The sequence below is a fragment of the Arthrobacter sp. TJ-270 genome (assembly GCF_058269075.1).
On the sequence record NZ_JBZCNB010000011.1, the window covers coordinates 1 to 57,671 of the forward strand.

47 protein-coding genes and 5 pseudogenes are annotated in these 57,671 nt (G+C 62.2%); 29 read left to right on the plus strand and 23 right to left on the minus strand.

What is annotated here, in order from left to right:
- The 5 genes and pseudogenes from AC4D2M_RS15925 to AC4D2M_RS15945 all read right to left on the minus strand — a co-directional run.
- Nucleotides 1-178: pseudogene (locus AC4D2M_RS15925) on the minus strand (NAD-dependent succinate-semialdehyde dehydrogenase); the annotation flags it as partial.
- A gap of 100 nt (nt 179-278) precedes the next feature.
- Nucleotides 279-1,118, minus strand: a complete 840-nt coding sequence (locus AC4D2M_RS15930; protein WP_490892876.1) for an alpha/beta hydrolase — start codon at nt 1,116-1,118, stop codon at nt 279-281.
- Nucleotides 1,119-1,228: 110 nt separating this feature from the next.
- Nucleotides 1,229-2,716 (minus strand): flavin-containing monooxygenase, encoded by a 1,488-nt coding sequence (locus tag AC4D2M_RS15935; RefSeq protein WP_490892877.1) that lies wholly within the window; start codon nt 2,714-2,716, stop codon nt 1,229-1,231.
- A gap of 33 nt (nt 2,717-2,749) precedes the next feature.
- Nucleotides 2,750-3,913, minus strand: a complete 1,164-nt coding sequence (locus tag AC4D2M_RS15940) for an alcohol dehydrogenase catalytic domain-containing protein (RefSeq protein ID WP_490892878.1) — start codon at nt 3,911-3,913, stop codon at nt 2,750-2,752.
- Nucleotides 3,914-4,293: 380 nt separating this feature from the next.
- Complete coding sequence (locus tag AC4D2M_RS15945; protein WP_490892879.1) at nt 4,294-5,733, minus strand: PucR family transcriptional regulator; 1,440 nt, start codon at nt 5,731-5,733, stop codon at nt 4,294-4,296.
- Nucleotides 5,734-5,857: 124 nt separating this feature from the next.
- On the opposite strand from AC4D2M_RS15945, the gene AC4D2M_RS15950 reads away from it, so the two are divergent.
- Together AC4D2M_RS15950 and AC4D2M_RS15955 are read left to right on the plus strand one after the other, a co-directional pair.
- Nucleotides 5,858-7,216: an aminotransferase class III-fold pyridoxal phosphate-dependent enzyme gene (locus AC4D2M_RS15950; RefSeq protein WP_490892880.1), complete on the plus strand. Its 1,359-nt coding sequence runs from the start codon at nt 5,858-5,860 to the stop codon at nt 7,214-7,216.
- A 201-nt stretch (nt 7,217-7,417) separates the two neighbouring features.
- Nucleotides 7,418-7,777, plus strand: a pseudogene (locus tag AC4D2M_RS15955) (CoA transferase); the annotation flags it as partial.
- Nucleotides 7,778-8,314: 537 nt separating this feature from the next.
- On the opposite strand, the gene AC4D2M_RS15960 reads toward AC4D2M_RS15955, so the two are convergent.
- The 7 genes from AC4D2M_RS15960 to AC4D2M_RS15990 form a co-directional block, all read right to left on the minus strand.
- Nucleotides 8,315-9,214 (minus strand): LysR substrate-binding domain-containing protein, encoded by a 900-nt coding sequence (locus AC4D2M_RS15960; RefSeq protein WP_490892881.1) that lies wholly within the window; start codon nt 9,212-9,214, stop codon nt 8,315-8,317.
- Nucleotides 9,215-9,331: 117 nt separating this feature from the next.
- On the minus strand, nt 9,332-10,210 hold the full coding sequence (locus AC4D2M_RS15965; RefSeq protein ID WP_490892882.1) for a 3-hydroxyacyl-CoA dehydrogenase family protein: 879 nt from the start codon (nt 10,208-10,210) through the stop codon (nt 9,332-9,334).
- 2 nt (nt 10,211-10,212) lie between these two features.
- Entirely contained in the window at nt 10,213-10,983 is a 771-nt protein-coding gene (locus tag AC4D2M_RS15970; protein ID WP_490892925.1) for an enoyl-CoA hydratase/isomerase family protein, read from the minus strand.
- Between the two features lie 59 nt (nt 10,984-11,042).
- Nucleotides 11,043-12,269 (minus strand): acetyl-CoA C-acyltransferase, encoded by a 1,227-nt coding sequence (locus AC4D2M_RS15975; protein WP_490892883.1) that lies wholly within the window; start codon nt 12,267-12,269, stop codon nt 11,043-11,045.
- 47 nt (nt 12,270-12,316) lie between these two features.
- Nucleotides 12,317-13,519, minus strand: a complete 1,203-nt coding sequence (locus AC4D2M_RS15980; protein WP_490892884.1) for an acyl-CoA dehydrogenase family protein — start codon at nt 13,517-13,519, stop codon at nt 12,317-12,319.
- 16 nt (nt 13,520-13,535) lie between these two features.
- Nucleotides 13,536-14,837, minus strand: coding sequence for a CaiB/BaiF CoA transferase family protein (locus tag AC4D2M_RS15985; protein WP_490892885.1), 1,302 nt, complete (start codon nt 14,835-14,837; stop codon nt 13,536-13,538).
- A gap of 29 nt (nt 14,838-14,866) precedes the next feature.
- The gene (locus tag AC4D2M_RS15990) at nt 14,867-16,243 is read right to left on the minus strand and encodes an NAD-dependent succinate-semialdehyde dehydrogenase (protein WP_490892886.1); all 1,377 of its coding nucleotides are present in this window, start codon (nt 16,241-16,243) and stop codon (nt 14,867-14,869) included.
- Nucleotides 16,244-16,571: 328 nt separating this feature from the next.
- Between AC4D2M_RS15990 and AC4D2M_RS15995 the strand changes: the two genes are divergently transcribed.
- From AC4D2M_RS15995 to AC4D2M_RS16015, 5 genes are all read left to right on the plus strand, one after another.
- Entirely contained in the window at nt 16,572-17,378 is an 807-nt protein-coding gene (locus AC4D2M_RS15995) for an SDR family NAD(P)-dependent oxidoreductase (RefSeq protein WP_490892887.1), read from the plus strand.
- 31 nt (nt 17,379-17,409) lie between these two features.
- A complete protein-coding gene (locus AC4D2M_RS16000) occupies nt 17,410-17,988 on the plus strand; it encodes a TRAP transporter small permease (protein ID WP_490892888.1) in 579 nt (192 codons plus the stop codon).
- A 5-nt stretch (nt 17,989-17,993) separates the two neighbouring features.
- Nucleotides 17,994-19,517, plus strand: coding sequence for a TRAP transporter large permease (locus AC4D2M_RS16005; RefSeq protein ID WP_490892889.1), 1,524 nt, complete (start codon nt 17,994-17,996; stop codon nt 19,515-19,517).
- Between the two features lie 129 nt (nt 19,518-19,646).
- Nucleotides 19,647-21,752: a 3-hydroxyacyl-CoA dehydrogenase NAD-binding domain-containing protein gene (locus AC4D2M_RS16010; RefSeq protein ID WP_490892890.1), complete on the plus strand. Its 2,106-nt coding sequence runs from the start codon at nt 19,647-19,649 to the stop codon at nt 21,750-21,752.
- Nucleotides 21,753-21,827: 75 nt separating this feature from the next.
- Nucleotides 21,828-23,015 (plus strand): acetyl-CoA C-acetyltransferase, encoded by a 1,188-nt coding sequence (locus AC4D2M_RS16015; RefSeq protein ID WP_490892891.1) that lies wholly within the window; start codon nt 21,828-21,830, stop codon nt 23,013-23,015.
- Nucleotides 23,016-23,646: 631 nt separating this feature from the next.
- Here the strand turns inward: AC4D2M_RS16015 and AC4D2M_RS16020 are convergent.
- Nucleotides 23,647-24,387, minus strand: coding sequence for a carboxymuconolactone decarboxylase family protein (locus tag AC4D2M_RS16020; RefSeq protein WP_490892892.1), 741 nt, complete (start codon nt 24,385-24,387; stop codon nt 23,647-23,649).
- A 50-nt stretch (nt 24,388-24,437) separates the two neighbouring features.
- Nucleotides 24,438-25,211 (minus strand): trans-4-hydroxycyclohexanecarboxylate dehydrogenase, encoded by a 774-nt coding sequence (gene chcB1 / locus AC4D2M_RS16025; protein WP_490892893.1) that lies wholly within the window; start codon nt 25,209-25,211, stop codon nt 24,438-24,440.
- A gap of 344 nt (nt 25,212-25,555) precedes the next feature.
- Between chcB1 and AC4D2M_RS16030 the strand changes: the two genes are divergently transcribed.
- The 18 genes from AC4D2M_RS16030 to cofD all read left to right on the plus strand — a co-directional run bounded on the left by AC4D2M_RS16030 (nt 25,556) and on the right by cofD (nt 44,615).
- Nucleotides 25,556-26,617, plus strand: coding sequence for an LLM class flavin-dependent oxidoreductase (locus AC4D2M_RS16030; protein ID WP_490892894.1), 1,062 nt, complete (start codon nt 25,556-25,558; stop codon nt 26,615-26,617).
- Between the two features lie 44 nt (nt 26,618-26,661).
- Nucleotides 26,662-27,900, plus strand: coding sequence for an acyl-CoA dehydrogenase family protein (locus AC4D2M_RS16035; protein ID WP_490892895.1), 1,239 nt, complete (start codon nt 26,662-26,664; stop codon nt 27,898-27,900).
- A complete protein-coding gene (locus AC4D2M_RS16040; protein ID WP_490892896.1) occupies nt 27,897-28,685 on the plus strand; it encodes an enoyl-CoA hydratase/isomerase family protein in 789 nt (262 codons plus the stop codon). The genes AC4D2M_RS16035 and AC4D2M_RS16040 overlap by 4 nt, the downstream gene beginning before the upstream one ends.
- A 3-nt stretch (nt 28,686-28,688) precedes the next feature.
- Nucleotides 28,689-29,483, plus strand: coding sequence for an enoyl-CoA hydratase/isomerase family protein (locus AC4D2M_RS16045; protein ID WP_490892897.1), 795 nt, complete (start codon nt 28,689-28,691; stop codon nt 29,481-29,483).
- A gap of 29 nt (nt 29,484-29,512) precedes the next feature.
- Entirely contained in the window at nt 29,513-30,802 is a 1,290-nt protein-coding gene (locus tag AC4D2M_RS16050; protein WP_490892898.1) for a type 2 periplasmic-binding domain-containing protein, read from the plus strand.
- 106 nt (nt 30,803-30,908) lie between these two features.
- A complete protein-coding gene (locus tag AC4D2M_RS16055; protein ID WP_490892899.1) occupies nt 30,909-31,883 on the plus strand; it encodes a phosphotriesterase family protein in 975 nt (324 codons plus the stop codon).
- A gap of 5 nt (nt 31,884-31,888) precedes the next feature.
- Entirely contained in the window at nt 31,889-33,058 is a 1,170-nt protein-coding gene (locus tag AC4D2M_RS16060) for a flavin reductase (protein ID WP_490892900.1), read from the plus strand.
- A gap of 27 nt (nt 33,059-33,085) precedes the next feature.
- Complete coding sequence (locus tag AC4D2M_RS16065) at nt 33,086-34,366, plus strand: CaiB/BaiF CoA transferase family protein (RefSeq protein WP_490892901.1); 1,281 nt, start codon at nt 33,086-33,088, stop codon at nt 34,364-34,366.
- On the plus strand, nt 34,351-35,094 hold the full coding sequence (locus AC4D2M_RS16070; RefSeq protein ID WP_490892902.1) for a TetR/AcrR family transcriptional regulator: 744 nt from the start codon (nt 34,351-34,353) through the stop codon (nt 35,092-35,094). Before AC4D2M_RS16065 ends, AC4D2M_RS16070 begins: the two co-directional genes overlap by 16 nt.
- Before the next feature lie 186 nt (nt 35,095-35,280).
- Entirely contained in the window at nt 35,281-36,060 is a 780-nt protein-coding gene (locus AC4D2M_RS16075) for an electron transfer flavoprotein subunit beta/FixA family protein (protein ID WP_490892903.1), read from the plus strand.
- A 50-nt stretch (nt 36,061-36,110) separates the two neighbouring features.
- A complete protein-coding gene (locus AC4D2M_RS16080; RefSeq protein WP_490892904.1) occupies nt 36,111-37,103 on the plus strand; it encodes an electron transfer flavoprotein subunit alpha/FixB family protein in 993 nt (330 codons plus the stop codon).
- Nucleotides 37,104-37,602: 499 nt separating this feature from the next.
- Nucleotides 37,603-38,670, plus strand: a complete 1,068-nt coding sequence (locus AC4D2M_RS16085; RefSeq protein ID WP_490892905.1) for a cytochrome b/b6 domain-containing protein — start codon at nt 37,603-37,605, stop codon at nt 38,668-38,670.
- A gap of 142 nt (nt 38,671-38,812) precedes the next feature.
- Entirely contained in the window at nt 38,813-39,565 is a 753-nt protein-coding gene (locus AC4D2M_RS16090; protein ID WP_490892906.1) for a hypothetical protein, read from the plus strand.
- 278 nt (nt 39,566-39,843) lie between these two features.
- Nucleotides 39,844-40,563 (plus strand): NUDIX hydrolase, encoded by a 720-nt coding sequence (locus tag AC4D2M_RS16095; protein WP_490892907.1) that lies wholly within the window; start codon nt 39,844-39,846, stop codon nt 40,561-40,563.
- A gap of 85 nt (nt 40,564-40,648) precedes the next feature.
- Nucleotides 40,649-40,789, plus strand: a complete 141-nt coding sequence (locus tag AC4D2M_RS16100; RefSeq protein ID WP_490892908.1) for a hypothetical protein — start codon at nt 40,649-40,651, stop codon at nt 40,787-40,789.
- The gene (locus AC4D2M_RS16105; RefSeq protein WP_490892909.1) at nt 40,786-42,066 is read left to right on the plus strand and encodes an MFS transporter; all 1,281 of its coding nucleotides are present in this window, start codon (nt 40,786-40,788) and stop codon (nt 42,064-42,066) included. Before AC4D2M_RS16100 ends, AC4D2M_RS16105 begins: the two co-directional genes overlap by 4 nt.
- Before the next feature lie 711 nt (nt 42,067-42,777).
- A complete protein-coding gene (cofE, locus tag AC4D2M_RS16110; protein ID WP_490892910.1) occupies nt 42,778-43,614 on the plus strand; it encodes a coenzyme F420-0:L-glutamate ligase in 837 nt (278 codons plus the stop codon).
- Nucleotides 43,611-44,615, plus strand: a complete 1,005-nt coding sequence (cofD, locus tag AC4D2M_RS16115) for a 2-phospho-L-lactate transferase (RefSeq protein WP_490892911.1) — start codon at nt 43,611-43,613, stop codon at nt 44,613-44,615. The genes cofE and cofD overlap by 4 nt, the downstream gene beginning before the upstream one ends.
- 8 nt (nt 44,616-44,623) lie before the next feature.
- Here the strand turns inward: cofD and cofC are convergent, their stop codons facing one another.
- From cofC to fgd, 3 genes are read right to left on the minus strand one after another with little or no spacing between them, the layout of a single operon-like run.
- Nucleotides 44,624-45,304, minus strand: coding sequence for a 2-phospho-L-lactate guanylyltransferase (gene cofC, locus AC4D2M_RS16120; RefSeq protein ID WP_490892912.1), 681 nt, complete (start codon nt 45,302-45,304; stop codon nt 44,624-44,626).
- 3 nt (nt 45,305-45,307) lie between these two features.
- On the minus strand, nt 45,308-47,929 hold the full coding sequence (locus AC4D2M_RS16125) for a bifunctional FO biosynthesis protein CofGH (protein WP_490892913.1): 2,622 nt from the start codon (nt 47,927-47,929) through the stop codon (nt 45,308-45,310).
- Entirely contained in the window at nt 47,922-48,992 is a 1,071-nt protein-coding gene (fgd, locus tag AC4D2M_RS16130; protein WP_490892914.1) for a glucose-6-phosphate dehydrogenase (coenzyme-F420), read from the minus strand. Before fgd ends, AC4D2M_RS16125 begins: the two co-directional genes overlap by 8 nt.
- An 869-nt stretch (nt 48,993-49,861) precedes the next feature.
- On the opposite strand from fgd, the gene AC4D2M_RS16135 reads away from it, so the two are divergent.
- Nucleotides 49,862-50,731 (plus strand): LLM class F420-dependent oxidoreductase, encoded by an 870-nt coding sequence (locus tag AC4D2M_RS16135; protein ID WP_490892915.1) that lies wholly within the window; start codon nt 49,862-49,864, stop codon nt 50,729-50,731.
- Nucleotides 50,732-50,891: 160 nt separating this feature from the next.
- On the opposite strand, the pseudogene AC4D2M_RS16140 reads toward AC4D2M_RS16135, so the two are convergent.
- From AC4D2M_RS16140 to AC4D2M_RS16150, 3 genes and pseudogenes are all read right to left on the minus strand, one after another.
- Nucleotides 50,892-51,146, minus strand: a pseudogene (locus AC4D2M_RS16140) (hypothetical protein); the annotation flags it as partial.
- An 82-nt stretch (nt 51,147-51,228) separates the two neighbouring features.
- On the minus strand, nt 51,229-51,453 hold the full coding sequence (locus tag AC4D2M_RS16145; protein ID WP_490892916.1) for a hypothetical protein: 225 nt from the start codon (nt 51,451-51,453) through the stop codon (nt 51,229-51,231).
- Between the two features lie 35 nt (nt 51,454-51,488).
- Nucleotides 51,489-51,740 carry a hypothetical protein gene (locus AC4D2M_RS16150; protein ID WP_490892917.1) on the minus strand — a complete coding sequence of 84 codons (252 nt, stop codon included), beginning with the start codon at nt 51,738-51,740 and terminating at the stop codon, nt 51,489-51,491.
- Between the two features lie 292 nt (nt 51,741-52,032).
- Here AC4D2M_RS16150 and AC4D2M_RS16155 point away from each other — a divergent pair.
- Nucleotides 52,033-52,536: pseudogene (locus tag AC4D2M_RS16155) on the plus strand (glycogen debranching N-terminal domain-containing protein); the annotation flags it as partial.
- A 74-nt stretch (nt 52,537-52,610) separates the two neighbouring features.
- Here the strand turns inward: AC4D2M_RS16155 and AC4D2M_RS16160 are convergent.
- From AC4D2M_RS16160 to AC4D2M_RS16170, 3 genes are all read right to left on the minus strand, one after another.
- Nucleotides 52,611-53,156, minus strand: coding sequence for a TetR/AcrR family transcriptional regulator (locus tag AC4D2M_RS16160; RefSeq protein WP_490892918.1), 546 nt, complete (start codon nt 53,154-53,156; stop codon nt 52,611-52,613).
- Entirely contained in the window at nt 53,153-55,123 is a 1,971-nt protein-coding gene (locus AC4D2M_RS16165) for an MFS transporter (RefSeq protein ID WP_490892919.1), read from the minus strand. Before AC4D2M_RS16165 ends, AC4D2M_RS16160 begins: the two co-directional genes overlap by 4 nt.
- Before the next feature lie 765 nt (nt 55,124-55,888).
- Nucleotides 55,889-56,101: a dodecin gene (locus AC4D2M_RS16170; protein WP_490892920.1), complete on the minus strand. Its 213-nt coding sequence runs from the start codon at nt 56,099-56,101 to the stop codon at nt 55,889-55,891.
- Between the two features lie 82 nt (nt 56,102-56,183).
- Here AC4D2M_RS16170 and AC4D2M_RS16175 point away from each other — a divergent pair.
- Nucleotides 56,184-56,375 (plus strand): annotated as a pseudogene (locus tag AC4D2M_RS16175) (hypothetical protein); the annotation flags it as partial.
- Between the two features lie 833 nt (nt 56,376-57,208).
- Nucleotides 57,209-57,661 carry an acyl-CoA thioesterase gene (locus AC4D2M_RS16180; protein ID WP_490892921.1) on the plus strand — a complete coding sequence of 151 codons (453 nt, stop codon included), beginning with the start codon at nt 57,209-57,211 and terminating at the stop codon, nt 57,659-57,661.
- Nucleotides 57,662-57,671: the final 10 nt, after the last annotated feature.

Consider the following 57,671-nt stretch of genomic DNA (forward strand, 5'->3'; position numbering starts at 1 on the left):
TCGCCGACGCGAGAGTCGCAAGCACCTCGCCGGTGGCGGGATCATGCACGTCGAAAGTGCCGCCGTCGGACGCCTCCCGCCACCCACCACCAATCAATAGGCGGGTAGGGACAGAGGCGAGGAGATCGGCCTCACGCTGGCGTGACACAGCAGTCGGATCGACAAGGGCAGTAGTCATGAGATTCCTAAAGAACGTGAGTGACGGCGATAACTCGCCCTTAGGTGGCGGGCTATCGCCGTCCTTTGATTGATCAGATGAAGGGACGCCTCCTTCTCAGTCAGATGGTGCGGTCCCTGATAAAGGCAGCGACCTGGTCCACTGTTTGTTCTCCACGGGGAATACGTCCCGCTGAGGTGAATAACCCGTGGGCGTATCCGGGAAGGTGCTGGTACAGGACTTCGGTGCCTGCCCGGGCTAGTGCGGCGGCGTAGTTCGCGCCTTCATCAACCAGCGGGTCGTTGTCCACAGTGATCACGTACGTTGGCGGCAGTCCTGCAGGGACCTGAGCCACGGCGGGGCTGATTTCTGGTGCAGAGCGGTCGACCCACTCTGGCAGATAATGGCCCGCGAACCAGGCGATGGTGTCGGCAACCAGGGGGAACCCATCTGTGACGCGGTTGTAGGACGGCGAGGACATGGTCAGGTCCACCATGGGGTACATGAGGACCTGGCCAACGACGGGCAGGGGATCCGTCGTGGTGACGTTCTCGTTGGCCAGGACTGCGGCCAATTGCCCGCCCGCGCTGTCACCGACGAGCACAGCCTCGGTTACGTCCAGGCCGTGCTCGTTGCCGGCATCAAATAGCCAACGCATCGCGCTGCGGCTGTCGTTAATCGCGGCCGGGTAGGGATGCTCCGGGGCAAGCCGGTAGTCCACCGCAATGACGGGCAGGTTGGTGAGGGAGGCCAATCGACGGCACAACCCGTCATGAGTTGAGAGGCTCCCCATGACCCATCCACCGCCGTGGAAAAACAGGACGGCGGGGGTGGGTCCTCCGGTGTTGCGGGGGTCATAGACCCGAACCCTGAATTCCTCCACGTTGACTTCTTTGATCGACGACAGCGGGTCACCGCTCAGTCCGTTGGCAGCGCAGCCGCTCTCGTAGAGCTCGCGCACCTGCTTTACAGGGTAGGAGTGAAACGGGCGCCCGCCGGAGGCCCGGAATTTCTGCAGGACCTCCGTAGCGTCCGGCGCTACGGGCCTCCCGCTGAATTGGTCGGTTTTTCTCACTTTGCGGGCCCGGATTCGGCCAGCTGCAGGTAGTCGTCGAGCTGGAGATCGTGGGTGTGGGCCCGGTATTCTTCGACGGTTCCGGACCAGTTGTTGATGACGCGGCCGTCCTCGTTCTTGTACCAGGAGGAGCATTCGGAGGAGAACGCAGACTTCTGGAGTTCTTCCTGAACGTGTGCGTTGAACTTCTCGACTACCGCCCGGTCTACTTCCAGGAACCGAGATTCATCAGCTGCGATGTACTGGACAGCCTGGGCGATGTAGCGGTGCTGGGCCTCCAACATAGAAACGACCGAGTTGTGGTTGAGGTTGGTGTTGGGGCCGTAGACCAGGAAGAGGTTGGGGAAGTTGTCGACGGTGATGCCCAGGTAGGCTTCCGGGGCGTTGCCCCATCGCTCGTCGAGGCCGATTCCGTCGCGCCCGGAGACGCGCATGGAGCCCATGAAGGCGTGGCTCTTGAACCCGGTGGCGTAGATGACGACATCAAATTCGTGCTCGACGCCGTCAGCGGTGCGGAGGCCACGGGGTGTGAATTCCGTGATTGCTTCTGTCACGAGTTCTACGTTCTCTCGAGTCAGCGCGGGGTAAAAGTCGTCGCTCCGCAGGATGCGCTTGCAACCGAAGTCGTAGTCGGGGGTGAGCTTGGCCCGCAGTTCAGGGTCGGAGACCTGGGTCTCGAGGTGCTGGCGGGCCAGTTCGACTCCTTCCTCTGAAGCTGCGGTGTGGCGGCGGGTACGTTCGAATCCGGCTTCGCGGAATTCGTGGATTTCCTGACGCAGTTGGCGGTAGGTGTCCGGGTTTTCCTGGAAGCGGGCGCTCTCTTCCTCGGTGAAGATGTACTGGTCACGGGGGAGGATGTAGTTGGCTGAGCGCTGGAATACGGTCAGGTTCGATGCGATCTTGGCAACCTCGGGCACGTACTGAACGGCGGTTGCAGCGGAGCCGATGGAAGCGACGCGTTTGCCGGTCAGGTCAAGGTCGTGCCGCCACTTGGAGGAGTGGAAAGCAACGCCTTCGAAGGTTTCGGTGCCGGGGAAGTTGGGGATGTTCGGATCGTTCAGCTGGCCCCAGGCAGCCACCACCGAACGGGTCAGGAACTCTGAACCGTCTGTAGTGTGCACGGTCCAAAGGCGGCGGTCCTGATCCCATTCAGTCGCGGTGATGTTCTGACCAAAGTGGACGTGCTTGCCGAGCCCGAATTCCTCAACCATGGAACGCAGGTAGCCCTGGAGTTCCTCCTGGCCGGCGAACATCCGGGTTACCTTGAGGTTCAGGAAGTAGCTGTAGCAGTAGACCAGAGCTTGGGTGTCGCATGCGGCACCGGGGTAGGTGTTCTCGCGCCATACGCCTCCCACATCGTTGCCGCGCTCGAGGATCAGGAAGTCCTCGATGCCTTCCTGGACGAACTGGGCTCCCTGGCCCAGGCCGCCGAAGCCGGCGCCGATGATGATTGCGCTGTATATGTGGTCATTTGTGGAGGGCATGATGTTCTCTCTTCGGAGCTGGAATATGGGTGGTCAGGAAAAGGTGATGATCTGGCGCAGTGCATGGCCGCCGTCGAGCGTGTCCATGGCGCGGTTGATTTCTTCAAGCGGCATAGTGTCGGAGACCAGGCCTTCAACTGCCAGCTGGCCGGATCGCCAGAGCTGTTCGTAGATCGGGATGTCGTGTTCCGGGACTGCTGAGCCGAGGTAGCTGCCCACGATCGACCGGGCTTCTGCTGTCAGGGCCAGAGGGTCGATGGAGACCGACTGGCCCGGTGCCGGCAATCCCACGGTGACAGTGACGCCCCCGGGCTTTGTCAGTGCGATAGCAGCTTCCAGAGCGCGCGGGTGTCCGGCGGCCTCGATGACGGCGTCAAACTTTCCGCCGCGTTCCAGGGCATCAACAGGGGTCATGGCGTCCGCGGCACCAAGGTTCCGGGCGGCTTCCAGTTTGGCTGGCAAGGTATCGATGCCGACGACGTGTTCAACTCCGGTGGCGATGGCCGTAATGAGTGCCGCCATGCCTACTCCGCCCAGACCGACAATGGCTACCCGGGCCGAAGGACCCGGCTTGGCAACGTTAAGGATGGCTCCTCCGCCGGTGAGAAGGGCGCAACCGAGCAAAGCGGCGATGTGCGCCGGGACGTCGGATCCGACCGGCACAACGGAACGGCGTGAGACCACGGCGTGCGTGGCGAATGCCGAGACTCCAAGGTGGTGTTGAACCGGCTCACCCTGGTCACCCTGGCGGGAGAGTCTGCGGTTCCCGCCCAGCAGCGATCCTTCAGTATTGGAAGCGCTGCCCTGCTCGCACGGCGTTATGCCGTTGGAGTTGCATCCTGAACATTCGCCGCAGCGGGGGAGGAAGGTCATAACGACGCGCTGGCCCAAGGAAATGTCATTGACGCCCTCGCCCAGTTCCTCAACTATGCCGGCCGCCTCGTGGCCAAGAAGCATCGGAACGGGTCGCGGCCGGTCCCCGTTGACGACGGAAAGGTCGGAGTGGCATACGCCGGCCGCTTCGATGCGGACCAGGATCTCGCCCTTGCCAGGACCTTCGAGTTCGAGGTTCTCCACATGGATGGGACGGGTGTCCGCGTAGGGCCGCTCTGCTCCTATGGCCTCAAGTACCGCCCCGCGTATGGTCCTGGCGCCGGTGGCCGGCTTCGCGTTTGACTTCGTAGCTTCGATCGTCACGATTGTCCTCTCAGTGGTGCAGTAAAGCCGTGCAGGGCGAAGTTGTTTTGGGAAGGACCGCAGGGCGCTGAGCAGCACCATGTGTGCTGCCGTATGTTGCTCATCGTTCCTCCTGCGACGGGTGTGCTCATTCCCCCCAGGAGGGATCGTTCCTCCGGCGATGGACTGTCCATTGAGATTAGGCAGCCGGTAGGACTGCGTCTCGGTGCAGAAAGTCGATATATGCGCTTTCCTTTGTACGATGCGTCAAAGAGTGTGCGGGGGCAGTTGTGTAACCGCGTTCATGGGGAGCCCCACGTGGCACGGGATAGGCATCTTCATCAGGGGTCGCTTCGTCCAGTGGCCGGTTGTTTTCCGGCCAGCGGGGCTGGGGATGCGACTTAGTCGTTCGGGGTCGCTTGGGAACGACCTCTTAGGGCGAGCCAGAGCTGGGCGGCAACATCGGGGTCATCCAAGTTAACCCCCAGCAGTTCCTTAGCCTGGGCAATTCGGTAGCGGACCGAGTTCCGGTGCACGCCTAGTTCGCGGCCGGCCGCCTCCCATTGCCCGCGGTGGGCCAGGTAGGAGCGGACCGTTTCAAGTAGCTGCCCGGTGTGGGAAGCGAGTTCATCCACCCATTCGTCTGCCGGCAGGTCGAGGCCGTGACCAACGCGTATCAGTTGACCGGCGGGCGCTGAGGCGGCAACCTCGGCCACCTGCGCCCCGATTTCGTGAAGGCGCCGTAGTGGCATCGGGCCACCCCATGCACCCCGGACACCTTTCGGCAGCGTCGGATAGGGGCTCGATGCTGCCTGAAGCATAAATACGACACCGGAACGTTCGAGTACCAGCCCGGACAGAGCGTGCTGCGCCGCCAGCTGTTCGCTATCGGGCAGGACCGCGACGAAGGCTGTTTCCGGTAGTGGGTCGGATTCCATCTGCTTTGCAAGGAGCCGGGCTGCATCGTCATGTCCTTCGAGGACCAGCGCTGCGAGCATACCCTCAGCGCGTCGACGCGCAGCCGCGGCGCTGCGCTGTCCGGCTGCTCTGGCCGCCAGGAGCGTGGATGCGGTGAGGAATAAGTGCCGCTCGGCAGCAGCCAGTTGCCCGCTTCTGCCTAACGCCAGGTAGCCCGAGGCGGCCGGACCGTCAGATACCGGGTAGAGGGAGGCAACACCGGATGCCAGTTGAATATTGCCGGTGGCACCTCGGCGCGAGTTCCGCAAAATGGCGGATTCCTGGGTGAGTTCGGTCAGCAGTCCCGGCGGGAGTTCAGCACCGTTGGCGGCCGAAGATGGGGCCCCGTCGCCTTCAGGCAGGTATGCAACCCAGGTACCCAGAGCGCGGGACAATTCTCGGACAATCTCCGGTTCCGCGTCATCCTGCGCGGCGGCCCGCGTCAGTGCCACCTGAAGCCCTAACAGAGCGGTGAGTTCGGCTTCACCACCCTGCCTGACAAGCTCCCAGTATGCGCGCGACACGGCCAGGAACGGGGACTCGCGGGGAATAGTCAGAAGAGGAAGGCCAGCATGCACGCAGGCCGCCCGCAGTTCGTCCGGCACCATGGCATGTCCTGAGCCCAAGCCGAGACCCAGAGCAGCCACGCCGCCTTCCACCAGACGCTGCACATAGTTTTTAGCTGCCTCTTCGCGCGCATCTCCATCCAGGCCGGTGAGCTGCAGTCCGACAGTGAGGAGAAGCTCGCCACCATAGAGGAACATCGTGGGATCCTCCAGCTCGGACACGTGCACGCCCGTCAGTTCAACGCGGGGGAGCGGAATGGGCCAGTAGGGCGCCAAGTCGCGCTTCGCAGCCTCAACAAGCCTCGCGAGGGTGATCATGGGTAAATCGTAGGCGACCGTCTTTTGTACGTTGAGACTTATCCTTGAACATCTCTGGACACATCGTCCAGCGGCACGTCACCGGCCTGTCCCTATGGTGGATTTCACCACACGAGGAGGACCCATGACTGTCACATCAGAACTCGCCGCAAACCAGGCCAAGGATCCGGCCGCCGTTAAGGCCACAGCACGCCGCCTGCTCACCGAGCTTCCGGGCCCGCGTTCCCTCGAGCTGGAGGCCGAACGCCGCCAGCACGTCACCGACGCATTTGGTATTACTCTGCCCGTGTTCATTGACCACACGCAGGACGCGCTGCTTATAGACGTTGACGGCAACCATCTTATTGATTTCGCCTCGGGCATTGCCGTGACTAGCGTTGGCGCTGCAAACCCGAAGGTGGCCAAGCGCGCAGCCGCCCAGCTTGAGCGCTTCGCCCACACCTGCTTCATGGTGACCGAATATGCGTCCTTCGTCGAAGTCTGCCGGTGGCTCAACGAGCACACCCCCGGCGACTTCGAGAAGCGGACCGCTCTGTTCACCACCGGCGCAGAGGCTGTAGAAAACGCCATTAAGGTCGCCCGGGCAGCCACTCGCCGCCCCAACATCCTCGTCTTCGACGAGGCCTACCACGGCCGCACCCAGCTCACGATGGCGATGACAGCAAAGGAGAACCCGTACCGGCTCAACTTCGGACCTCTGCCGGGCTCAGTTTTCCGCGGACCGACGGCGCCCGCCCACACTTCTCCTGACGGACCGGGGAATGCACTCGAACAGATCGAGGCACTTCTGGCAGAACAGGGCGCGGAAACGTTCGCCGCTATGGTCATCGAACCGATTCAGGGCGAGGGCGGTTTCATTGTCCAGGCCCCCGGGTTCCTAAAAGGCATTCGTGAAATCGCGACCCGCCACGGCATCGTACTGGTTATCGATGAGATCCAGACCGGCATGGGCCGGACCGGCACGCTGTTCGCTTCCGAGCACGAAGGTGTTGCCGGGGACATCACACTGTCCGCGAAAGCTCTTGGCGGCGGATTGCCGCTTTCGGCCACTACAGGCCGCGCCGAACTTATGAACGCAGTCCACACCGGTGGTCTCGGCGGGACCTACGCCGGCAACCCTGTAGCATGTGAGGCCGCCCTGGCTGTCTTCGAACTCCTCGAAGACGGCAAGCTCCTGGAGAACGCCACTGTCATCGAAGCCGTAGTCAGGCGCCGCTTGGAGCCGCTTCTAGAACTCGACGGCGTCGCAGGCGTTCGTGGCAGGGGTGCAATGATGGCAATCGAATTCCGCGATGCCTCCGGTCCCCGTGGAGACCTTGCCACCACGGCCGCGAAGGCAGCCAACGCTCATGGTGTGCTGACTCTTACCTGCGGCACCAATGGAAACATCATCCGGCTGCTACCTCCGCTCGGAATCGAAGCGGACGTCCTCGACGAGGGCCTTGCGGTGCTGGAGGCATCCATTCGGTCGGTATTATCATGATTTTCCGGGGAAGGTGGACCCGGCGGGGTCAGCTATGAGGTCGGGTGCGGGCTCCGGCGCACACATGGAGGGGATCGTCGTCGCCGATTTCTCCCGCGTGCTCGCCGGTCCGCTCGTGACCATGACCCTGGCCGATCTCGTGCCCGGGTCAACAAGGTCGAGCGCCCCGGAACCGGGGATGACACCGGGCAGTGGGCGCCACCTTCCTCAAAGACAAGCGCGACTTATTTCGAAAGCGTCAACCGGAATAAGGATTCGGTCACCCTTGACCTGACCGACCCCGAGGATCTGGAGCTTGCCCGGGAACTGGCACGCCGCGCCGACGTCCTGGTGGAGAACTTCAAACCCGCATGGCTCACCGAACTGAGCCTCGGATATGAGTCACTGGCCGAGGAGAACCTAGGCCTGGTGTACGCATCAATTTCGGGTTTCGGCTCGGAAAGCGGCCGTGACCTGCCCGGATTCGACTTCATAGTGCCTGCTGACGGCGGACTGATGAGTATTATCGGTGACCCGCAGGTCGTCGCTCTGGTCGGTGTACTGACAGCGAAGGATGCCACGATCGGCATCCTCGCCGCCCTTTCCGAGCCTAATTCCACGAGTCTTGGCGGGCGGATCCAGTCAATCTTCCCCGGATGGCGGCTGGAGCTTCGACGGGGCCGTAACCAGACAATCGACGCCGGCCTCCCGCAACGCCCCGGCCAAGACAAAACCAGTAGGCCCTGCCTCATAGACCACGCGGCACGCGCCCGGGAGCGACTGAATCCACGCCAGAATTCCACCGTGGTCCGGATTCAGCCGTGTCCGCAGTATTTCACCCATTTCGCCGTCGATCGCGCAAGCGACGACCGTGAGAGCGTGGACGTTCAGGCCGACGTGAGTACGCTCGTGCCTAGCTGGAACCTCCAAACTTCAAACGTGGCTCTGCTCCAATGGATTAAGTCTGGGGACAACCCAGGTCATCTTGAAGAGAAGGTTCCAGCGCCGCATGTCGGATCGGCCGCTGGAAGACTCGCGAGGTTTTACGGACAGGGCGAGATTATGGCCGTCTTGACGGCCGGCATCTCCGGCTCCAATTCGCCTTTTGGCTCGCTGGGTTCAGCCCTGTGCGGCCTCGTCGAGGCTGATGACTTCATCCAGGACGGCCTTGACCACTTTGCTGGGGTCATCACGCCGCCACGCTGCCCTGAGGTGGACATCGGCTGTCGAGTCCTCGAGCGGGACGAAGACCACATGCGGATCGGTCGCGTGCCTGGCAACCGATGCGAGGGTCAGGTGGCAGCCCACTTCGGCACTGACCAAGGCGAGTGCAGTCTGCGTGTCCGGAGCCACTTGGACCACGTCCGCTACGAAGCCGGCTTCCTGTGCCAGACGGTGGAGCCGGTCGGGCAGGACAGCACCCTCGAAGGGAGTCAGTGAGACGAAGCCGTCTCCGGCAACCCGCCCCAATGCCAACCGGCTGGCGCCGGAAAGCCGGTGGGTATCGGGCATTGCCAACACCAGCGAATCCTGCATCACCACCCGGGAGGAGATTTCTGCCGGGATGGCGTCCCAGCGTCCCAGTGCAATGTCTGTTTCCCCCTGTATCAGCTTCTTCAACGCCGGGAGGGCGAAGTTCTGGCTGGACAACTCCAGCTGGATTCCCGGACGGTTGGATTTCACCTGACGGGCGAGCCGGGCAACCAACTGGTGTGTGGACACGCCGGCGAAGGCAATCCGCACTAACCCCGTCTCGCCTTTCTCGGCGGATATCACGGCTTCCTCGGCACGGCGAAGCGCCTCGAGAACTTCGGTGGCCGGGGCGATCAGTGCCTGCCCGCTGGTTGTGAGCTTCACTGATCGGGTGGTGCGGTCGAGCAGGCGCGTCCCCAGCTCGGTTTCGAGCTGCTTGATAATCCGGCTCAAAGGTGGCTGGGCCATGTGCAGCCGCTCGGCCGCCCGCCCGAAGTGCAGTTCATGAGCCAGGGCGAGGAAGGCCTTCAGCTGGCCAACGTCCATGGTTCTCCTCCGCCATACATTATTGAGGCAAGAGTATCACCGGGCGGGGCATCAGTGCCTGAATCTGCATAAATGCCCTGACACCCCTGAGGCCCGGGTGACGAGCAAGTTCGGCGGTTAGTGCCAGTCGTAGAAGCCCTTGCCGGACTTCCGACCCAGTTCGCCGGCCGCGACTTTGTCGCGGAGGATCTGGGGCGGTGCAAATCGGTCACCCAGCGCCGTGTGCAGGTATTCGGCGATGCCCAAACGCACATCAAGGCCCACGATGTCCGTGGTGCGAAGGGGCCCCACCGGGTGCTTGTAGCCCAGGACCATGGCGTTGTCGATGTCCTCGGCAGTGGCCACTCCCTCCTGAATCATCCGCATCGCCTCCAGCGCGATGACGACTCCCAGGCGTGATGAGGCGAAGCCCGGGGCGTCCCGAACCACTACAGCGGTTTTTCCCAGTCCGTCCACCCACTGCTTCGCCGCGGCGAGGGTCTCCTCGGAGGTTTTCTCCGCGATGACCACTTCGATAAGCGTCGATGCCGGCACCGGGTTGAAGAAGTGCAGGCCCAGGAAGCGCTCCGGCCTCGGCAGCGATTCGGCAAGCCGGCTGACGGACAAGGAGGAGGTGTTGGTGGCGAGGTAGGCATGCGGGGCAAGGTGCTCGGCCACGGCGGTAAGTGCGGTTGTCTTGAGCTTTTCATCTTCCGGAACGGCCTCGACCACCAGATCGCAGGAGGCGAACTCGGAGTAGTCGACGCTCGTCGAAAAGCGGTCAAGGACCTCTTTTCGGTTGCCGTCAATCACGCCGCGCTCATATGATCTCGCGACGGATTCGGCGATGCGTCCCCTGGCGCTGCGGGCTGCGTTCTCATCACGCTCGACGATCGTCACTGTGGAACCATGGATGAGGAAGGCGTGGGCGATGCCGGCACCCATACGGCCGCCGCCCAGAATGCCAACAGTTGCCGGGAGGAGTGCTGTTGGAGCTGTTTGATTGCTGGTGCTCACGGTTACTTCTTCCTGTCGAGGAACTGCTGCATGCGGTCGAATTTCGCCTGGGATTCGAAGAGGATGCCTTGGGCGAGGGTGTCGATGATGGGATGAACCTCACGAGGTGCGTGGAAGACGGTCTTGGTCAGGCGAACCGCGAGGGGGTCCTGACGCGCGATGCGGTCTGCCAGTGAGTGGGCCGCCGTCAGGAGTTCCCCGGGTTCCACGAGTTCCGTGATGAGACTTGCCCGGAGGCACTCGTCGCCGGTCAGCGTACGCCCGGCCAGGAGGATTTCCTTGGCCAGCGGCTCACCAACGAGTTCGCGGAGCCGCCAGGTGGCCCCAGCGGCGGCGACGATGCCTAACCCGGTTTCCGGGTTGCCCATCCGGAGGCCAGTGGTGCCGATGCGGAAGTCGGCGGCGTAGGCAAGCTCGGCGCCGCCGCCTAGAGCGAACCCGTCCAGGGCGGCGATCACCGGCATGGGAAGCTTGGCGATTCGGTCGAATAGCGAGGAGTTGATGCCGGCCAAGGCATCATCCCGACGGCGTTCGCGGAGTTGAGCGATGTCGGCACCGGAGGCAAAAAATGCCTTTGAACCGGTTGCTGTGTCCGCCGGCGTGCCCGTCAGGATCAGGATCTTGGGTGTTGTCTCCAGGTGCGCGCAGACGGTGTGCAGCTCGTGAACCATGGCGTCGTCAATGGCGTTGCGCACCTCCGGACGGTGCAAGCGAACCAGAAGCCGGTCCTCCCGCTCGCTAGGCTGCAACGTCGTGAACGTCGATGCCTCCAGGAAGGCCCCGTGGCCGGTACCTGCTGCATCAACGGCGTCGTGTATTTCCTGAGTAGTCACTACACGCCTTCCACGAGCAGGGCTGTTCCCTGACCGACGCCGACGCACATGGTCGCGAGGCCTAGCGTGCGGGCGTTACCTGAAAGTTCGCGTTCCATCCGCCCAAGGAGGGTTACGACGAGCCGGGACCCGGAGGAGCCGAGCGGGTGGCCGAGGGCGATGGCGCCCCCGTCGGCATTGACGATTTCCTGCTCCAGTTTCAGTTCGCGCATGACCGCAAGGGACTGTGAGGCGAAGGCCTCGTTCAGTTCGACAGCGCCCAGGTCACCGACGGAGAGTCCGGCGCGGTCCAGGACCTTGCGGGTGGCGGGGACCGGGCCGATGCCCATAACCTCGGGCGCTACTCCTGCCGAACTGCCTTCCAGGATCCGTGCCCGCGGCGTCAGGCCGTACCTTTCTATCGCGGCTTCGGAGGCGACGATAATCGCTGATGCTCCGTCATTAAGGGAGGAAGCGTTCCCGGCGGTAACCACGGAGCCGCCTTTGACGACAGGCCGGAGTCCGGCGAGGACCTCCAGCGTGGTCCCGGGCCGGGGCCCTTCGTCGGTGTCCACCAGCGTGGTAGCGCCCTTGCGCCCGGCAACGCTCACGGGCACGATTTCGTCAGCGAACCGGCCGGCGCTGATCGCCGCCAGGGCACGTTCGTGTGAACGGGCGGCGAAGGCGTCGCAGTCATCCCGAAACGTGCCGTAGACGCGGGCGACTTCCTCGGCGGTCTCTGGCATGGAGAAGGAGGCCTTGCCGTCACGGGAACGCTCGCCGCTCAGGAACGCCGGGTTGGTGAAGCGCCAGCCGATGGACGTGTCGAAAACCGCGCCGGGCTTGGCGAAGGCCTTATCGGGTTTTTCCATGACCCAAGGGGCGCGGCTCATGGATTCCACGCCACCGGCGACCACGATGTCCGCAGCTCCTGCCTTGATCATGTGGCTGGCCATGATGATGGCTGACAGGCCCGAGGCGCAGAGCCGGTTGACAGTGATGCCCGGGACACTATCGGGGTAACCCGCGAGGAGCCAGGCCATGCGTGCTACGTTGCGGTTCTCCTCGCCGGCACCGTTGGCATTGCCGAGGATGACCTCGTCCACCACTGCCGGGTCAATGCCGGCGCGTTCGACGGCGGCGCGTACCGTGAGTGCCGCGAGATCGTCCGGGCGTACGGAGGAGAGGGAGCCGCCGTAGCGGCCGACGGGCGTTCGCGCGCCGCCAATCAGAAAGGCCTCAGCCATGTTTTTTCCTTTGTTCGTGTCGCTGTCCGTTTGCCGGATCAGAAGGGTTACTTGAAGGCGGAAATGCCGGTTATGTCGCGGCCCACAATGAGAGCCTGCATGGAATCGGTGCCCTCGTAAGTGGAGACCACCTCCATATCGGTCATGTGGCGGATGACATGGTTCTCCAAAAGGAGACCGTTGCCGCCGAGCAGGTCACGTGCCTCGTTACAGATCCACTTGCCTTTTTGGGCGGTGGCCATCTTGACCATGGATGCCTGAGCGCTCGTGAGATGGCCGCGGTCAGCGAGTTCGGCCATCCGGGTGCACAGCAGTTGCATGGTGGTCAGCTCGCTGAGCATATTCGCCAGCCGGGACTGGACCAGCTGGTAGGAAGCGATGGGTTTGCCGAACTGGTGGCGGGTCTGGGCGTAATCGGCGGCGATTTCGAAGACGGCCATGGCGTGGCCCACGGCTTCCCATGCGGCTCCGCCGCGGGTGGCCTGCAGGACCCGGGACACGTCACGGAACGAGTGGCATCCCTCCAGTCTGTTGGCCGCGGGCAGACGCATTTTCTGAATGACGATGTCGGCCTGGAGGATGGCGCGTTTGCCCACCTTGCCGGTGATCACAGTGGGGGAGTACCCCGCCGGGTAACTGCCGTCGTCGTCCTTTTCGATGACGAACGCGTTGACGTTCCCGTCCTCGGTGTTCCGGGCGAACAGGACAATGACGTCCGCGACATGCCCGTTGCCGATCCACCGTTTGTGGCCATTGATCACCCACTGGTCACCGTCGCGACGGGCGCTGGTCTCCAGCGCGACGGAATCGGAGCCGTGGTCAGGTTCAGTCAGGGCGAAGGCACCCATTTTCTCAATCCTGGCCAGGGCCGGGAGCCAGCGTTCCTTTTGCTCGTCGCTGGCGAGGATGTTCAAGGCACCCATGCACAGGTTGGAGTGGACACCGAGGAAAGTGTTGAGGCTGCCGTCGGCGCGGGCCATCTCACGGGCCACCATGCCGGCGGCCTTACGGCTCATCCCCGGACATCCATAACCCTCGATGATGGTCCCGATGATTCCCAGTTCAGCCAGCGGCGGCAGCAGTTCGGTGGGGAACCCTGCCTTCTCCCAGAACTCATTGATGACCGGCAGGACACGGTGCTCGGCGAACGTACGGACCTTGTCCCGGATGCCGATCTCCTCGGGGGTGAGGTCGGCATCCAACAGGAAGTAATCGGAGAGCGCTGTGCGCTGATCAACTGTGGTGGTCATGATTGAACTGTCCGTTCTAAGCTTGCTGGAACTGTGACGACGCTGCAGCGGCGGCCGCTGCTTCTGGGGTCGGGGACTCTTCGGATGCGGAGCGCAGCCACGCGAGAATCGGCTCTCGGTGGGCGTTGTGATCCGGCGGGGCCATGTCGTAGCTGACTGGGGTGTCGGAGAAGGTGATGGGGTTGCGGATCCCCGGCAGCGCGGACTCGCCCGCACCGACTTTGACGATGGGATCCAGGCCGATCCGTTCGGCGAATTCAAGTCCCTGGCGGACGTCGTTGATCGGCGCGCAGGGGATCCGCGCCTCTGTGAGGACCTCGAACCACTCGGCGGAACCTCGGCTGGACAGGGCCTCCAGCAGCAGTGGCCTGAGTGCCTGGCGGTTAAGGCTGCGCTGAGGAGCGGTGGCAAAGCGGTCGTCGCCGGTCAAGGCTGGCGTGCCAAGCACCTGGCAGAGCCGGCCGAACTGGGGGTCGTTGCCTATAGCGATCACAATGTCGCCCTCGCCCGTGGCCATTGGCTCATAGGGGTAGATGCTGGGGTGTTCGTTCCCGAGCCGGGTGGGAACACTGCCGCTGAGGAGGTATCCGGCGGTCTGGTTGACCATGCCGGACAGGGCGGAGGACATCAGATTGACTTCGATCCGCTGGCCTTTGTTGCTGCGCTGACGTTCCTGGAGGGCGGCCAGGATGCCGATGGCCGCGTGCAGGCCGGTTATCACGTCGAACACGGCCACGCCGGACCTGTATGCGGCGGTTTCGGGTGAGCCGGTCACGCTCATGAGTCCAGACAGCGCTTGGACCAGGAGGTCGTAGCCGGGGAGGGACGCGCCGCCGGCCGTCCCGAATCCGGTGATGGAGGCGTAGATGACGCCGGGGTTTGTTGCCGCAACCGTGTCGTAGTCCAGGTCGAACCTGTTCAGCCCGTTGGGTTTGAAGTTCTCCACTACCACGTCTGCCTGCCCGGCAATTTCCTGGGCGATGCGCCGGTCCTCGGGGTCCTGGAGATCGAGGGAGATGGAGCCTTTGTTCCGGTTGATCGAGAGGTAGTAGGTGGACTGGCCGTCCCGGACGGGAGGCTTCCAGGCGCGGGTTTCGTCACCGTCAGGGCTTTCGATCTTCACCACCGTGGCGCCCATGTCAGCCAGCAGCATGGTGCAGTAGGGGCCTGCGAGCACGCGGCCGAAGTCGGCCACGAGGAGCCCGGCAAGGGGTCCGCTGCCGGTACGGCCGAACATGTCGGCGCCGAGCGGCGCGTCTGGTGCGGCGAACTCTGCGGCCTGATCCCTGTCGCCGGTAGGGCTTGTTGCAATCGTCACGATGCTCCTTGAATCCGCGGGTGCTGAATCTATGCCTTGGGGATCCGGATGAGTTTTTTGTTGGCGAATTCGTTGATCCCGTATTGGGCGAGTTCACGCCCTACGCCTGAACGCTTGACGCCGCCAAAGGGCAGGTCCGGGGCGCTGCGGCTGATGCTGTTGATCCACACCATGCCGGTTTCCAGCTGGTCGGCGAGTTGCTGGGCGTAGTCGATGTCGGCTGTGTAGATGGAGCTGGACAGGCCGTAGGGGGAGTCATTGGCCAGGTCGATGGCAGCCTCGGGGGAGTCCACGTGGAAGACCACTGCTGCCGGGCCGAAGACCTCTTCCGAGTAGGCGCGCATCTGGGGTGTCACGCCGGTCAGGACCGTGGCAGGGTAGTAGGCGCCCGGTCCGTCCGGGCCGGCATCGCCGGTGTAGGCTGTTGCGCCCTTAGCGGCGGCGTCCTGGACCAGCCCGTCAATTTCTTTGACGGCTGACTGGGAGGACAGCGGACCGAAGGTCGTTTTTGCATCCGTGGGGTCACCGGGCGTGGTCCCGGACATGGCTTCGGTGTAGCGGCGCAGGAACTCGTCGTAGATGTCGCCGACAATGATAAAACGTTTAGAGGCGGTGCAGGCCTGGCCACCGTTGAACATGCGGCCCACAACGGCTCCTGCCACGGCTTCGTCCAGATCCGCATCGGGCAGCACGATAAAGGGGTCGGAACCGCCCAGCTCCAGCACATACTTCTTCAGGTGGCGTCCGGCGACCTCTGCCACGGCGGACCCGGCCTTTTCCGATCCGGTCAGGGAGACGCCCTGGACCCGCGGGTCCGCGATCATCGTGGCGATCTGGGCGCTGGTGGCAAATGCGTTGATATAGACGTCGGCCGGCAGCCCGGCATCGCGGAAGACTGCCTCGATGGCCAGGGCCGACTGCGGGCAATTACGGGAGTGTTTCAGGATGACGGTGTTGCCGAGTGCGATGTTGGGCGCGGCGAAACGGGCCACCTGGTAGTACGGAAAGTTCCACGGCATGATGCCTACAAGGGGGCCGATGGGTTCGGTGCGGACCACGGCCTTGCCCGGCCCTTTGATGTCCAGCGTCTCCTCGCGGAGGAAGCGTTGGGCATTGGTCGCGTAGTAGTCATAGATGGAGGCAACAAGGGCGACCTCACCCTTGGCCTCCGCCGTCGTCTTCCCTACTTCAAGGGTCAACAGGGAGGCCAGCTCGTCAGAGCGCTCCCGGTGCAGTTCTGCCACGCGGGTGAGGATGGCACGGCGTTCGGCCAGCGGAACCGAGCGCCATTCACGGTATCGGGTGAACGAGCGTTTCAGTACGTCCTGTACATCCTCGTCACTGAGGGATGCGAACTCGGCAACGCGTTCGCCGGTTGCCGGGTTGATGGTCGCATAGTTACTCATCGTCTGACTCTCTTCTGCAGGATGGTCGTCTTTGCTTACAGTCGCAGCTGGCAGCTATGCAGTCCAATACTTATTACCTGGATCATTTATGATTTTATGACATGAATCGGCTGCCGGGTCTTACTGGGTCAGACCGGGGTCAGTCCGCGAAAGTGCTCTTGGTTCATGGTTTTCCATTGCCTCGTGGATGCCGGGGTGGCGTGTCACACTTCACAGGTGTAACGTGGGCCACGACCTATACGAACATGTCTGTATAGTTTCTGCCAGAACCAGTCTCACAGAATACTGTTCACATCTCAACCACCCATTACCCGTGAGGAAGGCCAGTATGACTGTGCGAACAGCCGTTGTCGTCACCGGGGGGTCCAGCGGACTCGGTGCCGCCGCTGCGCTGCGCTTCGCTGCCTCCGGCTATACAGTCCATGTCTTCGACATGCAGGCTGAATCGACGACCCCCGTCATGCGCGGTATCGATGGACCCATCGTCTTCCACCAGGTAGACGTGCGGGATGACGAGAATATCCGCAAAGCATTCAAGGCGGTCGAGCAGGCGGTCGAGCAGGCCGACGAGGAGTTGCGTGGCGTAGTTCATTGTGCTGGCATCGCAGGCTTCGGACCGAAGAATCCGGGCCAGCTCACCGATGCCGAGAAGCACGTCCCGCTGGACAACTTGGGCAGCATTGAGAACGTTCTGATCACCAACATTTTGGGCACGTTCTCCGTTGTCCGTCACGGTGCGTCCTTGCTGGGCCGGAACGGTCGGCATCCCGAGGAGGAGAACGGTTTCATCATCCTGACCTCCTCAGGAGCGGCGACCGACGGCAAGGCCGGTCAGTCGGCATACTCTGCCTCCAAGGCTGCCATTAGCGGTATGACGTTGCCGTTGGCGCGGGAGTTGTCAGCCTTGGGGGTCCGTGTGGTGACCATTGCGCCGGGCTTGTTCGACACGCCGATTCTTGACGACACGCCAAAGATTGAGCGCCATGTGCCGTACCCCGGTCGTGTGGGCGACCCGGACGAATTCGCCCGCTTGGCCCTGCATATCTCGGAGAACCGCTACATCAACGCGGAGGTTATTCGCATTGATGGGGGGAGCCGCGGGGGATTTCGTTCCCCGGTCCCATTCGTCCGTTAAACCATGAGTGATCCTCGGCTTGCCGTTTCCGATGGTCACCTCAGCAACCTACGAGGAAGTAGAAACCGTTATGCTGAAACTCATCAGGAGACTGGACTGGCTGCTCAGTGGACTAGCAGCTCTTGCCCTCCTGTTCATGATGCTCGTGTCCCTGGGCAACGCCGTGGGGCGCACGTGGTTCCACACACCGCTGTATGGCGCCAACGAAATCGTTGCCCAATGGTTCCTGCCGGCGGCCATCCTGTTAGCCATCGCCGGCGCCCAGGTCTGGAAAGAGCACATCGACGTGACTCTGGCGGTCGAGACTATGAACCCGCGTAACCTCTCCTGGATCCGGCTGATCGTCAACGTACTCTCGGCAGCCCTCTGCCTCGCCTTCGCGTGGTACGGATTTGGCGAGGCGTTGAAGCAGACCCGCGTCCACGCGACGGCCGGCATCACGTCACTGCCCGTCTGGCCGTCCTATTACCTCGTACCCCTCGGATTCGCTGTGGCGACGATCGTCTTCGCCCTCGATGCCTGGATGGGTTTCAAAAACCCTGAGCACCCCTTGAACACGGGGACCGGCAAACCCGTCTCCGATATCGACGCTGAAGCAGTTAGGGGCTAAACATCATGAAGGAATTTGTAATTGCCGAACACCCGCCCACAGGCCTGTCCCCACTGGGGATGAGTACTTACGGGTTCAAGCAGGACACCACAAAACACAAGAACACCACGGTGAGGTTCTGGATCCTTATCGCCGTCAATGTCGCTTTGGCTATCGGTTTGTTTACCAGCCAGACCAACGAGGTGGCGGGACTCTGGGCCATTGGCCTCATGGTGGCCATGATGCTCATTGGTCTCCCGATCGGCGTTGCACTGTCCCTCGCCAGTGTCGCCGGGTTGCTGCACGTCAGCGGTGCGGCGGCCGCCGTCAACGTCTTGTCCTCGGCGCCCTTCACTGCGTCCAGCAGTTGGTCGATGTCGGTGCTGCCGATGTTCATCCTCATGGGCTTCCTGCTGACCCAATCGGGATTGACCCAGCGCCTGTATCAGGCGACTTACCTGTGGTTCGGCTGGCTGCCCGGCGGGCTCGCTATCGGCACGACGGCTGCCGGTGCTGGGCTTGCTTCGGTTAGTGGGTCCACCATTGGCATGACCTACGCTCTCGGGCAGGCCGGTATCCCCGAGATGCTTAAGGTCGGCTATGACCGACGCGTCGCTGTCGGGGCCATCCTCACCGGCGGTCTCGCCGGCCAGCTCATCCCGCCCAGCATCATTCTCGTGGTCTACGCCGGCGTCGTGTCGGTGCCAGTGGGTCCCCAGTTGCTTGCCGGCATCATTCCCGGCCTGGCTATCAGCGCCATGTTCGCCCTGCTGTTCCTTATGATGGGCATCGTTCTCCCGAAGATGATGGGCCGCGGCAAGGATGCTAAAGCAGTTCAGGAGGACATCAAATGGCGTGAACGGTTCACGTCCTTGCTCGGCCTGTGGGGGCTCCCGCTGATCATGCTCGTGCTGTTCGGCGGTCTCTTCACCGGAGTCTTCACGCCTACGGAGGCCGGAGCCGCCGCGGCCTTCATGTCGCTGCTGCTCGCGTTATACTACACCCGTCGCAATGACCCGCTGAAGCAGGTAGCGAAGTCCCTCGTCAATGCCGCCCGGTCCACGGCTGGAATTTTCTTCATCTTGATCGGGGCCGAGATGCTCACGCGCATGCTGGCCGTTACTGGGGTCGCTGGCCAGGTGACCAACTTCATCCTGGAGTTGGACTTGCCGCGGTTCTGGTTTCTGATTGCCCTAATCGTGCTCTACATTTTCATGGGCATGTTTTTTGACACCATGTCAATGATCCTGCTGACCGTCCCGCTGCTGATGCCAGCCCTTGAGTTCTACGACATCAGCCTGATTTGGTTCGGTGTCTTCATCGTCATTCTGGGCGAGATCGGCATGATCACCCCGCCGGTGGGCGTGTTGGCCTACATCACGTACAACCTGACGAAGCGGAAGGAGGTCAACCAGGGCGTGAAAATAACCCTGAACGATGTGTTTATGTCGATCCTCTGGTTCCTGCCCTTCGCGATCTTATTCCTGGTCATCCTCATCTTTTGGCCTGAGATCGCCACTTGGCTGCCGTCCATCTCATCCGCCTCTTGATCTTGACGAGCCGCGGCTGGCCCGGAAGCCCCCGGTCGTTCCCAAGCCGTCAACGGTTTGCCGAGCGCCGGCGAGATCTTGTCACGCGCGGGCTGCGGCCAGCCGGGACCATCCACGCAAGGGAGCGCCGTGTCCGAGAAGCCCGAACTGACCTACGCCACTTGGGGCGAGTTGTCCGCTTCGGATGAGGCGGTGCCGGAGATCCGGACTGACTATCTTGGCCATAAGGGTTACCGCTTTGCCGTACTGACGCTGGAGAATCCCGACCGCCGCCCGGTGACCCTGGGTCCGGCATCCTTGGCCAATTTCGCTGCCGCGGTGCGCGGTGTGGATCTGTCGAAGGTGGATGGGGTGGCCGTGACCGGTACGGGTCCAGTCTTCTGCGCCGGCGCGGACCTGAAGAAAATGATCGAGGCCGCCACGCCGGAACACGCCGAGAGCGTCGCACGTCAAGGGCTTGAGGTGTTTAGTTTACTTGAGTCGCTTCCCGTGCCCACGTTTGCATTCATCAACGGTGTTGCGCTCGGCGGGGGACTCGAGCTGGCCCTGCATGCTTCATTTCGCGTGGTTGCGGATTCAGTCCGGGCCCTTGGCTTTCCCGAGGCGCGCCTGGGCCTGATCCCGGGCTGGGGCGGCATCCCACGCACTGTGGCTTTGATCGGCCCCGCCTTGACAGCCCGCCTCATAATTTCGGACTCGCTTGCGGGGAAGAACCTCTCCGCGCGGGCTGCCGCTGAACTTGGTCTGGTTGACGCCGTGCTCCCGGAACAAGGTTTCATGGCTGCCTCGCTGGACTTCGCCGTCGGCATTCTCTCTGGCACGGCGTTGGCCCCAGACACTGTTCGGACCAGTGCAGACGGCCCCAAGCCCGACGTCGCCTCCGGCGCGGGGTACGCCGCGCTGGATGACGTCCGGGCCCAGCTCGATTCCCGTCTGCACGGTGCTGCGCCGGCGCCCTACCTTGCGTTGGAACTCATCTCCGGGGCTGGCGCGGACCCCGCCGGATCTGCAGGCCCGGGCGCGGAGATCCGGGCGTTCGGCGAGCTGCTGCTCTCCGACGAGGCCCGCGCCAGCATCTACGCCTTCCATGTAACACATTCGCTGGCGAAGAAGCCCGCGGGCCGTCCCACCGTCGAACCTTCGCCGGTCCGCGCTGTCGGCGTCGTCGGCGCAGGCCTGATGGCCAGCCAGCTCGCCCTTATCTTTGCGCAGCAGCTGCGCGTGCCGGTACATATCACGGACCTCTCACAGGACCGTGTTGACGCGGCCTTGAGCTGGGTAGCCGGTCAACTCGATAAGCTCGTGGACCGCGGCCGCCTGAATGCCGCCGCCGCCGCCGTCATCCGCACCCTGGTCACAGGCGACACCAACAAGGCCGCCTTCGCGGACTGCGACGTGGTCATCGAGGCGGTCTTCGAGGAGCTGGACGTAAAGCGCGCTGTGTTCGCCGACCTCGAACCCCTGCTCCGCCCGGACACCCTGCTGCTGACCAACACATCCTCGCTGTCCATCCAGGCCATGGGCGAGGCCCTCGCGAATCCCGGCCGGCTGATCGGCTTCCACTTCTTCAACCCTGTAGCCGTACTGCCGCTGGTGGAAATCATCTCTACCCCGCAGACGGACCAGACCACCCTGGCAACGGCATTCGAGCTGGCCCGCCGGCTGCGCAAGACGCCCGTGCTCGTCACAGACACGGCAGGCTTCGTAGTTAACCGCGTCCTGACCCGGCTCTTCACCGAGGTCCTCGCCCTGCTTGACGACGGCGCCGACCCGCACAATGTGGACCACGCCCTCGACCCGCTGGGCCTGCCCATGACGCCGCTGCAACTGCTGCAGTTCATCGGCCCGGCCGTTCAGCTGCACATTTGCGAAAAAATGAACCAGACCTACCCGCAGCGGTTCAGCGTCAGCACCAGCCTATCGGCGCTCGTGGCCGCGGGACTGCCGGGGTATCTGGACGACGGCGGAATCTCGACTGCCGCGGCCGCCCTGCTCCCGGCGTCCATCGCCCCAGATCCTGGCACGGTCCGCGCCAGGGTACTGACCGCGTTGGCCGAAGAAGTCACCGAGATGCTCGAGGAAGGTGTGGTGGCCGGCCCGGAACAAATAGACCTGTGCATGATCCTCGGCGCCAACTACCCCTTCCACACCGGCGGCCTGACCCCGCTGCTTGACCGGGAAACAGGCACCACCTTCCACCCGCAGCTCCGGATACACGCTCCGGCATCCACTTAGCCTGCAAAACGCTGGCCCTTACCGCCGCCGCAACGAAGACCAAGAGTTTTTGCCAGTCCACGTCCAAGGAGAAGAATGAATCGCAGTACAGATGTCGTCGTCGTGGGCGCCGCGCGCACGCCACAGGGCAGGCTTATGGGCCAGCTCGCCCCGCTGACCGCTGTTGAGCTTGGCGGCGCGGCGATCGCCGGCGCGTTGGAGAAGGCAGGGGTCGAGCCGGACGCCGTCGAAGCTGTCATCATGGGCCATGTGCTCCAGGCGGGTGCCGGCCAGAATCCCGCCCGGCAGGCCTCAGTCGCAGGAGGCATCCCGCTCAGTGCCCACGCGGTCACCATCAACAAGGTGTGCCTGTCCGGACTAAGCGCCATCATAGAGGCAAGCCGGCTATTGCAGCTGGGAGAAGCCACGGTGGTGGTCGCGGGCGGGCAGGAATCCATGTCCAACGCCCCGCACCTGTTGGCAGGTTCCCGGGCCGGGCACCTCTACGGAGATGCAGCGCTGATCGACTCCGCCGCCCACGACGGCCTCACCGACGCCTTCGATCATGAGGCCATGGGGCTCGCCACCGACCGCGCCAATGAGGCGCTGGGCATCCACCGCGCCGATCAGGATAGGGTCGCCGCTGAGTCCCACCGGCGTGCGGCCGCTGCCCAGGCTACCGGGCTTTTCGCCGCCGAGATCGTCGCACTTAAGGTACCACGGCGCCGCGGGGAGGCCGAGCTTGCCGCGACCGACGAGGGCGTGCGCGCCAACAGCACCGAAGCATCACTCGGCAAACTCCGGCCAGCCTTCTCCCCAACAGGTACGGCGACTGCCGGCAACGCCTCACCGCTGAACGACGGTGCTGCCGCCGTCGTCCTGACCACCCGTTCCTATGCTGAGACCCACAGCCTCAGAATTCTTGCGACGGTGGGGGCTCCGGGGCAGACCGCCGGCCCGGACACCTCCCTGCCCGACAAACCTGCCCGCGCCATCGTCAAAGCACTCAGTACGGCCGGGTGGTCAGTGGAGGACCTGGACTTCGTGGAGATCAACGAAGCGTTCGCCTCCGTGGCCCTGCACTCGGCGGCACAGCTTGGCCTCAGCATGGATAAGGTCAATGTCAACGGCGGAGCCATTGCCCTCGGCCATCCCATCGGCGCATCCGGCGCGAGGGTCCTCGTCTCCGCAGTGCACGAACTAGTGCGCCGCGGCACCGGCAAAGCAGCCGTGGCACTGTGCGGCGGCGGGGGCCAAGGAGAAGCGCTGCTGCTTTCGCGCTGAACTACCGTATCCCCATTCTCCAGCAAACGGACGAACCCCCCATTGGAGTTCGCCTGCGTACCTCAACCGTTACATCAACCAAGAATCCTACCAAAAGCAACCGCAACATGGCTCGCTTGGGCTGGAGTGGCTGAAGAGCTTTGGAACGATTTAAGCCCGGTCGGCAGAGTGCGACGCATTGATTTCGTAAGGGGCAGCAGTGTTGGTAGTCAGCGCCTGGCGTTCAAAGCTGCATGGGAGCGTGAACCTGCTTGAATTTATCCCTAAGCGGGGCAGCTGCCCCCTACTCCTCGCCCCGGCAATCACCACGCCCTGGAACTGGACTGCCGCCTGCCGTCGTCGGGCTGCATTTACACGTTCCCTCTCTTGAGCTTGCTGATGAAGAATGCTTTTCATCGAGATTCCTTTTGGGTTTGACGATCAGGGAGATCGCTCATGGATGAGGGGGTTGGTGCTGCCGGACCGGGTAGTGAATGGCCGTGAAATTGGCTTCCCGCTGATGAGGGACTCTGTCAGCTACCTGCTGGCGTGGCATGGCCCTGACCACACGACGTCTCACAGCCCAGTCATGACGCGAAGGCCCCCAGACCATTACGAACTGGGGGCCTCGCCTGATGGGTCGCCATGCGACTCAGTGCCTCCGTGCGTCCCGAGGGATTTCTGACACGCCGGCAAGCACGGTATCGATGCCGATGTTGCTGGCTAGGGCCATCACATCGATGACCTGCTCCGGGGTGGCCCCGTAATCAAGGGCTTTCTTCGTGTGGGTGCGAATCCCGGGCGTGAAGAGATGGGTCGGGGCGACGTCGATGGCGATATAGATCAGTTCCTTGAATGATTCAGTGAGTGGTCCGTGGTTCCAAGGGATGCTGGAAAGGTCGAGATAGGCCTCGAAGTACTCCGGCGTGTAGGCCAGGACGAGGTCCCAACCGGGAGTCCAGTACTTTCGGTCGCTGATGAACCGTTCCTTGAGGGCGCGGCGGTAGTCGTCCAGATCCTGATCGGAGACGCTCGCGCTGACACCCAGTTCCTCGAACACCTCGTGGGCGACAGGGACCCCGACGAGCATCGAGTGAACTCCCAGCGACGCAGCGAGTTGAAGGGTCTCGAGGATCTCTTCGGCGGAGGCGCCTAAGCGCTGTGCCTGACGGATGTGGTGGGCTGTCGCAGCACGACTGAGGTAGGTGACCTGTCCGGTAACGGCGACGCAGATGAGTTCCCGTTCCTTAGGGGTTAGGTTTCCTCGGGCGGACGTGACGTTAAGGAGGCGGTCATAGGCCTTGAAATACCGGGGATCGGCGATAAGCAGGTCCTCAAGATCGTCGCTCCAATAACCATGGGACGTTTCGAAGCGAAGCCGCAGTAACGACATGTCGTGCGTGTCCACCACGGGAGCGCGCCCATCTTTCGAGTTGTCGGGGATCAATGGATCGGGCGGAGATTATTCCCCGCGGTCTCTCCGCCGTCGATGGCTATTGCCGCACCGCTGACGTACTGTGACTCATCGCTGACCAGGTAAACGACCAAGGGACTGATCTCCTCGGCCTCTGCCGCACGGTCCAGGGGTACTTGTCCGAACCCGCGCTTCAGGTGGGCGGTAAGCGGCGTGTTTACGGAGCCTGGATGGATGGAATTCACGCGGATCCCCTGGGGGCCTAGGTCCATAGCTGAAGTCTTCGTCAGTCCCTGGACGCCCCACTTGGAGGCGGAGTAGCCTGCGCGTTGCTTGAACCCGACCAGACCGGCGATGGACGAGACGTTAACGATGGAGGATGCCGGGTTTTTGCTGAGCTCGGGGATGGCAGCCTTCATCCCGTAAAAGGTGCCACTGAGGTTGATGCTGATCACCCTGTTCCAATCATCGATGCTGGCGTCCGCGGCGGAACCCCGGCTGCTGATTCCCGCGTTGTTGACAAGAGCGTCCAAGCGGCCGAAACACTGTACCGTCTCCGCCACTGCAGCTTTCCATGCCTGGAAGTCTGAGACATCGAGGTGGACGAAGGCTGCAACCTCGCTGCCTATCTCGGTATTGATCTCTGCCACGAGGCTAAGGCCCGCGTCCTTCTGGATGTCGCCCACCATGACGGAGGCACCTTCCCGGGTAAGTGCACGGGCATGGGCAGCTCCCATGCCGCTGGCTGCTCCAGAAATCAGAACGACCTTGCCGCTGGCGCGGCCGCTACTAGAGGGGGTCATGACATCTCCTAATGTGCTGAATATTTGCTGCTGACCGACTATATGGACATTGATGGTGCGAGTTGTCCGCGGCAACCTGTCGGGAATCGTCGTGGACTGCGGTTGCAAGACCGGTAGCGAGATCCTCGATGGCACCAGGACCGCGGCTTGAACGACGCAATTACTGGGTGGCGGCCGTTGCAGTGCAAGGGCGTGATCACGCAGCGGATCCAAGGGAGTGGAATAGGCGAGCGACCACGCGCTAATTGTAGACATACTTGTATGTATTGTGGTTGACTGTGATCAATAACGCTACGGAATGAGCTGGGTCACACCCGGAGACACCCCAAGGAAACGGAGAGCCAATGAGCCAGGACAACCTTCACTTCGGCATTTTTCTGCTGACCAACGTGCCCGAATGGAGCACCGAACACGAGGCAATCCACAAGGGGATCGAGCAGATCAACCTGGCCGATAAGCTGGGATTCGAGGAGGCCTGGGTCGCCGAGCACAATGCTCGCCGCTATGGCATCATCTCGTCCTCGCAGGTCATGCTCGCTTCGGTCGCGGGGACCACGAAAAACATCCGTCTCGGCTCCGGCGTCACGCGCCTGCCGATGAACCACCCGCTGAAGCTGGCTGAAGACTTTTCTCTGCTGGATGTCATCAGCAACGGCCGCCTGAACTTCGGCATTGGCAAGGCTTACGACCTGCTTGAGTTTCAGGCGTACGACATCGATCCGAATGAGCGCGATCAGCGCTACCAGGAGACCTTCGAGATCATCATGCAGGGTTGGAAGACCGGCAAGATCAACTACAAGGGTAAGCACTTCACTGTCCCGGGCTATGGCGAGCATGCCGACGAGATCCAGCTAATGCCGATGCCCGTGCAGAAGCCCCATCCGCCGGTCTACATCATGGTGTCCCAGACCGAGGATTCCCTGCGGTACGCCGCCCGGGAAGGCTTCGCTTTCGTCCTGGGGCAGATGCCCACGTGGGAGCACATGGCCCACCTTGTCAGGGTTTACCGCGAAGAGGCCCGTAACGCGGGCTTCAGCTACGACGATATCGATGCGAACATCGCCCGATCGTCACAGCTGAAGGCAATCCACGTCTCCGACGACCGGGCGACCGCCGAGAAGGAATACGAGCAGGGTCTGATGTGGTACCTCAGCATCCTCAGCAACCGAGCCAAGGTCGGGCTGGGCCTCACGGAGCTCAGCTTCCAGGATTACCTGGATAAGGGCGCGATCATCTTGGGCTCTTCCGACGACGTCGCCCAGCAACTCGAGGACTACAAGAAGGTGACCGGGATCGGCGGTCTGGTCGGTTGGTTCGATGCCGGTAGCCAGCCCCAGGAGCAGGTGCTGCGGTCCATGACGAAGTTCGCCCAGGAAGTCCGCCCGCAGCTCACCGCTAGAGGCTAGTCACGAGCCGAAACCAGCAGGCGACATCACAGGAAGCGAAAGACATGTCAGAGAACACCATAGAGGCCAGTGACTACCAGGAAATCATTGATGCCCTGATGTCCTTCATCGAGAAGGCCGTTGTCCCGATCGAGCAGGAGCACACTGAGTTCCTCGCCGACGAGTACAACGTTTTCGATAAGCGCGGTCTCATGACCCAGAAGTACCAGGACATCAACCGTCAGGTACGGGAACTGTCGGCGGAATTCGGCTTCTACTCGCTTTATGGAGCTGAGTCCCTGGACGGAGGGGACCTGCCGGCAAGTGGCATCGTCCAGGTCCAGGAGGCCCTTCATTACAGGTACGGACCGGAGCGGACGCTAATCCATGAATCCGTTATCCCGTCCCCGTTCACAAACGGTTTGAGCCCGTTGCTGCTGAAGCTGAACGAGGAGACGCTCGCGCCCCGTCTGGCCGACATTCAGTCGGGCAAGAGCACCTTGTGCTTCGCTCTTTCAGAGCCCGACGCCGGCTCGGACGTCTTCAACCTCAAGACGAAGGCGACTCCAGAGGGTGACGGCTGGGTTGTCAACGGTCAGAAGCAGTGGATCTCCAACGCCGCGCACGCATCGCATGCGTTCGTGTTCGCCATCACCGATGTCGAGGCACTCAAGGCCCGGACCGGAGGCATCACCTGCTTCTTCGTGGATACGTCCGATGAGGGTTTCTCGGTAGACGCGGGTATCCCACTGATGGGCAAGCGCGGTTCCAACGCGACGATCGTCTCGCTGACCAACCTGAAGGTCACGCGCGAACAGATTGTAGGGGAAGAAGGGCAGGGCCTTAACCTGGCGATGGGCGGGATAAGCCGCGGCCGATTGACCATGTCCGCTAACTGCATCGGTTTGGCGCGCTGGGCGCTCGACCAGGCCGTCTCCTACGCCAATACGCGTAAGACCTTTGGGAAGACCATCGGCCAGCACCAGATGATCCAGGCCAAGCTGGCTGACATTGCCACGCAGATCTATCTCTGCAAGTCGGCAGTGGCCCGCACGGCAGCCATTGTGGACGCTGGATTGCCGGCGATCAAAGAGACTTCGATGGTCAAGATGGCCTGCACCGAGATGGCCGGTCGGGTCTTGGACGAGGTTATGCAGATCCACGGTGGCCTGGGACTCACTAACGAAATGGGCTTGGAGGCCGGGTACCGTTACGCGCGCACCCTGCGCATACCCGACGGGACCTCAGAGATCCAGCGCCGGACTGTGGCCAAGCGGCTCCTGGCGGGGGACACCCAGCTATGAGCGACACCTTAACATCCCTGGTCGCCGTCACGCAGGTCGGTGGAGTGCGCACGATCGTGCTCAATCGACCCGAGGCACGCAACGCACTGAGTCCCGATCTGCGCGCGGACCTGCGTGACGCGCTGCTGGAGGCGGACGCCGATGATGAGACCCGCTGTATCGTCCTAACCGGCGCGGGAGGAAACTTCAGCGCCGGCGGAGACGTCAAGCGTATGGGCAAGAACACGCCCTCGCGTGGTTCCGCCAGGATCGCCCTTGGCAGGGAACTGGTCGACCTGGTCCGGGGCGTCAAGAAACCCACGATCGCAGCCGTTGAGGGACACGCCGTGGGAGCAGGGTTCGGCCTGGCCCTCGCGACGGACCTTATCGTCGCGTCCGAGACCGCCCGATTCCAATTCGGGTTCATCAAGCGAGGTCTAGCACCTGACAGCGCCGTGCCCTATCTCCTGTCACAGCAGATCGGGAACCGCCGGACCATGTTCTACGCCATGACCGGCGAAGTGATCCCGGCTGACACAGCCGCTGAACTCGGAATCGCGGTGCACGTCTATCCCGCTGACGGCTTCGCTCACGCTGTGGCGTCGTTCGCGGAATCCTTGGCGAACGGACCTACCGCGGCGCTCTTTGCCACGCGCAAAATCGTTCATGCCTCCCATAATTTGACCATGTCGCAGGCATGGGACATGGAGGCCTTCGCCTCGGCAGTCACCTCGACGACCGCGGACCACAAGAATTCCGTGGCGGCCTTCAACGCGAAGTCGCCCTACACGTTCCAAGGAGAATGACCTGTGTCTGACCTGATCACCCTCGAACGGGACGTTGAACGCAAATTCGCGATCGTCTCATTCAACCGTGAAGACAAGATCAACGCGTTCAACCAGGACCTGTTGGACGGTCTGATGGAGACGCTCGCCGCCCTCACCGACGACGACTCGGTGTCGTCCGTCATCATCCGAGGCAGTGGCAAGAATTTCAGTGCCGGCTATGACGTTGTTTCGGGCTACGCCTCGGCCAGCGCCTATGACGACTGGCGCCGGCTGCAGGACAAAGTAGACCTCTGGGAGCGGATCTACCGCTTTCCGAAGCCCCTGATCGCCGCCGTCGAGGGTCACTGCCTCGGCGGCGCTACAATGCTCGTGGCTTGCTGCGACCTGGTCGTCGTCGGCGAAGACGCGAACATCGGCTGGCCATCGATCCCCCTGGGCGGCGGTCTGCTGAGCCCGGTGTCCCTGTGGCACATTGGCATGCGCAAGGCCAAGGAGCTGTCATTCATTGCCGGAAACGCCATGACCGGCACCGAGGCCTTCCAACTTGGATGGGCGAACCAGGCTGTCGAGCCAGGCACCGTCCTAGAGAGCGCCAAGACGCTGGCCACACGAGTTGGCAAGACACCCTTGGATCTGCTCTACCTCAAAAAGCAGGCCCTCAACAAGGTATACGACCGGCAAGGCTTCGTCGAGTCTCTGCGCTCGGGTGCAGAGTGGGATGCCATCTCGCACACCGCCAGCTCAATCGGGGACGTTAAGGCGCTGATGAAAGAAAAGGGCCTGAAGGGCGCGATCAAGCACTTCACCGAGTCATAACCAATGCAAGCACGAAAGGAAAGCACCTGATGATAATCAGAAACAAAAAAACCACGGGGTCGATGGCGTCCCTGGCAATCCTTGCCCTCGGGTTGACGGCCTGTGGCGGCGGCATCGGCAATGGAGCCGAGAACGCCGGCGGTAAGGGTCTGGAGCCGGGGGCAACCAAGGAGGAGTACATCGCTGCGTTCGCGGACGTCGAGCCGATCAATCTCGACTTCCAGTACGCAAGTACCAACCCGAAGGCCTTCTCAGCACAACGTGATCTCGAGTGGGCAAAGACCGTCGAGGAGTGGTCCGGCGGGAAGATCACCATAAGCACCCACGCGTCCGGCGCTATCGCCAGTCCCACCGAAGTCCCGGACGCGCTGGCCGACGGCCGCCTGGACCTCGCCAACTACTACAGCACCTACGAGCCTCAGGAGATGGCTGCCTTCGTGGACATGACCAAGTCTCTGGTGCAGCTTCCCAGCAGCCCACTCATCGCTGAGCTTGCGACGCATGCAGTCCTGGCCGACGTCGGCTTCAATACCCCCGAAGTGATGGCCAACTACGAGGAACGGGGCATGCACGTCCTGCACCCGGCCGTGCCATCAGGCACCATCACAGCGGTATGCCGGGAAGACAAGGACTCACCGGCCGACTGGCGGGCCTCACAGATTCGCGGCAATTCACAGGCCCACGAAATCCAGACCAGCGCCCTCGGTGGCACCCTGACCAGCATCGCGCTGTCTGAAGGATACGAGGCCCTGGAGCGTGGCGTGCTCGACTGCTCGCTGCAGTCCACCGCAACCGCCTACAGCGTCGGATGGCTGGAGGTCGCGCCATACATCAAGATGCCGCGAGATGCCAGCTTCGCACCCGGCCCGGGCAGCATGGTGGCCGGCGCCTCCTGGGAGACCCTGCCGCTGATCGCCCAGCAGCTCATGTTCGACACCATGCCCGTCTACCTCCGAGGTGAAGCCTTTAATAGCGTGACCAGCGTAGTGCTCGCCGCCGAGGCGGCCGAGAAGAACGGCGGCAGCATGGAGTTCCTCGACGATGAGAGCGCGAAGGCACTCGCCAACGCCAACAAGGAGATCCTCAAGCAAGTCGAGGACTCACCCAACTTGGACGGTGCGGCGATGAACCGGGCCGTCGCAGACTCGATCGAGAAGTGGACCGGCATCGCCAAGGAGCTCGGCTACGAGGAGAAGGGCGACGTGACCGACTTCGCCAGCTGGTACGAGGGGTCCACTGACTACAGCGACCGCGAATACCTGCAGCCCTTCGCTGACCGGCTATACAAGGAAGTCCTCCTTCCCCACCGCCCAAGCTGACAACACGGGGTGCCTGAGGGCAGCGTCCACCCCCTCAGGCACCCCAAAAAAACAGACAACACGAGCATCGATCCGCACCACGAATTCACCACCGACAAGGAGCAGCATGATTCCCACACTGACAGGCGGGGTCAATCCCTCTGATCTGGGCGTGACGCTGATGCATGAGCACATCTTCGTGCTCAACGCAGAGTTGGTGGTGAACTTCCCGAGTCGCTTCCCCGCCGACGAGCTGGTTGACCGCGCCGTCCGCTACTTGGACGACGTGAAGACCAGCGGCGTCGACACGGTCGTCGACCTCACAGTGATGGGTACAGGGCGGAACATTCCCCTGGTTAAGAGAGTCGCCGAGAAAGCGGACGTCAACGTCGTCGTAGCGACAGGCTGGTACACATATCACGAGGCCCCGGCGTTCGCCAGCCTGAACGGTCCGGGACGGTTGCTGGGCGGGCCGGATCCTCTGACCGAGATCTTCGTCCGGGATATCGTTGCGGGCATCGATAACACCGGGGTCAAGGCAGGTGTCCTGAAGTTTGCTGCCGACCGCTACGGGATCACTGATGGCGTGTTCTACATCATGCAGGCCGTCGCGGACGCTCATCTGGAAACCGGGGCTCCGATCTTCACCCACTCGGACCCGAACCAAGGAAACGGCCTGGACCAACAGGACTACCTGGAGAAGCGTGGTGTCGATCTTTCGAGAGTGGTGATCGGGCACTGCGGTGACACCGACGACATCGACTACCTGCGCCGCATAGCAGACCGAGGATCCGTCCTGGGCATGGATCGGTTCGGTCTGGAAGCACGGTTGCCCTACGACCGGCGGATCGAGACGGTCGCCCGGCTCTGCGAGCTCGGCTATGCACCGCAGATGGTTCTGGCCACCGACTCATCGGCCTACAGCATGAACTTCCCGGACGATGCCCGGCGGGAGAGACTGCCGAGGTGGCGTGCTCCGGAAGTCATGAACGCCGTGGTCCCGGATTTGCGGAAGCGTGGGGTTCCAGATGATGACATCCACACCATGATCACCGCAAACCCCGTCCGAGTCCTCGATACAGCGCACCGTTCAAAGGAGTAACAGCAATGGGACAGTTTGACTCGTACGAATTCCGCCGGGTGATGGGTACGTTCCCCACCGGCGTCGTGATCATCACGGCCATGGACGCCTCCGGACAGGCTCTGGCCATGACAGTGGGTTCCTTTGTGTCCGTCTCCCTGGAGCCGCCACTGATCGGGTTCCTGCCCGCCAAAACGTCTTCGTCCTGGGCCGCCCTCCGCAACAGCGGGACAACGAAATTCGGTGTCAACATCCTGGGAAGCCACCAGGAGGACCTCTGCCGCGCGGTCGCCCGTCGCAAGACGGACAAGCTGGAAGGCTTTGAGTGGACGCTTTCGGAACATGGCAGTCCCGTGCTTCAGGATGCCGTTGCGTTCATCGACTGCGACACACACTCGATCTCCGACGCCGGCGACCACGACTGGGTCATGGGCAACGCCCTGGACCTTTACACAATGAGCACTAACCTGCCCCTGTTGTTCTTCCGGGGCGGCTACGGTTCGTTCGCTCCCGGCTCGATGGCCATCAACACCGACATCTCCGTTGACGTGCTGCGTCAACTGGACCTGGTTCGACCGCACATGGAGAGCCTGGCAGCGGAACTCGTCACCGAGGTCAGCGTGATGACGCTTGTCGACGGCGAGCTGATCAACGTCGGAGCCGTGGGCATCCCGCAGCGCCGCCGGTCCTCCTCCCGCGTAGGCATTCACGTGCCCTTCATGCCGCCGATCGGCGGTGTCTTCGCGGCGTTCGGCGGACCGGACGCCGAGGAGCTCTGGTTCTCACGGATCCCGGAGGACACGGATTCCGAAGTCCGCGCCGACTTCAAAGTCGGTCTGGAAAATGTGCGCCTCCGGGGGTGCGCATACGGCATCGGTCATACCGCCGGCGAGGCGATCGAACTACAGGCGCACGGAGCCTACGTTTCCAAGGACCCCGCCGAACGCAAGCACCTCGAGGAGGTCGTGAACGGCGCCGCAAAAACGTTCAACATCGTCGACGTCGAGCGAGACCAGGACTACGAATTCCATTCGGCGACGGCTCCGGTCTTTGACCGGGACGGGGTCTGCATCTTCTCCATGACCGCGTGGGGTTCTGACGGGCTCACCTCGGGCGGCGACGTTCTGGCCATCCTCGAGCGGCTGAAGCGCACCGCCGACGCTGCTAGCCAGAACCTCAAGTTTCGCAGTCTCTGACCGTACGAACAGGAACGGAAGCCAGCAGTGCTCAAGTCATTTTCAGACCTAGTCATCCTCGAGATGGCCCACATCTACAACGGGCCTTACTGCGGTCTGCTCTTCGCCCACTTGGGCGCTGAAGTCATCAAAGTTGAGCCGCTCGCAGGGGAACGCCTCCGGAGCCGGGCCCGCGGGGACAGGGATCCTCACGAGTTCGTGATGCTCAATTCAAATAAGAAGAGCGTCGCGCTGGATCTCAAGAGCGAGGAGGGGAAAGAGGTTTTCCTGCGCCTGCTCGACAAGGCCGACGTCCTCATCGAAAACTACGCCCCGGGTACCCTGGACCGCCTGGGGCTGGGGCCCGAATCCCTTCTGGAGCGCAACCCGCGTCTCGTTGTGGCATCAGGCAAGGGCTATGGCACCAGTGGCCCCTATGCGACGATGCCGGCTATGGACCTCACCGTCCAGGCGATGTCCGGTGCGATTTCCACTACGGGATTCTCGGATGGTGCACCGGTGAAGACGGGGCCCGCGTTCACTGACTTCTCCGGCGGCATTCACCTGTTCGGCGGTGCCATGGCCGCCCTTTACGACAGGGAGAAGACCGGTAAGGGACAGGTGGTCGAGGTGTCGATGCACGACACTATCTACCCCATGCTGACCTCGGCCCTGAGCATGCTGTACAACTACCCGGACACTGTGCTTCCGGAGCGCACCGGGAACCGGCACTCGGGGCTGGGCATCGCCCCCTACAACGTATACCGCGCCAGTGACGGCTGGCTCGCCATCATCTGCTCGTCCGACAGGCATTGGACACGACTGGCTGAGGCGCTGGGGATCCAAAAAGCCGTGGAAGACCCCCGCTTTGCTGACCCGGTGCTCCGGTCGGAGAACATGGATGCGTTGGACGCGATAATCACGGCGGCGACCTCCGAGCTGACCCGCGACGAGATTTCGGCGAAGCTGAATATTGCGGGGGTGCCTTTCGCTCCGGTGAAGACGCTGCGCGAGGTGGACAGCGACCCGCACCTTATCGAGCGTGGGATGATTCAGTACGTGGAGCACCCGGAGAACGGGCGGGTGCCGGTCGTGGGCAATCCCCTGCGGATGTCCGGCGGTTGTGAGAGTCCCAAATTCACGCCCGCACCGAAGGTCGCTGCCGATCAGGTAGAGGTCCTCGGTCGTCTACTATCGATCCCGCTAGATGAGGCGGAGTCCCTTCTCGGAGTCCCTTCTCGGAGGATCGAAGAAGTGATCAAGGCGCAGGACCTCATCGACAACGATATTCACCTGGAGGGTTCGAGGACACGATGGCGACAAAAGTAATACCTTCTACCGGGACGGCGGACCGGGCTGACGTGGCGGCCGACCGGGACCCGTCAGCGGCTACGGCCAGGCGTAATGCTGAGCTGAACGTCTTCTTCGACGCGCTGTACCGGTGGACCGAGGCCAAGCCCAGGAGTGCTCCGGTCTACCAACGTGGAATCGACACGCGCGCGCACATCGTCGCGTCAGCGCGCAGTGCATTCGTGCGCCTCGGTTACATCGACTGCACCGTTGAGGACATCCTGAACGAAGCCTCGATCTCACGCGGCACGTTCTACTCGCATTTCCGGAGCAAAAAGGCAGTCTTTGCCGCGGCCGTCGAGGTGCACACCGTCGGACGAATCAACCAGACGGAGGTCACCGACCTCGATGACTTCGGCTACCACGATCGGGTGAGAGCGTCGATCAAGCAATTCCTCAAAAACTACACGGATACCCAGGACTTCTCGATGGTCATCGAGCAGGCCGCCCATTACGACCCCGGATTCCGTACCGTCCGGCTGGTGATCCGTGACATCTACGTTCGCCGCATCGCCCGTGGCATTGAACGCCAGCAAAAGCTGGGGGCGGTGAGTAGCGACTTAGACGCGGGACTGTTGGCGCTGACCATTCTTTCGATGATGACCAATGTGGCCCAGGTGGAGATCGGTTGGCGCGGGAAGAAGCCAAATGACGACATGGCCGAGACCCTCACTAACTTCTGGTGCGCGGGAATCGGTCTGAAGTAGCAGGAAGCGAGAACCCTTTCCGGGCCCAGCGTCGACGGGCTTGGCGGAGTCCGGCCCGGACCCCACCCCACACACTATGACGACGAAGCAGTGGCCCTACGCCACAGCCAGGCCTTCCGGCGGCGATGGGGCATCGCCCGCTAACTAGCGGGCGATGCCCATCCCTGCTGGTTAATAGGAGAGAACATGAAATTTATAGTTTTAGTCAAGCAGGTGCCGGACACCGGTGATGCTCGCAAGCTGGACCCGCAGACGGGTCTGTTGAACCGTGGCGTCTCCGAGTTGATCCCTGACGAGATCACGGAGCGTGCTCTGGAGTGCGCCCTGCGGGTCAAGGATGCGGACAGTTCCACGGAGGTGGTCGCGCTCTCGGTGGGTCCCGAGGAGGCAGAGAAATCAATTCGACGGTTGCTCGCAATGGGGGCGGACCGTGGCCTGCACATTGTGGACGCGTCCCTGGCCGGTTCTGACATGCTCCAAACAGCGAAAACCATCGCCGCCGCAATCGAAAGGGAGGGTTTCGACGTAGTTCTTGCCGGCAACCAGTCGACGGACGGACGCGGTGGCATGATCCCATCCATGGTGGCCGAGCTGCTCGGAGTGCCCGGCATGCCGGACCTGGACGCATTCGAGGTAACGGACGGCACGGTCAGGGGTTCCCTGCGGACGGGCGAGGGAGATATCCGGCTGGAGGCCCCGGTGCCGGTGGTGGCTGCCGTCACGGAGCGAGCAGCCGAAGCCAGGTTCCCGACTTTCAAGGGCATAATGTCGGCCAAGAAAAAGGTCGTCGACAAACTGAGCCTTACGGATCTCGGTGTTCAAGCGGGGCCTGCGTACGCGCCGGTCCGTTCAGTCATGATTTCTGCGGTTACTGCGCCTCCGAAACAAGCGGGAATAACGGTGGTCGACGACGGTTCCGCAGCTGCCCAACTGGCTGAATTCCTTGAGTCGAAAAACCTGCTGTGATGCGCTTTGCATCAGCCGTCGGATACACGTTTCAAGATTGAGGATCTGCGATGTCGAACATACTTGTTTTTACTGAGACAACACACGATGGGACGACCGCCGCGAGCACGCCGGCACTGATCGGGGCTGCCGCGTCTGTGGGCACGCCGATCGTGTTGGCGGTGACCACCGCGGAGCATTCGCCCGCACTGATTGAGGCCCTCAGGAAATGCGGCGCCACGCGGGTGGTAGTCGCCGAGCTTGAGGCGCCGAGCACACACCTAGGCTCTGCCGAGGTGACGGCCTTGGAGAACGCAGTCCAGGAATTCGCTCCGATCGCGGTGCTCCTGGACAATTCCCCGATCGGGCGCATGGTGGGTGCGCGACTCGCTGCCCGGACGGGTGCAGCCATCGCCGCGGACGCAGTTGGTCTGTCGCTGGAAGCTGACGAGGTCATCGCCTTACATTCCGTGTTCGGTGGTGACTACGTCACGGAATCCACCGTGGAAGGTGGTCTAATGATCGTCACAGTACGCTCCGGTGCTATCTCCGCCCGGACGGAGACCTCCGATGCCGAGGTCTCACGCATAACTGTTACAGATCACGCGTCCCCAAGTCCGGTCATCATCGGCACGGAGCCGATCCTGGTGAAGAGCGACCGGCCGGATCTGTCAGCAGCCTCCATTGTCGTCTCGGGCGGTCGAGGCATCGGTTCAAAGGAAAACTTCTCGCTGGTGGAGCAATTGGCGGACAGCCTGGGAGCAGCTGTCGGCGCGTCACGAGCTGCCGTGGACGCCGGATATGCCCCACAGAATTTCCAGGTTGGCCAGACCGGTATCGCCGTTTCGCCGGACCTCTACATCGCCGTGGGCATCTCAGGGGCTATCCAGCACAAAGCGGGCATGCAGACCGCGAAGACTATCGTCGCGATCGACAAGAACGAAGAGGCTCCGATCCTCGAGGTCGCGGACTTTGGGATCGTAGGGGACCTATTCTCGGTTGTTCCGCAGCTTATCGAGGAGATTAGCCGGCGACGGAGCGCCGTCACCGTATCTTCCTCGTAGCGCCCTTCCGCATATGCGGGAGACGTTCGGCGAACAGAATCATGGAGTACACATCGTGGTAAACAACAAACCTTCCCTGGACAGACGCCGCCGGATGAGCGGCATCCCTCCGGTGCTCGTCGATACTGCAGTAGCCGAACTGAAGGCCCCAGCGGAGCCGGCGGAGGCAAGTCTTGCGCCAGAGCGTGCGTCTGAGACGCCGTTTGATCAGCCGCTCCGTCAGGAAAATGTTCAGAACGTCAAGGAACCAAGCACCCAGGCACGGCCCGTGGACCAGGCGCGACCGGACCGCCGCCGAATGAGCGGACCCTCTGCTATTCCGCTGAAAGTAGAAAGGGCTCAAAGACTGGGGGAGTCGGGCGGGGCGGACATGCACGGCACCCAGACCCCGGCCGCGTCAACACCAGCTGTTGAGCCGGCATCGAGCCCTCGAGTCGCTCGGCGCCGCATGGGGACTCCGGTTGCTGGGACATCCGCCCCCACTGCTGAACCACGTCGAATGGGGACGGACGCGCCGGCATCAGGGCGGGAAACCCAGGTCGAGGCGCCGGTCCCACGTATTCCGGCCGCCCATAAGCATCCAACTTCAACGACCGGGCAGGGATCGCCCGCTCCTTCGGCAAAGAACCCGACCCCAAAAGGACGCGCTGCCTCCGTTGAGCGGTCCAAGGCGCTCCGGGGAGTCGTTACCGTTGCGGGGGTCGCCCTGATTTTCCTCGCGGTGGTGTTGCTCTCCCGATGGCTGCGGACCCTCTCGGGAGTGGAAACATTCATCGCCGACTACTCCGGCCACGCCTCCCAGCCGGCTTCCGCGCCGGCGGGCATCCCCGGCTGGCTCGGATGGCAACATTTCCTCAACATGTTCTTCATGGTCCTGATCGTGCGAACCGGTCTCCAAGTGAGGTGGGAGCGTCGGCCTCCCGGATACTGGACCGCCAAGAAGGGCTCTTTCTTCTCGCCGGGGCGCCAGACTCCCAAAAAAATCTCCCTCTCGCAGTGGGTCCACCAGTCTTTGGACGTCCTATGGGTAGTCAACGGGCTCGTCTTCATCATCCTGCTCTTTGCCTCAGGCCACTGGATGCGCATCGTGCCCACCAGCTGGGACATATTCCCACACATGCTCTCTGCCGGCCTGCAATACGCCTCGCTAAATTGGCCGACCGAGAACGGCTGGGTACACTACAACGCCCTTCAGGTCATGGCGTACTTCGTGACCGTGATGATCGCCGCACCCCTGGCGATTATCTCCGGCATCCGTCTATCGACCTGGTGGCCATCAGACAACGAGAAGCTCTCGCGGCTATATCCTGTCGAGATCGCCCGCGCCATCCATGTACCTGTGATGATCTACTTCGTCGTATTTACCATCGTCCACGTGTTCCTGGTGTTCTTCACCGGCGCTCTGCGCAACCTCAACCACATGTACACCGCCCGGGACGCCGTCGACATCTGGGGCCTCGTGGTGTTCCTCGTCTCGCTGGTCATAGTTGCCGTCGGCTGGCTTTTGACCGGACAAATGTTCGCCAGGCCCGTGGCCGGCAAGATGGGCAAAGTTACGAAGAACTAACTACGAGCCGCGATCAAGGGCGTCAAGGACTGATTCAAGAATGCAGCGAGAAGCGATAGCCCTGCCAACCGGGCGGCGGGTGGCAACGCGCCGAGGAGCGTTGTGGCGGACTCACCGGGCACCGAAGACAACGAGTAAAGGAATGATTGTGCGGCCCGTCCCCTCAGGCGCTGCAACATCTCCTCAAGAACCGGCGTCAGATGCCGTCTCGATCCACCTAAACGATCCATCGCACATTGCCCGAAAATACTACGCGGCAGTCTCTGGAAAGTCGTCGACGAGGGTGCTGGGGGCCGCTCTTAAGACCAAGGCAGAGGACGTTGCCATGCACGGTCAAGAATTCTCGTGGGCAGATGCCGAGCAGTTCCTGTGGGGAGGAACTGAAAGTCCACTAGCTGGTACCCTCTCCGGATTTCACCTGCTCCCCTCGGAAGAACGCGAGAAACAAATCTGTCTTTTGAAGGTCCGGGTCATCCATCACTTGGCCTCTCACGGTTGGACACCCTGGGGATTCGGCGGCCGCTATGACAAGTTGATCAACGTTTTGTCCGATCGCGGTGCTGCCCAACTTAAAAGCCTGTTTGAGCAGGGAAACTTCGAAGGATTTGGTAAACGCGTACAAGGTCTTATCGTCAGACATGAAGCGGAAACCTCTGGACAAGGGATTCTCTGGGCCTCGGTTATCGAGGAGGCACTCGGAGGAAAGTCTCTCGAGTCCCGTTTCGATGTCTGGGGCGATCACAAAAAAAAGCAAGGCCGGGAGCTAAGAATAGTGATCCGCGACCGCCTCTATCGGGGCGGCTGGGTGCAGAGAATCGAAACTGAAGGATACTGCACCGTAGGCAATTACAAGGAAGAGGCGGCTATGCTATGCCCCGGTGACAAAGGTCGATGACTACTGTTCAGCACATGGAAACCCTCGCGTGGACTAATTCGATGTGCTCAACCCAGCACCTAAGGGATTGAGCACCCGGAACCTTTCCCCGAGTCATGAAGGGGGGATTCGGGCGCAAACTCCCGGTCGCAACGAGCTAGGGACGCCAACGGGAACCACACCTATCGGTGCCAGCCCTCTGTGCTGGCGACGGCGGGGGATCATGACCGTCAAAGAATCCTGCAGATCCGTCGGAAGCCCCGCGCCGCCGGATTACCTGACCGACTCGGAGGTCGCTAATGCTGTTCGAACAAACTAATAAATTGGCACAGGATGCGCGGCTGGCGGTGAGCGTTATTCTGCTTCGCGAATCGGACATGGGGCCAGAGGTCTTTGTACAGCACAGGGTTTCCACCATGGATTTCGCGGCAGGGATGGTTGTTTTCCCGGGCGGACGGGTGGACGAGTCGGATTCGCACGAACAGAACCTGTCTGAAGGCATACTGAGAAGGAACGTGCAGGCCTGGAGCCGATGCAGCATTGCCGTTGACCCATTCTCCATCCGTCGCAATTCTGCTCGGCTTTTAGCGGCCGCCGTCCGAGAAATAGCCGAAGAAAGCGGAGTCATTCTAGACCCTTTTACTCTGAAACCTTGGGCAAATTGGGTCACTCCGAGCGGGCTTCCTAAACGCTTCGATACCTACTTTTTTCTCACTCACCCCCCTGCCGGAGCGGAACCGCGTAACCAGACAACTGAAGCTTGGAAATCCGGGTGGATGAGAGTCCGCGACATACTCTGCGCCGAGGCTTCAGGTGCACTGAAATTGATGTTGCCAACCCTAACCCTGTTGGAAGAGTTGCTCGATTTCCATTCGGTATTTGACGCATTGCACCAACATCGTCACGTCGAACCAGTTCTCCTGGCGCGGGAAGAGGCCAAAGAGTTACGGCTTCTTCGTAAACTGCGCCAGAACGCGATAGTGAAGAACTGCCCTCACAACGTCCAGGCGAGAACTTGAACAGGCCACTGACCCGGGTCAGCAACTTTGGCCCGGAACGATGCTTTGATTCTTGCGGCTGGACAGGCGCAAGCCGGGAACACCCGTGGCAGCCGCAAGCCGGGAACACCCGTGGCAGCCGCTGCGGTGGCCAGTGCGGCCTAAGCAGGTGGCCGTCCTGAGCGAGGAGGACAGGCGCATCCTGGGCCGTGCCGCCCACATCATGCAGGAGTTGAGCGCCAGATGAGCACCACATTCCGCGCCATGGGCAACCGGAACTACCGGTGGTGGATGGCCGGCGCTCTGGTCTCCAATGTCGGTACCTGGATGCAGAGGGTGGCACAGGACTGGCTGGTACTGACTGTACTCACCGACCATTCCGGAACGGCCGTTGGAATCACCACAGGTCTGCAGTTCCTGCCCATCGTGTTCCTCGGGCCCTACGCCGGAGTGCTGGCCGACCGGCGACCGAAACGAATAATCCTCCTGTGGACCCAGGCTGCCATGGGCTTGTGCGGCCTCGTGGTGGGGGTCCTCGTAATAACGGGCTCCGCGCAGCTGTGGCAGATTTATGCGGCAGCCATCGCCTTGGGTATGGCAAGCGCATTTGAAGGACCCGCAAAGCATGCATTCGTTTCCGAAGTGGTGGAGCCAGACGACGTGCCCAATGCGGTTGCCCTTAACTCGGCATCCTTTAACGTTGCGCGCCTCGTTGGACCCGGGCTCGCAGGCCTGCTCATTGCTTGGATCGGCACCGGCCACGTCTTCCTGCTGAACGCGGCCAGCTTCGCTGCGGTCATCTTTTCCTTGTGGCGGATGGACACTTCGGACCTGGTCCGGCCAGAAACGGCACCAACTGGCAAGCGCCAGATATCTCAAGGTTTCCGCTACGCGCGAGGACGCCCCGACCTCGTAATGACCTTCGTACTGGTGGGCATCGTGGGTGCTTTCGGCATGAATTTCACGGTTACCAATGCCCTGATGGCTACGGAAGTGTTCGGCAGGGGCCCAGAGGAATACGGGCTCCTGGGGACCATCATGGGAGTCGGAACTCTGGCCGCCACGCTGCTGGCTGCAAGCAGGCAAGGTCCGCGGCAAAGGTTCCTTCTCGGAGGAGCTATAGGCCTGGGATTTTTCAGCCTCGTGGGCAGCGTGATGCCCTCATTCTGGCTCTACGCAGTCTGCCTGGTTCTGGTCGGCTTAGCAGCACTGACATTCCTGAACAGCTGCCAGACAACCATTCAACTCACCGTTGAGCCACAATTCCGCGGACGGGTTCTCGCCCTCTACCTGGCTTTCCTGCAGGGCGGTATTGCTTTGGGGGCACCCTTGATGGGCTGGATCGGCACCGAATTCGGAGGCCGCTGGTCAGTTGCGTCCGGCGGGCTCATTGTGCTCACTGCGGGGGTGGCAGTATTAATCCTGGTCAGCCGACGCAGCGGGGTGAAAATGCGCCAACGAGTTCGGAGCATTTCAATCAGGAACCTGTTCCGCAAAAGGCGCGACCTTCCCGGCCAGGCCTGAGCATTGCGGCACCCAACGGCCCTCGTTGACAACGCGCCGGTCCCGCGGTGCGCAGCCTCAACTAAAGGCAAGGACAACGAACGTCAGATTGATGATCTCTTGGTCGCATTTCAACGTCCGCATGGACCCGCTAGCCACCTGTTCACTTCTTCACGCCGAAAATGAGCCACATGCCGCCCCTACTCGGACTCAGCCGGGAACATAAGGGACTCGATTCATCCCGAAAGATTACATGCTGACGTTCCTCGAGGCTCTCCAGCTAGACGGCCGGGTCGATGCGCACGGTCAACGACACGTCCGACCCGCCGGCCAGGGCGCCGGAAACCGCCGCGTGGCCGTAGAACGCCGAATCTACGAGATGTCCTCATCTGGTACGGAAATCTTGACTGTGTAAGCCATATTTTCCCCAGAAGGCGGGCATTCGTATTAGAACGCCGGGCCCAGTCCAAGGGTTATCGGTGGATCAAGGGTAAGGGAACCGGACGCTGAAGTCTGGTTGCCGGCCTTGAATGAGTGTCAGGAAGCGCCCAGGAAGTTGCTTCAGAGGCTGAGCGGAGACTTGCAGCATGTCCTACAAGATGCGATTCCTGAAACAAAATTGCGACGCTTGATAGCAGATGTGTGTGGTGCCTAGTGCATTAGATGCTGTAGCCGCGGTGAAACGTATTACGGTATCAAGGAGACCTCCAGCAAGGAATATCAGGAGTTGGCATGAAACACGACCGCTATGCAGCCGGTGGGGATTACGAGTCCGCCGGCTTTCCCGGGCACTTCTCGGTCACCGGTATCGACGGTATTGGTGAGATCACCCCCGATCACGATCTGGTGGAAGTGATCGCTGCCGCCGTCAAAGACGACATCGCCACTGGTGATATTTTGGTCGTGACGAGCAAAATCGTGTCCAAGGCTGAAGGGCGATCTGTGCAGGCGGAGGACCGCGAAGATGCCATCACAGCTGAGACGGTGCGGTTAGTAGCCAGCAAACACCATCCTGGCGGTGTGACTCGCATTGTTGAAAACCGGCTGGGACTCGTGCTCGCGGCCGCAGGCGTGGATGCGAGCAACACCCCGGAGGGGACCGTGCTTCTGCTGCCCGAAGACCCGGACGCCTCGGCACGGACCCTCTGCGTAGGCCTGCGGGAGCGTTTCGGTGTCCGGCTCGGAGTGGTCATCACTGACACCCTGGGCCGTCCGTGGCGCCAAGGACAGACCGATCTTGCCATCGGGGCAGCAGGCATTGCAGTAACTGACGACCGCCGCGGCTCCCGCGATGACTTCGGCAGAGCCTTGGACGTGACGGTCACCGCGGTGGCCGACGAAATAGCGGGTGCGGCGAACCTGGTGCTGGGCAAGACGTCGCGCCGACCGGTGGCAGTAGTCCACGGCCTGGGATACCTCGTCGGAGAGTTGTCCGAACAAGGTGCGTCGTCATTGATCCGTCCTGCAGAGGACGACTTGTTCCGGTTGGGATCCGCCGAGGCGCACGAGGAAGGATTCAAGGAGGGTTTCGCCGCAGGGCGGACGGCGGCAGCAGGAAACCCCGGATGAAAATCACTGTACTCGCGGGAGGCGTAGGCGGTGCGAGATTTCTCCGGGGACTTCGCGGGCACCTGCGCCAGATTATGCCGGACGGTGCCGGCGGAACGGCTGCGAAGATCACCGCCGTTGTGAATACCGGGGACGATTTGTGGTTGACAGGCCTGCGGGTCTGCCCTGACTTGGATTCGGTTATGTATGCCTTAGCCGGGATCAATGACGAGTCACGGGGCTGGGGCCGCGCCGGTGAATCCGAGCGGGTCAGCGCTGAACTCATTGCATACGGAGTGGGCTGGCCGTGGTTCACTCTCGGAGACCTTGATCTGGGCACCCACATCGCCCGTTCCCATCTGCTGCGCGAGGGCGAGCCCCTGAGCGAGGTCACGCGGCGTCTGGCAGCGCGCTGGGACTTAGGGGTGGAGTTGCTGCCTATGAGCGATCAGGAAGTCGAAACCCATGTGCTGTTGGACGGCCCCACAGCCGATTCACCGCAGGAGACCGTGCACTTCGAGGAGTGGTGGGTCCGGCTCCGGGCTGGGCGTCCGGCCCGGGCCTTCATTCAAGCCGGGGTCGAGAGGGCCGCCCCGGCGCCCGGCGTGCTGGCAGCTATCGCGGGCGCTGACGCCGTCGTGATTGCCCCGTCCAACCCAGTGGTCTCCATAGGCACAATCCTCCATGTCCCTGGCATCCGTGATGCAGTCCGGGTTACACCGGCAAAGGTCGTGGGTGTCTCTCCCATCATATCCGGAGCCGCAGTCCGAGGCATGGCTGACGCTTGCTTGAGCGCAATCGGTGTCGCAACGAGCGCCGATGCGGTCGCGTTGCACTATGGTGCGCGATCCGCAGATGGAGTTCTGGATGCCTGGCTGCTCGACAGTTCGGATGAAGGACTGTCTGAGGTGGTTACTGGTTCGGGGATCCGCACTACCGCTGTGCCGCTGTGGATGAACGATGAGAAAACAAGCGCCGCCCTCGCCGCGGCGGTCCTTTCGGCAGCGGAACTGCCCGTCTAGGAGCGCGTTCAGCTGGCTATCTGCAGCATCCTCAGAGCACCCAGAGCGGCGAGGGTGTGCGGACCTACGCCCATGGCGATGGCTGCGGCCAAGTCGGCGGCGGTGTCCACATCACGGCGGAGCGTCACAGCGGGGTCCATGATGAGGGATTGCATGCCCGCTGACCGGTGGCGGGCATGGGAGCCGGGGCCAAAGTGCGGGTCCGAGATCGCGCCCGGAGCGGCAGTGAGCATGACCGTTCCGGTGCCGGCAGCGTCAGGGACCACCGCCGTGTGGTGACGACTGGCCAGGTCAAGTGCGGTGTCGAGATCCGCGGCGGTCAGGGCTGGCACGTCAGACATGAGCACCGCTCGGTGCCGGAGGGGATGTGCATCGCCGACGTAGCGCAATCCGCGGTGGATCGCGACATTCAACCCCTCTGTGCCTGCCTCGGGAATCAACGTCGCGCCCAGGCCCGCGAACAGGACCCCTGCATCCCGATCTCCGGTGATCACACTGACTTCGACCACGAGGTTGCTTGCCATTGCGGCAGTGATGGCATCACTTGCGAATGCCAGCGCCAGCTCACGCCGCCGGAAGCCATCGCCGGCCTCAGGCAGGAGCCTGGTCTTGGAGCGGGTAGTTCCGCGCACAGGAATCAGGACGTGCCAGCGGGATTCTGCGGCTACGGTTTCGGCACGAAAATGCATAACTTACGTAGCCATGGGCAGCAGTCGCAGAGTTTTCCCTGTCGCTCTAAAGCCGGCCTCCGCATGCTGGCGTGCCACAGCGGCGCGCTCCGGTGACGGGATCCCGTAGGTGGTGGTGCGCTGGACAGGTGTCCGGCCTATCGCCCGGGTCATGGTCTCCAGTTCCGCAACGGTCTTTTCCGAGCCGTTGTCAGCTCCGGCCATCCGACTTATGGTCTCCTCCATCAAAGTGCCGCCCACATCATCGGCCCCGCCGCGGAGCATCAGCTGGGTGCCGGTCACACCCAGCTTGACCCAGGAGGTCTGGACGTGGTCGATCCGCCCGTGGAGCATGAGCCGGGCCACGGCATGGACTGCCCGGTTTTCCTGCATCGTCGGGCCCGGCCGGGCGACCCCTGCCAGGTAAACCGGGGAATTGGCGTGGACGAAGGGCAGCAGCACGAACTCCGTGAACCCGCCGGTGCTGTCCTGGATCCGGGAGAGCGTGCGCAAGTGCCCGACCCAGTGGGCAGGATTGTCCACGTGCCCGTACATCATGGTGGAGCTGGAGCGGATGCCGAGGCGGTGAGCGGTGCTGACAATGTCTATCCAGGTAGCTGCAGGTAGTTTGCCCTTCGTCAACACCCAGCGGATCTCGTCATCGAGGATTTCGGCGGCAGTGCCCGGAATCGTGTCCAGCCCGGCGTTTTTTGCTTCCGTCAGGAAGTCCTCGAAGGACAAGCCGGTTCGAGTGGCGCCGTTGACGATTTCCATCGGAGAAAAGGCATGCAGATGGATGTCCGGCTGCCGCTTTTTGACTTCCCTCGCGAGGTCGAAGTAAGCGGTGCCGGGAAGATCCGGATGGATGCCGCCCTGCATGCAGATTTCGGTGGCCCCGATGGACCAGGCCTCATCCACTCTGTCTCCTACCTGGGACAGGGAGAGGGTGTAGGCATCCGCATCTGTTTTGCGCTGCGCGAAGGCGCAGAACCGGCACCCGGTGTAGCAGACGTTGGTGAAGTTGATGTTGCGGTTGACGACGTATCCCACATCGTCTCCGACGGTGTCCTTCCGGACCCGGTCGGCCAACTCCGCCAACGCGTCCAAATCATTGCCGTCGGCGCTTAGCAGGGTCAGATAGTCCGTGTCCGTCAGGCCTGCCGGATTCTCTTCGGCCCGGGACAGGGCGGCCCGGACTTCCCGGCTCCCCCCTGCGTTGCCGCTGGGGCTGGTAGTCCGGAGGTTTTCGGTGAGGACCTCTTCACGCAAGACCTCCCAGTCCCCATAGACCGCGTCGAAGTCGCCGCGCCTGTCCTGTGTGCGCCCGGCCGTGTCGATCTCGGTATGCAGATTTACTCTGCCCGCTGATGACCAGTCAGGGTCCGGTTCCTGCCAGGGCTGTCCGTCGGGAATCCGGCCCTCGACGGCAAGCCCGTCCGCCCCGGCTAGGGCCCGCACATGCGGGAGCACCCTCGGATCGATCCAGGGCTCGGCGGCACGGACATAATGCGGGTGCGCCGTGAGCCTCTCCCGCAGTCTGAACCCGGCCTCCTCGCTAAGCCGGGCAAGGTCCTCGATTTGCGGCCAGGGCCGCTCGGGGTTTACGTGATCAGGTGTGAGCGGGCTGACCCCGCCCCAGTCATCGATTCCAGCGCGCACCAGCAGGGACAGCTCGGCGGCATCGGTGAGGTTTGGGGGCGCTTGGATCCGCGCTCCGGGGCCAAGCACGAGACGTGAAACGGCGACGGCCGCGGCGTACTCTTCACTGCCCAGGTCGGCCGTACCCATCATGGCCGTGGCCTCTTTGGCCCGGAAATTCTGCACGATTACTTCCTGAACGTGTCCATGGCGGCGGTGGCTGGCCCGGATCTCAAACAGGGCATCGACCCGCTCGGCATAGTTTTCCCCGATGCCCAGCAAAACCCCGGTGGTGAAGGGCACATTGGACCGGCCGGCATCCTCGAGCACGCGCAGCCGCACCGCGGGATCCTTATCCGGGGAACCGTAGTGGGGTCCGCCCTTCTCCGTAAAGAGCCGAGCGGCAGTGGTTTCGAGCATCATGCCCATCGACGGCGCGACAGGCTTAAGCCGCTGGATCTCTTCCCAGCTCATAACCCCTGGGTTCAGGTGGGGCAGCAGGCCAGTTTCCTCAAGCACGCGTATTGCCATCGCCCGCAGGTAGTCAATGGTGGAGTCGTAACCGTGCGCATCCAGCCAGGCCCGGGCCACCGGCCAGCGGTCCTCGGGTCGGTCCCCAAGGGTGAACAACGCCTCCTTGCAGCCCATCGCAGCACCTGCCCGGGCGATCTCCAGGACTTCGTCGGGGGACAGAAAGGGCGCCTTGCCGGCCTTGGCCAGCTGGCCTGGCGTCGTGACGAAGGTGCAGTAGTGGCAGCGGTCCCGGCACAAGTGCGTGAGCGGAATGAAGACCTTTCGTGAATACGTTATGACACCTGGCCTTCCTGCCTTTTCTAGGCCAGCGTCCCGGACCCGGGAGGCCGCGCCCAGCAGCGCCTCCAGGTTCTTCCCACGCGCGTGCAACAGGGTTTCGGCCTCGACGGCGTTCAGCGTGACCCCGTCCCCGGCACGCCGCAGCGCACGGCGCAGCGCACTCTCGGACGGTGTGAAGGATTCGAAGTCAGGCATTGGCTTTCTCCTTCGGGGAAGGGTTCATTGACCCGGTGGAAGGCCAGCCTTGGACGTGTTCGCTCAAGCCCCGGAGCCGCGGCATGAGGTGCTCGGCGAACTGCGAAAGGAATCGCTGCTGGTCATGGCCCGGTGCGTGAAAAACTAGGTGGTTGAATCCCGCATCAATGTAGGGCTGGATCTGACTCATCGCCTGCTCCGCATCAGCGGCGATGATCCACCGTTTGGCTACCTGCTCAATGGGAAGCGCGTCGGCGGCAGCAGCCATGGCCGCCGGGTCTCCAAGGCCTGCCTTTTGTTCCGCGCTGAGGGACAGCGGCGCCCAGAACCGGGTGTTCTCCAGCGCCAGTGAGTAGTCGGTGTCGAACGACAGTTTGATCTCAATGGTTTTTTCGATGCCCGCCAGTTCACGTCCGGCGGCTGCCGCTCCCTCGGCCAAGGCGGGCAGCAGCTTCTCCGTGTACAGCTCCATCCCCTTGCCGCTCGTGCAGATGAAACCGTCCCCGGCCCGTCCGGCGTAGCGGGCCACCACGGGACCACCGGCGGCAATGTAGATCGGAACCGGCGTCGCGGGGCGGTCGTAGACGGTCGCGTTGACCGTCCGGTAATACTCACCCTCGAAACTGACCCGCTCATCTGTCCACAGCTCGCGGATGAGCTCTACGGCCTCCCGGGTCCGCGCGAAGCGTTCCTTGAAGGGCGGCCAGTCAGCCCCGGTGACTGCAACCTCATTGAGCGCTTCACCGGTACCCAGCCCAAGGATGACCCGGCCCGGATACAAACATCCCAGCGTGGCGAAAGTCTGGGCAACGACAGCCGGGTTGTAGCGGAAGGTCGCCGTGAGAACGGAGGTTCCCATCACGATCCGGGACGTCCGTTCGCCCACGGCGGCCATCCAAGCGGGAGCAAAGGGTGCGTGCCCGCCTTCGTGACGCCAAGGTTGGTAATGGTCCGAAACCATCACCGAATCCATGCCGATTTCTTCGGCAAGTACCCCGTATTCCACCAGGGTCCTGGGGTCGAACTGTTCCGCGGAGGCCTTGTAGCCGATCCTGATGCTCATTGCGTCTCCTCATGTAATGCTTCAAATGGGAACAGGGCCACCTGTGCGGGCGCCTTGCCTCCGTTGTCGTTGCCACGGGTTTTCAGTGCGACTATCTGGCTCATGCCTATCTGCCGGTCCTTGGGGGACTGCGGTTCAATCTTGGAGGCATCTTGGGTCGAGGATCTGCTCAAGCGCGTAGTTGAGCAGATCCTCGGTTCGTGCGGCATGGTTTTTCGACCCCCGGATGACGCCAGTCGACATACCCGTCCGGGCGAACCAAACTCGCGCCGCCCTCCTCAATTCTGAACAACTGTGTATAGGTTGCTGTAGAAACAGACGGCTGTCAAGCGCCCGCGACGACTCGTCAAAGATGCCCGCGTGGCTGCTATTGAAAAATCACCGGTCCTCAAGCCGGTCAAGGTCAAGGCCGCCGCGGCCGCCCCTGTACCAGGAACCCGGTGATTGAAGCACTGCGGCTCTGCCGGGCAGTTTAGGGGTACGCCGTGCGGGAAAATAAGGCCGAAAATGGGTGTTCGCCGATCAAGGAGGCCACGGCGAAGTTCCGACTTCCGATCCTGGAATCGACTCGGATTTTGCCGAGAAAGGCTAAGCCGAGGACCCGTTCCGAGGGTCAGGGTAAGCGAGGGCTATCAGCGCACAACCAAGAATTGAGCTCTTTCGGCATGGTGAAATTCGATTGAATACACATGGAATCGGCGCCAAGCTTCATGCCCCTGAACGCGTCTAGAAGATGACGAGCTTATATCTCAGAGAGCAGAGAGAAAACAAGACTAGAGGCGAGGGCGAGGAAAATGTACAGTCTTGTCTGGTTTTGAAACATGTACAGAGATGTCTACAATCTGTGGACGCCTATAATGGAGGTTCGAATGAAGTTTGGTATTCGCTATTCCAACACCGGTCCGTACACCAGTGCGCAGAAGGGCCTTGAGCTAGTACGGGCGGCTGAGGACGCCGGGTTCGAATCAGTGTGGACGGTCGAGCACGTACTAATTCCACCCAAGTACGATTCCAAGTACCCTTACACCACCGATGGTCGAATTCCCACCTCAAACGAGACGACATATATGCCAGACCCGATGATGTGGATGATGTACTGCGCAGCCCACACCACTAAGATCAAATTCGGCACGGCGGTAATGATCCTGCCGGTTCGCAATCCGGTCTTGCTGGCCAAAGAGGCGGCCACTTTCGACAACCTGACGGACGGACGACTCCTTCTGGGCATAGGTGTTGGGTGGCTCAAGGAGGAATTTGAGGCAATTCGCAGCAACTTTGAGGACCGCGGCAAACGTGCTGACGACTACATAGACTTGATGCGCTATCTGTGGGGCACCAGCGATAGCGCGGTGCGGGGGGATTTTGATCTCACTGGCTTGAACATGCAGCCCAAACCGGTCAACGGGACCATCCCGATTCATATCGGCGGCGACTCACTAATAGCGGCTCGCCGGGCCGGGACCCGAGGAGACGGCTTTTTCCCCGCGCGTGGTCTGACCCATGAGTTGTTGGATGCGATGAAGCGAGCTGCCGATAAGGCCGGCCGTGATCCAGAATCTATCGAGATCACGGTGAGCATGCCTGACGATGAAAAGCAGTTGGAGGCCCTGGCCTCGATGGGGGTCGATCGAGTCGCCGTCCCAGTGACGGGTAGGGAGGGCATGCCGCGCCTTATCGATTCCCCTGACGAGCTCGAGTACCGCTGGGCGCCCATCATCCAGAAGTACGCCGACCTGTAGCGCTGTCGGATAAACACTTCAGCCAGTGCAAGCCCGATCACCCGGTCGAAGAAATTACGCGCGCTCTGCTCGGTGATCGTGCTGTTCGTTGAGTCAGGATGAGTCCTGCGCTCAGCCGGTCGAAGGGACGGGGCCTTTGGTGAGGCGGGCGGTTTTCTGTAAGGAGGAGTTTCAGCAGCTCTTTTTCCGGTACCTTCTCCGGGACCGGGACCGGGACCGGGACCAGGAGCAGGAGCAGGAGCAGGAGTTGGTTGCGGCGGGCGCGGGTGGTGATTTTCCCGGCGGTGGCGAAGAGCTGGTAGCGCCAGCGTTTGCCGTCCCAGGCTTTGGCGTAGTGGCTGTCCGGGAGGGCGGCGAGCTGGATCCAGGAGACGAGGTTGAAGGCCAGGGCAGCGTTTGAGCGCTTCGTCCTGTTCGGGCTTGGCGAGTCTTGGGCTGGTGCCGCGACGGTGCGGAACGATGGTGAGCCCGCCTGGGGCGGCTTTGGTTTTGATGGCCTATTTGAGGACGCGCTCGGCGATGCGCCGGGTTGTGAAACCTTCTGACTCTAACGAGGTATTCGTCCCGGAAGAGTAGCCTGCCATGCGTCGAGGTGGGATTGCTGCAGCTCGGGCAGTTTGATGTCGTGGCCGGGTGAGCCAGTTCAGCAGGTCGATGGCGAAGGCACCTTCCTGTTTGGCACGCAGGAAGGTGCCGCGAGTGACTTCGTCCAGGTGGTTCATTCGTCGTTGGTGGTGCCAGCGGATGTAGCGGCGGATCACCTCGAGTTTCTGCGCGGAGGCGCGTTCGAGGGCTTGCGCGGCCGAGCTGTCGTAGCGGATCCGGAGTTCGTCGCGTTGGGGAGGACTCCGTGTTCTGTGAGGAGTCCGCGGACGTATTCGCGGGTGCGTGAGTCGGGCAGCCTGTCGAAGGTTTCGTGGGTGATCTTCGGTGCGGCCGGGAGTTCGCGGAGGAACGCGGTGACGTGCTTCTGGCGGATCCAGGTCATGCCGCTGTTGGCCCGTTTCATGGACTTCAGCGCTGCCGCCAGCCCGTGGACCAGGCGCGACCGGACCGCCGCCGAATGAGCGGACCCTCTGCTATTCCGCTGAAAGTAGAAAGGGCTCAAAGACTGGGGGAGTCGGGCGGGGCGGACATGCACGGCACCCAGACCCCGGCCGCGTCAACACCAGCTGTTGAGCCGGCATCGAGCCCTCGAGTCGCTCGGCGCCGCATGGGGACTCCGGTTGCTGGGACATCCGCCCCCACTGCTGAACCACGTCGAATGGGGACGGCCGAGCCTGCGGACGCGCCCGCATCAGGAGTCCCGCGAGGCGGATGGCGACGCGCTGACGATCCTGGCAGCCTGGCAGGATCGTCCGGAAGGGCGTCGTGGTGTCGGCCTCCGGCGCCGAGGTCGCGCCGGAGGCCGACGTACCGTGCCGTTGTCCCGCCGCACGTACGATGGAGCGCCACCGTAAATGTGGCCTCTAGCATCGGCGGCAGAACGGGCGCGGTGGCGCCGTTTGTTCGTCCCAGCGAGGGGGAATTGTGTCCACGGGACCGGCGCCGGCAGGAGTGGGTGTTCAGGATCCCGGTCCTGCATATGAGTAACCGCTCCATCGAGCGGACCCTGCGGCGCAGCTACGACGACCTGGGAGCTCTTCGCATCGAAGATCCCGGCCACCCGGAGCGGATCGTGGTGCTGCGGCGCGCCGTGGTTCATGGCGCTGTTTGGCCGGGACTCGCTGTGGGCATCCCTTACCGCGCTGCCGGTAGATCCGTCACTGGCCTTCGGCACCATCCAGACGCTCGCCGATCGCCAAGCCCAGCCCAGCCCAGCCCAGATGAGCTAACAGCATTTCGCCGCCGGCTTCGGAACGTCATTTCGATGCGACGCTTACGTTGCTGACGCGCAGGCGTCGATTTGTGCCTGAACGATGGCGCCGTAGTGTGCCACTAGTTCGTCAAAAGTCCAGGTACCAAACAGTCCCAAGGTTCGGACGCTCTCACCGAAGCCGATCATCAAGGCAGTCACGGTGGTGGCGAAGCGGCGATCGGCGGAGCCGTCGCCGATGAGATGTGCAATGGCGGCAAGGAACCGTTCACGAGTGTCTGCGCGGGCAGCCTCAGGGTCCGGGGAGTTGAGCACCGCTAACGGAATGGTGGCCCAGGGCTCCTGCATGCCGCGTTCCCGGCGGATGAGTACCCGGAACACCAGGGCCCTGCCGAGCTCGGACGTCGGGACGTCCAGTTCGGCGAGCAGCGACTCGTCCGGTTGCACGGCGGCAAAAAGTTTCTCCTTTGAAAAAAACAGTTTCATGACCAAGGCTGCCGAAACGCCCGCCTCTGCGGCGATATCACGGACTGTGACGGCACGATATCCGCGTTCCCCAAAAAGGTGTGATGCCGAGCGGAGGATCGCGTCGTGGCTCGGGCCGCTCACGCTCCCACCGGCTCTTCAGAGCTTTGCTCCACGGCCGGCGCGGCGAAGTCCAGGGTGACGGAACGGTTGTCCACCGCTAGCTTCTGCGCCATCGCCTGCTCCGTCAGCGGATGGAGCATGGTCACGACGTAGCGGCCCGCAGGGGGCAGCGGAAAGGCATACGCGCCGTCTTCGTCCGACCGGGTGGTGGCAATATAGCAGCCGCCGGCCTCGAGCAGGGACACCACCGCTCCGGTGATCGCGTGACCTCCCGCGCTGGCTGTGCCGCTGATCATCAGCCGGTTCCGAAGCTGGAAGTTATGCTCCAGGGTGCGGCCGTCGAGTTCGAAGACCTCGGCCATCGGCGTCCAACCGGCCGTATTGGCCACCATGAGGTACTTCCCAGCGCCAGGCAGGACCACGGAATAGTTTCCCTCTGCATCCACGCGGCTCCAGTCCACCGGCTCCCCGCCTATGTGAAGGACCGTAACTACGGCGGGGGTGAGGGGCCTCCTGTCGGGGGCCAGGACACGTCCTCTTACAACGAGCTCGCCAGCAGCGACGACGGGGGCGGGCGGCCGCTGGACCGCAGCAGCGTGCGGGATAAAGACCGCCGCCAGCATGGACGCGGCCGAGGCAAGAGCGGCCATCCAGAACACGTCTTTGAACGCATCGAGGCTAGGGAAGCGCTCAGCCTCGACCGCCATGGTGACAGAGGTGAGCACGGCGGCAACCGCAGCGCTCGACGTCGAGGTACCGATGGACCGGACCAAACTGTTCAACCCGTTCGCGGAGGCAGTTTCGGTGATGGGCACCGCACCCATGATCAGGGTCGGCATGGAGGCGTAGGCGATAGCCGTTCCCACACTCACCACCGTTGAACCGATGATCACCCAGGCTATGGAATCGTAGAAAAAGACGCGGCCCACATAGCCCACAATCATGACAACTGCCCCGGCCATCAGCGCAGTCTTCCCGCCGAAGACCCGGATAATCCGCCCCGAAATGGGTGCAAACAATACCATAGCGAGCCCGGACGGGACCATGCACAAGCCCGCGCTGATCACGCTCAACTCGAAACCGTACCCGGTGGAAGCTGGCAGCTGCAGCTGCTGTGTGGTCAGGAGCATATTGGCGAACATGGCGAAGCCGATGAGCAATGACGCAACGTTGGTCATCAGCACCGGGCGGCGCACTGAGGTCCGCAGGTCAACCATCGGCTGGCTGACCCTGAGTTCATAAGGCACCCAGACGGAAAGAAGTATCACGGCAGTGAGGAACAGCAGGAGAACCGGCTCCGAGCCCCAGCCCCAAGAACCTCCCTTCGATATTGCCAACAGCAAGGCGGCCAAAGCCGCGGATAACACCAACGCGCCCGCAAAGTCGAAACGGCCAGGCGTGCGGACCCGGGACTCAGGGACCACCAGCACCACGGCAAAGAGCAGCAATGTCCCGGCGGCAGCCGCCACCCAGAAGATCGACGCCCACCCCAGACTCTCATACAGGACTCCAGCAAGGGGCAGGCCCATAGCACCGCCGATTCCCAGGGTCGCACTCATCAAAGCGACCGCCGAACCCATCTTCTCCTTAGGCAGCTCATCGCGCATGACGCTGATACCCACCGGAATTAGGGCCGTGGCGAAGCCCTGAAGGGTCCGCCCGACGATCAGCCACACAAACGAACCGCCAACGGCCGCCAACACCGAACCTGCCACCATGACGGCCAGACACACCACCATCATCTTGCGTTTGCCGTACATGTCCGCGCTGCGCGAGACAATCGGAGTTGCGACGGCGCTGGCGAGCAGGGTGGATGTCACCAACCAGGAAGCGTCGTCGGCACTTACGCCCAAGATTCCGGGGAAATCCGGTAGGAGCGGAATCACTAATGTTTGCATCAGCGCAACAACGGTGCCACTGAGGGCCAGGACTACTGTGATGGCGGAGGCGGATGGGTGTCCCGGTGTCAAAGTGCTGGAGCGCGGCATCTGTCGCTTTCGGCTGTGGCAATTTCTACGTCAGCGGTGAACGCTCGTTCACCCTCCACCAGAGAATCATGGTTCACCCGCACGAACAAGGCGTTTCGGCTGTTCGTTACGTCACGGCTTCAGCGCTGCATGCTCATATCGCTAATGAACTCCGAGACACAAACTCCGAAGTGATAGATGGTCGTGCGGGTCGCTAAGTACGGGACTGCTCAGCCGGCGATGGGCGGGGCTCTCCCACGAATAGCCGCGCGGATTCCCCTAGCCTTTACGGATGGGTCGTCAAGCTCTCGTCCACGGCGGGGGAGGGGTCATCGAACAGGTGGCTGCCGAGCAGGTGAGCCGATTCGCCAATCTTGTGGCACAACGGGGCGTATCCCGCGCCGTTCCGGTCTCAACGCGAGGAAACTTCCCTGCCGCACAGCAGGCCGAAGAAGCCTCTGTGAAGAGATTCCCTAACGCTTGTCAACGCCTTTTCGCTCTGGACGGCAGGCAGGGTGAGTGCACCATCACCAGGGTTTGCCATGACGGGAAGTGCCGTCCTCGGGGACGGGACCGGTCGTTGCGCCGTTGGCTGGGCACCCTCCGGACTGGTAGGGCGGGGAGATAGCCGTGACTTCTGGGGTCGGCCGACGGACCGACAGCGCCCATCGGCAGGCCGCGCACGCTGTTCGACCATCAAGTGGTTGCAGTCCGCTTCCGTTAAACTAAACTGGGCTCGCAGTAAAGTTAAGTACGACTTTACTGCGAGCCCAGTTTGGGCGGAAATCAGTGTTCTTCGAGGCGGAAACCGAGCTTGATGGTGACCTGCCAGTCAACAATTTTGCCCTCTTCCAGGTGGCCCCGGATTTCTTTGACCTCAAACCAGTCAAGGTTGCGGAGGGTCTGGGATGCCTTGGCGATTCCGGTTCGGACGGCGTCGTCCACTCCCTGATCCGACGTGCCGACAATTTCCGAAATGCTGTACGTGCGGTTGGACAACTTCGCTCCTCGTGATTGCCTTGCGACTCCCGGTTGCGGGTTCATCTTGAAGACTAGTAGCACATTAAGAAGGTTGGCCAGCGTCGAGGCCTGCGCGTCCAAATATTGGGCAGTGCCTCTGGTCTGGTTTAAAGGACGACGACAAGGCTCCGCGGGTGCAACAATTGATGTCCCCTGAGATGTTCAATGGGTGGGGCGTGAGAACCCTGGTAAGCGACATGCGCGCGTACAAACCATCTACCATATCGGCCCTGTCTGGCCGTATGACAGGTCTAGCTTCAGCACAACCTTCATCACATCCGTCCCCTCTGACGGCTTATGGTCAGAGGTTATAGGTGAGTTCTGCGACCACTTGGTGTGCTGAACTCTCAGTTCGTCTTTCCCTAGGACTTGTCCGTTCTCAATGTAGTTGTCAGTAGCGACGTGGAAACTGACAGATTGGATGATACAAATCTGGGGATTCTTTCTCATTGAAGTTGTCAGTTCCGGTGAGCGTTGACGGGTCCCAGCGAATGTCCAACCGGCTACACCGGCTCAGGATGCGGCCATCCCATAGCGCGAGAATCCGCGCGGCGTGAGTCATTTCATCGGCAGGAACCTCAAAACCTCGCGCGTACCCGCGCTGACAACATAAGTGAGAAGCGGTCCAGAATCCGTAAACTGACATGTTGAATGCGAAAACTGACATCTGGAATGAGAACGGACAAAAGTTCTCGCAGCCACTTTGTACTCCCGTGCTTTAGACGCCGATAATTGACCTTCCGTCAACCTGCCCAGACCCGGACATACCCTTGCTTTCCAAGCATGCTGCCGAAACTAGGGTGTACCAAATATCAGCGTCAAGACTCAAGGGCTTGCAGGCCCACCCCTGTGTTGATCCGGGAAGACCTCCCGTTGAGGCCCACCGGTTCTCTCACTAGCGGCACGAGTCCGGCCTTAGCGGCGTCACCGGCCTGCGTGAACTCCCGTGGCCCGGCGGTTCTCACAACAGCCTGGCCAGCGTGGAGCAATAGCCAGCCAGTGGGCCTAGTCACTGCTACGCAATGCAGGTTCCCCTCAGAAGACATAAACACCAAGTCAGCTCCGCTGCAGAAGTATGGTCTCACCATGGAATCCTCAGATATAACCTTCCGTACTCGAAAGTGGGTGCGGCCAGAAGACCTAAACGCCAACGGAACCTTGTTCGGTGGGAGCCTGCTTAAATGGATTGATGAGGAAGCAGCAATCTATGCGATCCTCCAGCTCGGCAATGGCAGGGCGGTGACTAAGTACATTTCGGAAATCAACTTTGTCAGCTCCGCCGTGCAGGGGGACCTCATCGAGATGGGTCTGACGGCAATCAAATTCGGCCGAACCTCACTGACCATGCGAGCGGAAGTCCGAAACATGATCACTCGACGAAGCATCCTCACCATCGAGGAGATCGTATTCGTGAACCTGAACACCGAGGGCAAGCCCGAGCCGCACGGTTACAAAGAAATCACCTACGACAGAGACAGGATTCCCACCCACCACCTCACGGAAACGCCATCAGGAAAGGCCACCGAGCAGAGTTCATAGTCAACAGTTC

What these genes read in the sequence shown, in the direction of transcription:
- AC4D2M_RS15945 (WP_490892879.1), bottom strand. Translation starts at nt 5,733, where the DNA reads ATGATCACCCTCGCGAGGCTTGTTGAGGCTGCGAAGCGCGACTTGGCG.
- AC4D2M_RS16040 (WP_490892896.1), top strand. Translation starts at nt 27,897, where the DNA reads ATGAGCGACACCTTAACATCCCTGGTCGCCGTCACGCAGGTCGGTGGA.
- AC4D2M_RS15960 (WP_490892881.1), bottom strand. Translation starts at nt 9,214, where the DNA reads ATGGACGTTGGCCAGCTGAAGGCCTTCCTCGCCCTGGCTCATGAACTG.
- AC4D2M_RS16030 (WP_490892894.1), top strand. Translation starts at nt 25,556, where the DNA reads ATGAGCCAGGACAACCTTCACTTCGGCATTTTTCTGCTGACCAACGTG.
- AC4D2M_RS16125 (WP_490892913.1), bottom strand. Translation starts at nt 47,929, where the DNA reads ATGCCTGACTTCGAATCCTTCACACCGTCCGAGAGTGCGCTGCGCCGT.
- AC4D2M_RS16080 (WP_490892904.1), top strand. Translation starts at nt 36,111, where the DNA reads ATGTCGAACATACTTGTTTTTACTGAGACAACACACGATGGGACGACC.
- AC4D2M_RS16095 (WP_490892907.1), top strand. Translation starts at nt 39,844, where the DNA reads ATGCTGTTCGAACAAACTAATAAATTGGCACAGGATGCGCGGCTGGCG.
- AC4D2M_RS15990 (WP_490892886.1), bottom strand. Translation starts at nt 16,243, where the DNA reads ATGAGTAACTATGCGACCATCAACCCGGCAACCGGCGAACGCGTTGCC.
- AC4D2M_RS15975 (WP_490892883.1), bottom strand. Translation starts at nt 12,269, where the DNA reads ATGGCTGAGGCCTTTCTGATTGGCGGCGCGCGAACGCCCGTCGGCCGC.
- AC4D2M_RS15950 (WP_490892880.1), top strand. Translation starts at nt 5,858, where the DNA reads ATGACTGTCACATCAGAACTCGCCGCAAACCAGGCCAAGGATCCGGCC.
- cofE (WP_490892910.1), top strand. Translation starts at nt 42,778, where the DNA reads ATGAAACACGACCGCTATGCAGCCGGTGGGGATTACGAGTCCGCCGGC.
- cofC (WP_490892912.1), bottom strand. Translation starts at nt 45,304, where the DNA reads ATGCATTTTCGTGCCGAAACCGTAGCCGCAGAATCCCGCTGGCACGTC.
- AC4D2M_RS16135 (WP_490892915.1), top strand. Translation starts at nt 49,862, where the DNA reads ATGAAGTTTGGTATTCGCTATTCCAACACCGGTCCGTACACCAGTGCG.
- AC4D2M_RS16085 (WP_490892905.1), top strand. Translation starts at nt 37,603, where the DNA reads ATGGGGACGGACGCGCCGGCATCAGGGCGGGAAACCCAGGTCGAGGCG.
- chcB1 (WP_490892893.1), bottom strand. Translation starts at nt 25,211, where the DNA reads ATGACCCCCTCTAGTAGCGGCCGCGCCAGCGGCAAGGTCGTTCTGATT.
- AC4D2M_RS16015 (WP_490892891.1), top strand. Translation starts at nt 21,828, where the DNA reads ATGAATCGCAGTACAGATGTCGTCGTCGTGGGCGCCGCGCGCACGCCA.
- AC4D2M_RS16165 (WP_490892919.1), bottom strand. Translation starts at nt 55,123, where the DNA reads ATGCCGCGCTCCAGCACTTTGACACCGGGACACCCATCCGCCTCCGCC.
- AC4D2M_RS16180 (WP_490892921.1), top strand. Translation starts at nt 57,209, where the DNA reads ATGGAATCCTCAGATATAACCTTCCGTACTCGAAAGTGGGTGCGGCCA.
- AC4D2M_RS16070 (WP_490892902.1), top strand. Translation starts at nt 34,351, where the DNA reads ATGGCGACAAAAGTAATACCTTCTACCGGGACGGCGGACCGGGCTGAC.
- AC4D2M_RS15935 (WP_490892877.1), bottom strand. Translation starts at nt 2,716, where the DNA reads ATGCCCTCCACAAATGACCACATATACAGCGCAATCATCATCGGCGCC.
- AC4D2M_RS16000 (WP_490892888.1), top strand. Translation starts at nt 17,410, where the DNA reads ATGGTCACCTCAGCAACCTACGAGGAAGTAGAAACCGTTATGCTGAAA.
- AC4D2M_RS16020 (WP_490892892.1), bottom strand. Translation starts at nt 24,387, where the DNA reads ATGTCGTTACTGCGGCTTCGCTTCGAAACGTCCCATGGTTATTGGAGC.
- AC4D2M_RS16105 (WP_490892909.1), top strand. Translation starts at nt 40,786, where the DNA reads ATGAGCACCACATTCCGCGCCATGGGCAACCGGAACTACCGGTGGTGG.
- AC4D2M_RS16005 (WP_490892889.1), top strand. Translation starts at nt 17,994, where the DNA reads ATGAAGGAATTTGTAATTGCCGAACACCCGCCCACAGGCCTGTCCCCA.
- AC4D2M_RS16060 (WP_490892900.1), top strand. Translation starts at nt 31,889, where the DNA reads ATGGGACAGTTTGACTCGTACGAATTCCGCCGGGTGATGGGTACGTTC.
- AC4D2M_RS16145 (WP_490892916.1), bottom strand. Translation starts at nt 51,453, where the DNA reads ATGAACCACCTGGACGAAGTCACTCGCGGCACCTTCCTGCGTGCCAAA.
- fgd (WP_490892914.1), bottom strand. Translation starts at nt 48,992, where the DNA reads ATGAGCATCAGGATCGGCTACAAGGCCTCCGCGGAACAGTTCGACCCC.
- AC4D2M_RS15995 (WP_490892887.1), top strand. Translation starts at nt 16,572, where the DNA reads ATGACTGTGCGAACAGCCGTTGTCGTCACCGGGGGGTCCAGCGGACTC.
- AC4D2M_RS16050 (WP_490892898.1), top strand. Translation starts at nt 29,513, where the DNA reads ATGATAATCAGAAACAAAAAAACCACGGGGTCGATGGCGTCCCTGGCA.
- cofD (WP_490892911.1), top strand. Translation starts at nt 43,611, where the DNA reads ATGAAAATCACTGTACTCGCGGGAGGCGTAGGCGGTGCGAGATTTCTC.
- AC4D2M_RS16055 (WP_490892899.1), top strand. Translation starts at nt 30,909, where the DNA reads ATGATTCCCACACTGACAGGCGGGGTCAATCCCTCTGATCTGGGCGTG.
- AC4D2M_RS15980 (WP_490892884.1), bottom strand. Translation starts at nt 13,519, where the DNA reads ATGACCACCACAGTTGATCAGCGCACAGCGCTCTCCGATTACTTCCTG.
- AC4D2M_RS16075 (WP_490892903.1), top strand. Translation starts at nt 35,281, where the DNA reads ATGAAATTTATAGTTTTAGTCAAGCAGGTGCCGGACACCGGTGATGCT.
- AC4D2M_RS16035 (WP_490892895.1), top strand. Translation starts at nt 26,662, where the DNA reads ATGTCAGAGAACACCATAGAGGCCAGTGACTACCAGGAAATCATTGAT.
- AC4D2M_RS16150 (WP_490892917.1), bottom strand. Translation starts at nt 51,740, where the DNA reads ATGAAACGGGCCAACAGCGGCATGACCTGGATCCGCCAGAAGCACGTC.
- AC4D2M_RS16090 (WP_490892906.1), top strand. Translation starts at nt 38,813, where the DNA reads ATGATTGTGCGGCCCGTCCCCTCAGGCGCTGCAACATCTCCTCAAGAA.